The sequence below is a fragment of the Algoriphagus sp. genome, assembly GCF_046296635.1.
Lineage (GTDB): Bacteria > Bacteroidota > Bacteroidia > Cytophagales > Cyclobacteriaceae > Algoriphagus.
The window spans coordinates 1-57,671 of sequence record NZ_JBKBKZ010000020.1 but is presented as its reverse complement, the minus strand read 5'-3'; the positions used below and the strand labels follow the sequence as shown (position 1 = coordinate 57,671).

At 39.8% G+C, this 57,671-nt stretch carries 37 protein-coding genes (1 of these 37 running past the window's edge); 22 read left to right on the top strand and 15 right to left on the bottom strand.

Annotation, left to right across the window (positions count from 1 at the left end):
* Both ACK4HU_RS14685 and ACK4HU_RS14680 read left to right on the top strand, forming a co-directional pair.
* Window positions 1-522, top strand: the 3' portion of a protein-coding gene (locus ACK4HU_RS14685; RefSeq protein ID WP_409807981.1) for a DUF2490 domain-containing protein. Its footprint begins 309 nt before the window's first position; the window shows 522 of its 831 coding nt (coding positions 310-831); its start codon lies off the left edge, out of view; its stop codon occupies window positions 520-522.
* 10 nt (window positions 523-532) lie between these two features.
* The gene (locus tag ACK4HU_RS14680) at window positions 533-1,006 is read left to right on the top strand and encodes a hypothetical protein (RefSeq protein ID WP_409807979.1); all 474 of its coding nucleotides are present in this window, start codon (window positions 533-535) and stop codon (window positions 1,004-1,006) included.
* 48 nt (window positions 1,007-1,054) lie between these two features.
* Here the strand turns inward: ACK4HU_RS14680 and ACK4HU_RS14675 are convergent, their stop codons facing one another.
* From ACK4HU_RS14675 to ACK4HU_RS14665, 3 genes are all read right to left on the bottom strand, one after another.
* Entirely contained in the window at window positions 1,055-2,146 is a 1,092-nt protein-coding gene (locus ACK4HU_RS14675) for a hypothetical protein (protein ID WP_409807977.1), read from the bottom strand.
* Window positions 2,147-2,149: 3 nt separating this feature from the next.
* Window positions 2,150-2,380: a hypothetical protein gene (locus ACK4HU_RS14670; protein WP_409807975.1), complete on the bottom strand. Its 231-nt coding sequence runs from the start codon at window positions 2,378-2,380 to the stop codon at window positions 2,150-2,152.
* A gap of 377 nt (window positions 2,381-2,757) precedes the next feature.
* Window positions 2,758-3,651 (bottom strand): helix-turn-helix domain-containing protein, encoded by an 894-nt coding sequence (locus ACK4HU_RS14665; RefSeq protein WP_409807974.1) that lies wholly within the window; start codon window positions 3,649-3,651, stop codon window positions 2,758-2,760.
* 136 nt (window positions 3,652-3,787) lie between these two features.
* Here ACK4HU_RS14665 and ACK4HU_RS14660 point away from each other — a divergent pair, with 136 nt between their 5' ends.
* Window positions 3,788-4,138 (top strand): helix-turn-helix domain-containing protein, encoded by a 351-nt coding sequence (locus tag ACK4HU_RS14660; RefSeq protein ID WP_409807972.1) that lies wholly within the window; start codon window positions 3,788-3,790, stop codon window positions 4,136-4,138.
* Between the two features lie 65 nt (window positions 4,139-4,203).
* Here the strand turns inward: ACK4HU_RS14660 and ACK4HU_RS14655 are convergent, their stop codons facing one another.
* The 3 genes from ACK4HU_RS14655 to ACK4HU_RS14645 all read right to left on the bottom strand — a co-directional run bounded on the left by ACK4HU_RS14655 (window position 4,204) and on the right by ACK4HU_RS14645 (window position 6,489).
* Window positions 4,204-4,440, bottom strand: a complete 237-nt coding sequence (locus tag ACK4HU_RS14655; RefSeq protein ID WP_409807971.1) for a helix-turn-helix domain-containing protein — start codon at window positions 4,438-4,440, stop codon at window positions 4,204-4,206.
* A gap of 79 nt (window positions 4,441-4,519) precedes the next feature.
* A complete protein-coding gene (locus tag ACK4HU_RS14650; protein WP_409807969.1) occupies window positions 4,520-5,200 on the bottom strand; it encodes an RloB family protein in 681 nt (226 codons plus the stop codon).
* Window positions 5,200-6,489: an AAA family ATPase gene (locus tag ACK4HU_RS14645; protein WP_409807967.1), complete on the bottom strand. Its 1,290-nt coding sequence runs from the start codon at window positions 6,487-6,489 to the stop codon at window positions 5,200-5,202. The genes ACK4HU_RS14650 and ACK4HU_RS14645 overlap by 1 nt, the downstream gene beginning before the upstream one ends.
* Before the next feature lie 232 nt (window positions 6,490-6,721).
* On the opposite strand from ACK4HU_RS14645, the gene ACK4HU_RS14640 reads away from it, so the two are divergent.
* On the top strand, window positions 6,722-7,597 hold the full coding sequence (locus tag ACK4HU_RS14640; protein WP_409807966.1) for a sulfite exporter TauE/SafE family protein: 876 nt from the start codon (window positions 6,722-6,724) through the stop codon (window positions 7,595-7,597).
* Between the two features lie 39 nt (window positions 7,598-7,636).
* Here ACK4HU_RS14640 and ACK4HU_RS14635 read toward each other — a convergent pair whose 3' ends face one another.
* A complete protein-coding gene (locus ACK4HU_RS14635; RefSeq protein WP_409807964.1) occupies window positions 7,637-7,909 on the bottom strand; it encodes a hypothetical protein in 273 nt (90 codons plus the stop codon).
* A gap of 187 nt (window positions 7,910-8,096) precedes the next feature.
* Between ACK4HU_RS14635 and ACK4HU_RS14630 the strand changes: the two genes are divergently transcribed.
* Entirely contained in the window at window positions 8,097-8,516 is a 420-nt protein-coding gene (locus ACK4HU_RS14630) for an RrF2 family transcriptional regulator (RefSeq protein WP_409807962.1), read from the top strand.
* Between the two features lie 320 nt (window positions 8,517-8,836).
* On the opposite strand, the gene ACK4HU_RS14625 is transcribed toward ACK4HU_RS14630, so the two are convergent.
* From ACK4HU_RS14625 to ACK4HU_RS14600, 6 genes are all read right to left on the bottom strand, one after another.
* A complete protein-coding gene (locus ACK4HU_RS14625; RefSeq protein WP_409807961.1) occupies window positions 8,837-9,652 on the bottom strand; it encodes a peptidylprolyl isomerase in 816 nt (271 codons plus the stop codon).
* 287 nt (window positions 9,653-9,939) lie between these two features.
* The gene (locus ACK4HU_RS14620; RefSeq protein ID WP_409807959.1) at window positions 9,940-10,407 is read right to left on the bottom strand and encodes a hypothetical protein; all 468 of its coding nucleotides are present in this window, start codon (window positions 10,405-10,407) and stop codon (window positions 9,940-9,942) included.
* A gap of 294 nt (window positions 10,408-10,701) precedes the next feature.
* Complete coding sequence (locus tag ACK4HU_RS14615; RefSeq protein ID WP_409807958.1) at window positions 10,702-11,019, bottom strand: hypothetical protein; 318 nt, start codon at window positions 11,017-11,019, stop codon at window positions 10,702-10,704.
* A gap of 319 nt (window positions 11,020-11,338) precedes the next feature.
* Window positions 11,339-11,698, bottom strand: a complete 360-nt coding sequence (locus ACK4HU_RS14610) for a diacylglycerol kinase (protein ID WP_409807956.1) — start codon at window positions 11,696-11,698, stop codon at window positions 11,339-11,341.
* 176 nt (window positions 11,699-11,874) lie between these two features.
* Window positions 11,875-12,078 carry a hypothetical protein gene (locus ACK4HU_RS14605; RefSeq protein ID WP_409807954.1) on the bottom strand — a complete coding sequence of 68 codons (204 nt, stop codon included), beginning with the start codon at window positions 12,076-12,078 and terminating at the stop codon, window positions 11,875-11,877.
* A 257-nt stretch (window positions 12,079-12,335) separates the two neighbouring features.
* On the bottom strand, window positions 12,336-13,445 hold the full coding sequence (locus tag ACK4HU_RS14600; RefSeq protein WP_409807952.1) for an alanine racemase: 1,110 nt from the start codon (window positions 13,443-13,445) through the stop codon (window positions 12,336-12,338).
* A 303-nt stretch (window positions 13,446-13,748) separates the two neighbouring features.
* On the opposite strand from ACK4HU_RS14600, the gene alaS reads away from it, so the two are divergent.
* From alaS to ACK4HU_RS14585, 3 genes are all read left to right on the top strand, one after another.
* Window positions 13,749-16,373, top strand: a complete 2,625-nt coding sequence (alaS, locus tag ACK4HU_RS14595; RefSeq protein ID WP_409807950.1) for an alanine--tRNA ligase — start codon at window positions 13,749-13,751, stop codon at window positions 16,371-16,373.
* An 18-nt stretch (window positions 16,374-16,391) separates the two neighbouring features.
* Window positions 16,392-17,852, top strand: a complete 1,461-nt coding sequence (gatB, locus tag ACK4HU_RS14590) for an Asp-tRNA(Asn)/Glu-tRNA(Gln) amidotransferase subunit GatB (protein ID WP_409807948.1) — start codon at window positions 16,392-16,394, stop codon at window positions 17,850-17,852.
* Between the two features lie 113 nt (window positions 17,853-17,965).
* Window positions 17,966-19,078 (top strand): redoxin domain-containing protein, encoded by a 1,113-nt coding sequence (locus ACK4HU_RS14585; protein ID WP_409807946.1) that lies wholly within the window; start codon window positions 17,966-17,968, stop codon window positions 19,076-19,078.
* A 530-nt stretch (window positions 19,079-19,608) separates the two neighbouring features.
* Here ACK4HU_RS14585 and proC read toward each other — a convergent pair.
* Window positions 19,609-20,409 (bottom strand): pyrroline-5-carboxylate reductase, encoded by an 801-nt coding sequence (gene proC / locus ACK4HU_RS14580; protein ID WP_409807944.1) that lies wholly within the window; start codon window positions 20,407-20,409, stop codon window positions 19,609-19,611.
* 183 nt (window positions 20,410-20,592) lie between these two features.
* Between proC and ACK4HU_RS14575 the strand changes: the two genes are divergently transcribed.
* The 6 genes from ACK4HU_RS14575 (at window position 20,593) to rfbB (ending at window position 25,141) form a co-directional block, all read left to right on the top strand.
* A complete protein-coding gene (locus ACK4HU_RS14575) occupies window positions 20,593-21,015 on the top strand; it encodes a hypothetical protein (protein WP_409807942.1) in 423 nt (140 codons plus the stop codon).
* A 12-nt stretch (window positions 21,016-21,027) separates the two neighbouring features.
* On the top strand, window positions 21,028-21,474 hold the full coding sequence (locus ACK4HU_RS14570) for a hypothetical protein (protein ID WP_409807941.1): 447 nt from the start codon (window positions 21,028-21,030) through the stop codon (window positions 21,472-21,474).
* Window positions 21,475-21,486: 12 nt separating this feature from the next.
* Window positions 21,487-21,693 carry a helix-turn-helix transcriptional regulator gene (locus ACK4HU_RS14565; RefSeq protein WP_409807939.1) on the top strand — a complete coding sequence of 69 codons (207 nt, stop codon included), beginning with the start codon at window positions 21,487-21,489 and terminating at the stop codon, window positions 21,691-21,693.
* A 127-nt stretch (window positions 21,694-21,820) separates the two neighbouring features.
* Window positions 21,821-22,987 (top strand): glycosyltransferase family 4 protein, encoded by a 1,167-nt coding sequence (locus ACK4HU_RS14560; protein WP_409807937.1) that lies wholly within the window; start codon window positions 21,821-21,823, stop codon window positions 22,985-22,987.
* A 40-nt stretch (window positions 22,988-23,027) separates the two neighbouring features.
* Window positions 23,028-24,080 carry an NAD-dependent epimerase gene (locus ACK4HU_RS14555; protein WP_409807936.1) on the top strand — a complete coding sequence of 351 codons (1,053 nt, stop codon included), beginning with the start codon at window positions 23,028-23,030 and terminating at the stop codon, window positions 24,078-24,080.
* Window positions 24,081-24,085: 5 nt separating this feature from the next.
* Complete coding sequence (gene rfbB, locus ACK4HU_RS14550; protein ID WP_409807934.1) at window positions 24,086-25,141, top strand: dTDP-glucose 4,6-dehydratase; 1,056 nt, start codon at window positions 24,086-24,088, stop codon at window positions 25,139-25,141.
* 207 nt (window positions 25,142-25,348) lie between these two features.
* On the opposite strand, the gene ACK4HU_RS14545 is transcribed toward rfbB, so the two are convergent.
* Window positions 25,349-29,353 (bottom strand): two-component regulator propeller domain-containing protein, encoded by a 4,005-nt coding sequence (locus tag ACK4HU_RS14545; protein ID WP_409807932.1) that lies wholly within the window; start codon window positions 29,351-29,353, stop codon window positions 25,349-25,351.
* A gap of 253 nt (window positions 29,354-29,606) precedes the next feature.
* Between ACK4HU_RS14545 and ACK4HU_RS14540 the strand changes: the two genes are divergently transcribed.
* The 8 genes from ACK4HU_RS14540 (at window position 29,607) to ACK4HU_RS14505 (ending at window position 57,551) form a co-directional block, all read left to right on the top strand.
* The gene (locus ACK4HU_RS14540) at window positions 29,607-30,344 is read left to right on the top strand and encodes a LytR/AlgR family response regulator transcription factor (protein ID WP_409807931.1); all 738 of its coding nucleotides are present in this window, start codon (window positions 29,607-29,609) and stop codon (window positions 30,342-30,344) included.
* The gene (locus ACK4HU_RS14535) at window positions 30,331-31,875 is read left to right on the top strand and encodes a histidine kinase (protein ID WP_409807929.1); all 1,545 of its coding nucleotides are present in this window, start codon (window positions 30,331-30,333) and stop codon (window positions 31,873-31,875) included. The genes ACK4HU_RS14540 and ACK4HU_RS14535 overlap by 14 nt, the downstream gene beginning before the upstream one ends.
* A 146-nt stretch (window positions 31,876-32,021) precedes the next feature.
* Window positions 32,022-32,630, top strand: coding sequence for a hypothetical protein (locus ACK4HU_RS14530; protein WP_409807927.1), 609 nt, complete (start codon window positions 32,022-32,024; stop codon window positions 32,628-32,630).
* Between the two features lie 252 nt (window positions 32,631-32,882).
* Window positions 32,883-33,578, top strand: a complete 696-nt coding sequence (locus ACK4HU_RS14525) for a hypothetical protein (protein ID WP_409807926.1) — start codon at window positions 32,883-32,885, stop codon at window positions 33,576-33,578.
* 214 nt (window positions 33,579-33,792) lie between these two features.
* On the top strand, window positions 33,793-48,096 hold the full coding sequence (locus ACK4HU_RS14520; protein WP_409807924.1) for a CARDB domain-containing protein: 14,304 nt from the start codon (window positions 33,793-33,795) through the stop codon (window positions 48,094-48,096).
* 136 nt (window positions 48,097-48,232) lie between these two features.
* On the top strand, window positions 48,233-50,176 hold the full coding sequence (locus tag ACK4HU_RS14515) for a 7TM diverse intracellular signaling domain-containing protein (protein WP_409807922.1): 1,944 nt from the start codon (window positions 48,233-48,235) through the stop codon (window positions 50,174-50,176).
* Window positions 50,169-50,816: a response regulator gene (locus ACK4HU_RS14510; RefSeq protein ID WP_409807920.1), complete on the top strand. Its 648-nt coding sequence runs from the start codon at window positions 50,169-50,171 to the stop codon at window positions 50,814-50,816. The genes ACK4HU_RS14515 and ACK4HU_RS14510 overlap by 8 nt, the downstream gene beginning before the upstream one ends.
* A 195-nt stretch (window positions 50,817-51,011) precedes the next feature.
* Entirely contained in the window at window positions 51,012-57,551 is a 6,540-nt protein-coding gene (locus tag ACK4HU_RS14505; protein WP_409807918.1) for a MopE-related protein, read from the top strand.
* Window positions 57,552-57,671 lie beyond the last annotated feature (120 nt).

The following is a 57,671-nucleotide window of genomic DNA, read 5'->3' as shown; positions in this document are numbered from 1 at the left end:
ACATTTGGCCCCACTTTAGTTTGGAATTTCACGCCTGATCCAGGCAATCCGGAATTTGCTAACTCAGTCTTGGAACCTAGATTCTGGCATCAATGGCTGTTTACTCAAAGTGTTGGCAGAATAAAAATCCTGCATCAGTTTAGATTCGAGCACAGGTTTAAGCGAGATAATAACATCGGCGCCGACTACAATTACACGGATAGATTCCGATACAAAATCACTGCCTACTTGCCCCTGAATAAGCCCAGAATGGAAAATAATACGCTGTTTATAGCCCCATCCAATGAAATTTTCATGGAGACTGGCAGAAACAAATGGAATATTTTGGAAGAGAACAGGGTCTATACTGCGGTTGGATACACATATAATAATATGATGTTTTTCGGGGGCCATATGTGGACCTATGGACCTACCAATACTCCGGGAACGTATCGAAACAGACACATCATTCGATTGAATGTCATGTATACATTTGACTTCAGAAATAATCGAAAGGAAATAACACGAAATTTTAGCTTTTGAAAAATTGGAGATGAAGAGCAAGAAAATAGTTTTGGTCCTAGTGCTGTGTTTGTTTTCTTTTTTGGCTAAAGCCCAGTACAAAGGACAGTGGAGAGCGATCCATGCCTATGAATGGAAGGGTTCAAATGGCTTTTTTGGGATGAACTTTACAGCAGAATATTTTCCTGCACATTACTTTTCAATTGTGCCTTCCTACACTATTTTTCTTCCGGCAACAGGAAAAGCAAGCAGTTTAGACCTTGATGCCCACTATTATTTAACCGAAAAGAAAAAACAGTTCTATGGTTTAGCAGGATTCCGGTCCTATTTTTTCAATAGGGAATTTGATGGCCTTCCAAGGCAAACAGTGAATTCATTTTCCTTGGGGGCAGGAGGGATGTTGAAAATCAATGACTCCTTGGGTTTCAATCCCGAGATCAAATATTCTTTTGCCCCTGCGAATGAGGTTATTTTTAAAATAGGGGTGGTTTATTTTGTTAATTGAGAGGGGAAATGACCATTTGGAGAAGTTGATTAGAGAGTAGAGTTTTGATTATAATCTGCTATCAAATCTTGAAATTAAAACTCCAATAACATTAACTATCTCTTGAAAAATATTTATGTCGACTATCCATAGACCTAAAAATAGAAAGAATAGGGTAAAGGAAACTAATGCCATTATTCCCTTTATCCCGAAATTTTTATCCGGTATAAGGTAATTTCCTATTGCAATGGCCATTGTTATCCAAGAAAGCAACAATGTGAAATTTGCTAGAATCTTGAAAAAGAAATTTACAGAAGTAAACCAAGGATAGAATATTACGAAAGTAAGGTAAACGAAAATTAGAATTTGAAGTAATGAGAATTTCCATCTCTGCAGTTTAACTTTTCTTTTTTGTTCTTTGTCTTTTGAAATAATGTACTGAACATTCATGTTTAATACATTCTGATATGGGATAATGAAACAATCTCCTGGAATTTCTTTCGCCGGAATATTTTTACCATTTGAATCACTATACCTCCGGGTTCCGGCCAAGTATATGGTTTCTAAATTCCCGTCTTGAGAAATGGTAAATTGTACTAAGTTTCCAGAGAACAATCTATCGTCCCCATCCCCATATTTAACTAAAATATCGACAAGGGTGGCTTCAACTTTTCCCGACAGCGGAATATTATTTTGAAATTCTCTAGTCTTAAGGATTTCTCCAGAAAAGTAATAATGCCATTTATTTGAAAAACGAAGGACTTCTGTATAAATATCCAACTTAGTTATCCGTACAAATTTGTGGCATAGATGACCAAGAATTACCGCTACAATGACAGAACAGATAAAATAGTACAGAAAATTCGTTAAGTCTGAAAGTTCTAAGATTGGAACCTTATTTTCATTTAACTCTCCGTGGGTTCTTGTTAATAATTCAAAGATGCTTTTTGAATCGACATTAAAAGTGTTGATAAAAAGGTAAAAAGTGATCACTTGGGTGATCATACCCCAAAAGAGGCTAGTGACAAATCGGTCCGCAAATTGTCCCGATTGAAACTGTTGGGAAAAAGGACCCTGAAAATAGAAACGCTTAAAAAATACGCCAGGTACTACCAGAATTACAATGTACGCTATGGTTACAATGGTAATACTGGCATCCATAGATTAATGGTTGAGGCTTAACGTAATTTTTTTGTGATTAGATAGCTCCAAATCCACTTCCTTGATATCCTTTTCAGCATTTTTCAACTGGTCAATTGCATCGAAGTATTTTTTGCGGTCTTCTGGGTTTTCAAGGATTTCCTGAATGTCAGAGCTAAGAAGCTGCTCTTGCGAGAAAAAATAAGTAGCTAATACGCTCTTAGCCTCCTTTAGGATTCTAGTAATCAGTGCCATAGCTTTTAGATTGGGTTAGTTAAATTTACTCCTTTTGCGGTATTTACATCAAAATAACTTCAAAAGTTTCGATTTTATTGAAGGAATTTGGAAAAAAGTCGGTTTTGACATTAAATGTCATTTTTTCAAAATTGGCCAAAATATAGATTTTAACCTTTGAATCGTACCTCTTTGATTTAGCTGATCTAATTTTTCAAGGTTAAAACACTCTGTCCTTACATCACCAAGTTTTCCTTTCTGAATTCTGCCAACTTTTGATTTTTCAGGGATGCTGCCTTGCTGATGGATATGAACTCTTCTGCCAAGGCCCTAAACAAAAGCTGGGAAAAGCGATTGGAATGCTCTTCGCCTATATAGTCTACCGGTTCTTGCTGCCGTTAGCCTAATTGATTGAAAACAATATAGAATTGCTTGAGATAATTCTCCGAAATCAACTGAAGATCCTTTGCACGGTAAACGATGGCTTGCATGGAAATCCCGTATTGTTGCTTGATAGCGGCTAATTCCTGAAATGAAAGCTTACTCCGATTTCCTCCAAGCTCCTTTTTTAAGGTCTCCCTTGGGATAAGCATTGCGGTGGCAAAGGCATGGCAAAACTTCTCTTTTTCTTTTTCAAGAAGGTGATTGACATCTAAAAGCAAATGCGCCAACTCATGCAATGCGTTAAAACGCTTTCGATCTGGAACCTCACTCAACTTGGCTTTATTGAGAACAATCAGGGGAATGTTTTTACCATTTACCCAAGTGCAAAATCCATCAAACTCTTCGGTGGAATCAATTTCCAGAACCTTTACATGGTGATCTTCCAAAAGCCCAATCACATTGGAGAGGGCGCCAGTTCCCAGGCCCCATTCCTTACGCAGGGTTTCAGCAGCTAGTTCGATGTCCTTTTGTGATTGAATAGGAATGTTCTGAATTGGATTCTCAAACTTCGTTTCGATTCCTAAAATCTGTTCCAGTTCCAGATATTTACTCAGTTCATCTTTAGCGATTTCTACAATCCGGGTTCGCTCCTTTGCGGGAAATACCCTCAATTTTGGGTTTTCCTGAACATCCATTTCCAGAACATGTGATGAGAAAAAATAATCCGGACGCACTCCAAGTGCTTCGGAAAGAATTCCGATCATCTCACTGTCGGGGATGACATGCCCCAATTCGTATTTGCTCAGAGATTGCTTGGTGATCTGATTTTTGATCTTGTCTGCCAAGCCCTGTAGGGAAAGTCCATTCATCAGGCGGGCTGTTTTTAGGCGTTCGGCAAAGTAATTCATGGAGTTTTACTTTTATAGTGAAATGAACAATTGGTTGACAAATTTAAATTTTTTCGACAGTTTGTCAATCTTGTAACAGAGAGAGTTGCTTTCAGATGTTATATATTTGTAGTACCATTTTTTAACCAAACCGTCTATGAATCAGGATCAAGTAATCGGAAAAAACATCCAAGCCCTTCGCAAGAAGCAAGGGTTTGCTCATGATCAGATAGCTGAGTATCTAGATATCACTCCAAAGGAATTAAGCGATTTTGAAAACGGAAGGAGACATATTCCTACTTTTCTTATGTCTTTATTGGCAAATTTGTATGGTGTAGATAAATATGACTTCTATGAAGAAACCCTAGAAATAGAAAGTGTAATTCCTGATTTGGATTTTAGAGTTGATACTATCGAAGCATCTGACTTGAAGCAACTCGCCTCATTCAAAAAAATCATCCGAAATTATCTAGAAATGTCGGCACTTTTGGAAGGGCACCAGCACTGAGATTTTTGGGAGGAATATTTGATGATGGATAATTCAAAGAAAATTGAACTTAACTATCTTAAAAATTAGGAGACTTTGACTTTAAACTCCAAGCCCAGCACCAAAGACATCATTGCCAAAATTTCCCAAGAAGGTTTTCGATCACCTCTTAAAAGTTGGGTCAAGTGGGAAACAGAGGTATCTATTTCGTTGGCCAACTCTTTTTTCGTTATTCCTGTCTCTTTCATTTTTTCATCTACTAATCCCAAGAATTGTAGGGCTAGAACACTGGCTTTGATTTCGATGGACTCTTCTTCAGTCATATCCTAAAGGAGATTTCTGCATTGGGTTTGAAATTTGTTTTCCATTTCAGTTGTGATTTAATTTTGCTCAAGTATGCCATTATCTCCTCAAATTCCGATTTAGTTCTTCGACCAGTTCAAACACCCTAGTGACCGGATTCTGCTGATGGTAGGGTAAGTCTGATCTGTCTTCATAAATTTTTCGTGCACGTTCTATGGCTTTTGACTGTGAGGAAGCCAAATGTTTTTCTAAAATGTCATACAATTTCTGGCAAAAATCATAGCGTTTGCCCTCTTTTTCATAGTTCAAATCGAGGAGCTTCCCTAGCTCTTCATAATAGAAAGTCCGGTGATTTTCAGCATCGGTATACTCAAAGTGGAGGTAAAACCACAACTCAAAGGCATCATTGGAATAGGCGACTTTATATCCCAAATTTTTTGCTTTTTCGATGGCATTGTCAAAATCACTGAACTCAGCTTCGCCTCTCTTGACATCCATATCAAATACACACCAGACTTCATCCCTCTTTTCTTCCGATTGGATCATTTCCGTAGTCTCCACGAGTTTAAGTTTGGACTGACCACCCAGATTGATAGCATCCACCTTGAGCCCCAAAACCGGAAAGGATTTGAAATACATCTCCTCAGTTTGTCCTTCACATACGATCAGGATAGTCTTATTGATCGGGATTTCTTCTATCCGATAGGATGTAGGTTTGGGCCTTCGATTCCAAGCCTTTTCACTATCAGTGACTTTTCGAGCTTTGGTTTTCTTCGGCATTACTCAAAGTCAGATAAGGTTGAAAAATCGCCCAGAAACGGGATAGCACCATATTTCCCTTGGATATAATCTTTTTCAAAGGACGCATCATTTCTAACTCCTTTGATTTCCACCAAGGTGTACAAATGGCTTGCACCATACCGATCTTTTTCCACAAAGTCGATTTGATCCCTTCTTAGAAGATCCGCGGAAAGCAGGTTGGTGTCGTGCGTGATGAAGATCAGTTGGGATTTTTTATTGCCTCCTGAATTAAATAACTCTGCAATCTTCTTGGTGAGCAAGGGGTGAAATCTGGCATCGAATTCATCAATAACCAAAGTAGACCCCTCCTGGAGGCTTTCGAAAATAAAAGGACTTAATTCAAACATTTTTTTGGTGCCTTCCGATTCTTGTACATCAAAAGCAAAATCACTTCTCCCGATTGGCTCTAGCTTTTCATTGTATTTTGCTCTGCTGGAAATAATTATTTTCTCTTTTTTTAAATTTTGTTTTAAATCTTCTGGAAAATCTTTCGGTAAATTTTCCGCTTTTAATTCAACTGCATTAATATCGTCAATTCCTAAGTCTGCTTTTCTCAAGAAGTTTAAAATGAATTTTTTCCTTTCAGAATTATTTAGATAATCACTTGCAATGCGATATCCGGCATGATGGCCTAATCCACTAACTACCGTAATTGTTGAAATTGCTTCCATTAACTTCTTTGAAACTTTCCCAAATCCAAAAGAGGCTAGGGACGAAAGAAATAAAGAATTACTTCTGAAAATTTGGCCTTCACTTTGTCCTCCTGATAGTGCAATAGATTTTTGCCCTTCTTCGAAGTGAGTTTTATTGATTTCAATTATTTGATCTCCTTCACGAATAAATAGGGCTTGTTCTTTTAACTTAGGTGTTGAAAAAAGCCATTCGCTTTTGATTGAGATTTCATTTGCTTCAAATCCATATCGATACCGAATCCCATCAACTCTGAAAATCATTTGAAAAAAGCTGGGTTCACCCGCAGATTCCGTTGAAAGTTGAAAAGACTCGATCATTTCCAAAACCTTCTCATTTCTCACAGACTCATTGATAATCCGGATATAGGTCACCAAAGCCTTGATCACATTGCTTTTCCCACTGGCATTTGCCCCGTAGATGGCTTTGGACTTCAGCAAGCTAAGCTCATCTTCTACCGGAATAAGGTTTGCAGAATCAAGTCGGGTGTTTTTGGATTTGATCTTGGCCGCGGTCATATTCAAGGTCTGCATTTCCTTGAAGGACCAAAAGTTCCCAAAGCTGAATTCCTCAATCATTTTGTAAATTAAATATTTGTGAAATATTCACAAATATGAGAATATGGATTAAGATTTTGTTCATACACTTAATTTTTTTTTGGGGTCCCAAAGATTAAAAATTAAATCACTCTTCTATCTACTATGTTTTATTTTGTTCATCAATTAAATTTTTTTAATCCTATAAAAATGGTAGGAATTATAGAATAAGTTTTATTTTTGAATCGAATTCTGCTTTCGACCTATTAAATTCATGGAAAAACTTATTCTACGACTCAGAAATGAGCCTTTTTGGACCATGTTCTTTGCATTCGCTGCAATGATATTTTTTCTGATGGTCACGCAAACTTTGACTCAATCCATTAAAAGCTGGGAATTAGACACCGAAATGTTCCTTTGGTTTTTGCTGGTAGGGTTTGTAGCACAGAGTATTGATGGGGCATTGGGAATGGCATATGGTGTAAGTTGCAATTCGATCTTATTGGATATTGGAATTCCTCCGGCAGCGGCTTCGGCTTGGGTGCATTTTGCGCAGGTGTTTACAAGTTTGGCTTCCGGGATTTCTCATTGGAAAATGGGAAATGTGGATTGGAAACTTGCCAAGAAACTCCTGATTCCAGGAGTGATAGGATCGATGATTGGCGCATTTTTACTATCCAATGTAGATGGGGATATGGTCAAGCCTGTCATTGCTGTTTACTTACTTGTAATGGGTTTTGTAATCTTGAGAAAAGCACGAAAAAGTCACCATGCCATCAAATTCAATCGTGAAAGTAGGAGTCTCCCGGTATTGGCGACAGCCGGTGGATTTGCAGATGCTATCGGTGGGGGAGGTTGGGGTCCAATCGTCAACAGTACCTTATTGAGCAAAGGGAAAATTGCCCGTTACGCCATTGGAACAGGTAATTTTGTAGAGTTTTTTGTGTCTTTGGCCAGTGCATCAACTTTCTTGTTTTTCGTCAAAGAACTCAGTTTGGCACCTGTACTTGGCTTGATCATAGGAGGGATAATCGCAGCACCATTTGCGGCCTATATCTGCAAGTTGGTCAAGCCAAAACACCTGATGGTGGCAGTTGGAATTTTGATCATTATTTTGAGTATTCGGACATTCTATTTGGCGATTTTTTAATCGCATCTTAGCTCTATCCTCAATTTAATTCACACTGGATTAATTTGTTTTCCTGTGAAACTTATACCCAAATCCAACTGATCGTATCCAATTTTTCGCCGCATCTTGATGGAAAAAAGGTGCGATAAGTACCAGATTTTTGTAATCAATTCGAGGTGATACCCCGAGTCTAGCTCCAAGTTTACCATCGAGGGAATACAGTGAAGGCAAAGCACCAACGCCGATTTTAAGGTCTTTGGAAAGCGTAAGAAACAAAGCCGGGCCTCCCACATTTACCGAATAGAAGTTTTTCCCAAAGGATACTCCAAGCATTCCTTCCAGTCCAACCTGCCATCTCTCATTGTCATTGGAGGTATTTTCCTGAGCGAATGTGGATTGATAAAAACAAAAACAAGGGGAGGAATTTTTTTTGAGACTTAGTTTTTCAGTTGTTTTTTAACCACTGAAATTGATTCTCTAACGCTGGTTTTTTGTACTTTCAGGCATAGATTACTATTCAATGCTATCCAAAAGAGCCAAGTACGCAATCAAAACCATTCTTTTTCTGCAAGATCATCCTGAACTGGTTCCCGCTTCTGCCAAATTGATTTCAGAGCGGGAAACGATCCCTTATAAATTTCTGGAAAATATTCTTAGAGATCTTAAAACCCATCAATTGGTTAAAAGTGTAAGAGGGGCCGAAGGTGGCTATGCTTTGGCAAAAGATCCTTCAGAGATTAGTGTTGCGCAAGTGATGCGTGCTATGGACGGTCCGATCGCTTTGATTCCTTGTATCTCTGAGCGATTCTATGAGTCTTGTCCGGAGTGTACGGATGAAGAGACTTGCCGAATCAGAAAGCTTTTTGCAGAAGTAAGGTCTGAAATGGTTCCTATTTTGGAAAGGCCAATAACTACTTTGGCGAAAACATATGAGACTTAATAAATTCAGGCCTTAAGTTTTGTATTAAAATTCAAGCATTAAAATTTAAACCAAAAAAAAGGACAGCGATCAACTGTCCTTTGCTTGTAAATAATTAAGTGAGAATTTGCGAGGAAATTTAATCCCGCTTTTTACTTTCTTTTTTTGCGGCTTTGTCAGCTCGCTTTTCCTTCAAGGTTTTGGTGGCTTTTGACTTATCGTCTTTCTTTTTGCCTTCCGGTTGCTTTGCCATAGAAATGGATGTTTATTTTGTTTGTGTTGTTTTGTTCAACTTTCAGGAAGTTACTCAATTGATAAATTCCTTTTGAACTACAACGGGTTTATTTTTTTGAAATTATTTTCATACTTAGAATTCTCACTTCATTGATCGGGCGATCCTGTCGGTTAGTCTCCACAGCAGCAATAGCATCCACTACTTCCAAGCCCGAAATCACCTCGCCAAAGACCGTGTAGTTTTGATCCAAGTGCGGGGTGCCTCCTAATGATTTATAGACTTGGCGATGTGCATCAGGAATCTCATACTTTTCAAAATTCCAGTAATTATCCAGTACTGAGTTAAGCCTTAAATTTAGATTTCTGGTCAACACCGTGTCTTTTTCAGTTCTTGCCTGCTCAAGTGAATCTATCAGTGGCTTGATCGCGGGATCATTAATTCCGTAATGGCGAGAAAGCATTTTATTGATCCTGCCTTGATTGTGTTCCAAAAGGCTGTCATTTTGAACTTTTCCCTGCACAATATAAAACTGTGTACTGCTTGAAGCCCGCTGAGGATTGTTGGTTCGTGCAGCGGCCAATGCACCCTTTTTATGAAAAAGTCCGGGAACAATCTCTGAGGGAATCTGATAGGGGAGATCGCCACTGCCAAGTCTTGCAACTGAATCCGCATACTTGCTCTTAACATCCCCACCCTGAATCATAAATTCTCGAATCACTCGATGAAAAAGCAAACTATCGTAAGTTCCCGCTTCAACGAGCTTAATAAAATTATCCCGGTGTAGGGGAGTTTCATCGGATAATTGCAGGATAATTGTCCCATAATTGGTGACCAGTTCAATTTGAGTTGGCTCTGGATTTTCAGATTTTACAAATCCTAAAAGCAGAAAAAGCGGGATTAAATATGTGAGTAGTTTTTGCATTGCATTCATTTTGATAGCATTGAATTAAGTGGAAAATCTGCAAATTTTCGAATGCTTGCTAGATTTTACTTTTCTCAAGGGACAAAATATATGCTACCATCATATTAGCATCTTCCTCAGATATCTTCGGGTGAGCGCTTATGACAGGATATCCCCAAGTCCCGGATCCTCCCGAAATAATCTTTCGGGCCAAAAGATCAATGTAAGTTTGTTGAATAGGATACCGTCTAGCAAAATCCAAAAATTCAGTATTCCTTAAATTCGGATCGAAAAAATAGGTACAGCTTTTAAGTCACTTCAAAATCCAGCTGTCTACCTTCTTTTTTGGCTTTTTGATCTTTTGCAGAACCAAAGGCTACGCCAATGCCGATACCAATAGGCAATCCAATTGCGAGAAGGGAAATGTTATCCATCATTAGCCCGAAGGCTGTGCCGATCGGTAATCCAACGGCTACCATTCCTAGCGGAAGCCACATGTTCCGGTAGTGATTTTTTGGAACTAGGTTTTGTTCTTTTTCAAGCTTTTGGAGCAGGTCTTTTTGAAATTTTGCAAGTTTCTTTGTTGTTGCCTCCGTCGAACCCGGGAACTGACTGATGCTCTCTATTTCGCTATTGATGTGATTAACCAAGGAATCAGGAAGAGAATGTTTTCCAGCAGCGAATATTAAATTAACCAAGCTTGTAAATTTCTTGGTCAATTTTGGCTCTAAAATATCGGCCGTAGGAGAAAGAATTATGGGTTTGATATTCTTCATTAGAATTTAAAGCTTCCCTAAAATCTCTGAAAATCTGCAGCTTTCCAATTATCTATCGAAAATAAAAGGTTAGGTAGCCGGGGTATAATCGGTAGAAAATGGGTATTGAGGTTTAAGGGACCACCTAATTCCATAAAATATCGGAGGTTTATGGAGCTCAGAGATTGTGGATTGCCTGAGAAAAGCTGTTTATATGACTTTCTTGATATTAAGGTGTAATCTTAAAAAATTCAATTTTCCATAAAAAAAGGGTGGAATTTTATGTCCCACCCTGATTTTTAATAATTCGAGCTTTTATTTGCTTACTGCTAGGTAAATGCTTCGATTATTGTGCTTTGAAAGAATTTCGGCACTTTGGAAAGTTGCTTCAAACTGATTTTTCACTGCATCTTGATCTCCGTAAAATTCAGCCACGACTCGAAGATTTTTGTCAACTAGCGTAATGGAAGGAAGTTCTTTCAGGTCAGAAATTTCGATCTTAATATTCAATTCCTCTGACTGTTGATTTCCAATAGAAGTGGCCTGGGCAAAAGTTAAAGCCCCAAAAGTCAATACAGTAGACAACAGGACTTTCTTCAAAGAGATGTTTCGTACGTTTAAGTTGGTTTTCATTTTCGTTTTAATAGGTGTAACGCTTTTGTTAACGGAATGAAGGATGTCTGGTTGTGATTTTCGATCAATAAACAGATAAATATTTTTTATTATGTTTAAAAAAATAATGAATCTTCTGAAAATAATATTTATGACCCCTCAAACAATAATTTATTCTGTATTTATAAATTATAATTATCCGCTACTTTGCCAGTAGGCGAAACTTAATAAAATTTGGCTACTGCCAGAATTGCGGATCTACACCTAATTCAATTAACCAACCGCAACTCTCGAAGAAAGGGCAATTCGTGAAGGATGTTCTTTCGTGGCTGTATTAGATCTAAAATAAATAGGGCCCATATATAAGCGCTGCAATCGCAAAAGCAGTTAAGGCAGCAAAGGTGACAGCCCCAGATGCAACATCTTTGATGAAACCGATTTTTTCGTGGTGATCAGGATGGATGAAGTCACAGACTTTTTCAACTGCTGTATTCAAACTTTCAATAGAAAGAACCAATCCGATCGCCAAAAATTGAAGTGCCCATTCTACCCGCTCAATTTCAAATAAAAATCCCAAGGCGATGAAAATGATGGCTAGAATGCTTTGAGTGATGATCGAATTCTCGGTTGTAAGCAACAGAAAAAATCCTTTGACTGCGTACCTGATGCTTTTGATTCGACCTATTAAAAATCCGGACATAGGGAGATTACATTAATTGAACAGGAAAATTAGGGAAAAATGAAATCAAACTGGTGTCTAAATCTTGACTAGTTACATGTGCTCTACCCCTGCAGCTGCTTTATGAAGGGAAAATTTGCGCAGTTATGCGAACCACGAATTTCTGATCACTGAAAACTGAGAATGAATTCTTACCACTATTCCCTCCAATACGCATCCAACATATTGATGAGATGTAAGATCAATCCCGGAACTATCATCAAAAAATAGCCTACAAGCACAACAAACATCCAAATTACACCAACAAGGACTTTGCCACGTCTCATTTGGCCCCAACCTGGAATCAAAAAACTCAGAAATGCTGCTGTGCTTGGGTCGATTGTGGAAGTATGAGTCATCATTTTCTGGAATTGATTTGGAGTGCCTCAATATAAGAATTCTTGAGAATAAATATTTAAAGATCTAATAATGAATGCTTTTGAAAAATTCCGCACTTACAACCTACCTTTTACAACTTACCTTTTACCACTTACCTTTTACAACTTACTTTTTACAACTTACTTTTTACTACTTACTTTTTACTACTTACCCTATACCACTTCCAAAAAGCTTCCCAACTCAGCCGGCAAATTCCCAGAAAACTGCGACTACAAACTACCTACTTCAAAAAAGCTCCCTCGCAATGATCAATCTTTTCCCCATCCAAACTCAAATATTCACCCATACAATCAGCGGTCATGCAAGAATGAACCGGTAAAATGCCCAGCAAATCTCCAACCTTAACTGAAGCCATTAAAGAGTCAGATGCTTTGATTAAGCCATGTTCCTGAGAAATGCTTTTGACATAGGATCGATCTGTTGGAATCGTCCATCCTGCCTCATTTAGCAACACCACTTCTCCGAAGTTCTTATTTCCATTTGCATCAACCAACACGTCTTTGGCCAAATGTACACCTCCTCCATGAACCAGAATTTCCTTTCGCTCCAGGCTGATATCCACCACTGGAACGGCCAGACAAACTGAAATATCTTCTTTCGTACAACTTCCAAGTTCGGCTTGCATCAGGTCAAAAAAGACAAAATTACCCGGCCCAAGCTCATCAATATCCCCAAAATCTTCTGTCACAGCACAGCCCGGTGTGTCTCCAATTCGGGTCACTAGGTTGGGAAACTCACTTTGGTATTTTGTTTTTAGCATTCTAAGCGCTTGTCTGCTTTGCTCATAGATTTCGGCTTTGTCCGGTGTATAATATGTGTGTCCAGGATGAAGGTAAAAGCCTTTAAACTTCAATTTATCTGTGGCGGCTGCAATTCTGATGATTTCTTCCATCGTTCCAAAATCAGAAATGTGGACACCAGTTCTGCCATATCCTGCGTCGATTTCGATGAAAAATCCAACCTCATGAGTCAGTTCATTTGCCAGTTTTTGTGTCGTTGCTGCATTGACTAATTGAACTGAGAGAGAATGATTGGCTGAGAGGTAATTTAAGCGTGGGATTTCCAGGGGATTGAAAGGGAATGCGATGTGGATATTGTCCCAACCTTGCCCACAGAGGTATTCCGCCAGTTTGATCGAGGAAGCGGTCACTTCTTTGATTCCATATTCCTTTGCCCAATTCCCAATCTCATGTGATTGGGCAGTTTTCCAATGCGGCACGAGTTTCTTGCCATTGCGTGCAGCTTTATCCGCCATTCGTTTGATGTTGGCTCGAGTGATCTGCTCGTTGATTAATAAGGTAGGTGAAGTGATTTGATCTTGGTAGGACATCTGATGGGTTTTTAATTAATAGAATCTAAAAGTAAAAAGGAAGTATCAAGTATCAAGACATAAGTATCCAAATTAGAGTCATTGAATGATTGCCCTAAGATTATAGACAGAATACCTTTTGAAACATGAGGATCATAGGTCTAAAATCTTGCTTCTTGCTACTTGATACCCTAGTCAAAATTCTTCAAAATACTGAACTCGATGCTCATAAGCCCGCCATTTCTGTTAATTTTGTCACCCGATAAAAAAAGCCATTTTAGGCTGTTAAACAAGACTTAAAACTAGCTGCATCACAGCCCTTTCATGGAAGCAAAGAAAATCAGGAGCACATTCATCGAGTTTTTCCAATCCAAACAGCATCAGTACGTTCCTTCATCCCCGATTGTGGTCAAAAATGACCCAACCTTGATGTTTACAAATGCAGGGATGAACCAGTTTAAGGACGCTTTTTTAGGCAACGAGATCGCCAAATATTCCCGTGTTGCCAACTCTCAAAAATGCCTTCGCGTAAGCGGAAAGCATAATGACTTAGAAGAGGTAGGTGTTGACACCTATCATCATACCATGTTTGAGATGCTGGGCAACTGGTCTTTTGGAGATTACTTCAAGAAAGAGGCAATTGAATGGGCTTGGGAGCTTTTGACAGAAGTGTACAAGCTCCCAAAAGATCGATTGTATGTTTCTGTTTTTCAAGGGGATGAGGGAGATAAGTTGGACAAAGACTTTGAGGCAGCAGAACTCTGGAGTAAAATCGTCCCTGAAGATCGAATTATCCTTGGTTCCAAGAAGGATAACTTCTGGGAAATGGGTGATACAGGACCTTGTGGCCCTTGCTCAGAAATTCACGTGGATTTGAGATCTGATGCGGAAAGAGCGCATTTTCCTGGTCGTGATCTGGTCAATAATGATCATCCTCAGGTAATCGAAATCTGGAACTTGGTTTTCATGCAATTTAATAGATTGGCTGATGGAAGTCTAAAAGAACTTCCTGCAAAGCATGTGGATACCGGGATGGGATTTGAGCGCTTGGTAAGGGCAATTCAGTTCAAATCGTCCAATTATGACACGGATTTGTTTACGCCTTTTTTGGATGCCATTGCAAAAAAATCAAGTAAAACTTATGGACGGGATGAGCAAACCGATATTGCGTTCAGAGTAATTGTCGATCATATCCGCGCCATTTCATTCACGATCGCAGATGGTCAGATTCCTTCCAATAACAAAGCGGGTTATGTGATTCGCCGAATTTTAAGAAGGGCAGTTCGTTATGGATACACCTTTTTGGGACTGCAGCAGCCGTTTTTGTATGAATTGACACCCCTGATTGCCGAATATTTCGGAGATATTTTCCCCGAGGTGAGACAACAGCAGGAATTCATCGCCAAAGTGATTTTTGAAGAAGAAACTTCCTTCTTGAGAACCTTGGATAACGGCCTGAAAATGCTGGAATCCATCAAATCCGATTTGAGTGCAAAGGGTGGGAAAATTATTTCCGGAAAAACTGCTTTTGACTTGTATGATACCTTCGGTTTTCCGCTGGACTTGACCTCCTTGATTGCCAGAGAAAATGGGTTCTCAGTGGATGAAAAAGGCTTTTCCGAAGAAATGGAAAAGCAAAAAAACCGTTCACGTGCTGCCTCCGAACAGGAAACAGGGGATTGGGTTTTGATCCATGAAGACACCGGAGTAGAATTCATCGGGTATGACTTCACAGAATCCTATTCACATATTATCAAACATCGAACAATCACTGATAAGAAGGGGGATCGATATCAATTGGTATTGGACAAGACTCCTTTTTATGCAGAAAGCGGTGGACAAGTGGGCGATACGGGTTGGTTGATCTCTGACTCAGAAAAGATCCGTGTGATTGATACTAAAAAGGAGAATGACCTCATTGTTCATTTCGTAGAAAAGCTTCCTACTCACCCCGAATTGAGGTTTTCTTCTGAAGTAGATCGAGAAAAGCGAAGTCTGACTATGAATAATCACTCCGCAACACATTTGCTTCAATCTGCTTTGAAAGAAGTTTTGGGAAATCATATTCAGCAGCGTGGATCCTTGGTGAATGAAAACTTGCTACGGTTTGATTTTTCTCATTTTGGAAAAATGAGCGATGAAGAAATCGCCAAAGTCGAAGAGATAGTAAATGCCAAAGTTCGTGAAAATATCCCCCTAATCGAGCAACGAAACGTGCCGATCGAAGAGGCAAAAAATATGGGTGCGACGGCACTTTTTGGAGAAAAATACGGAGAATTTGTGCGTGTGATCACTTTTGATAAAAGTTTCTCTGTAGAACTTTGCGGAGGTACCCACGTTCCTTCTACGAGTCAGATCGGATTCTTCAAGATTATATCCGAAGGTTCAATTTCGGCAGGGGTAAGAAGAATCGAGGCTATCACTTCCATCGCAGCTGAATCGTACATGCGAGAGCAAGAAGGCATTTTGAAGGAGATTCAGGATTTGCTGAAGAATCCAAAAGATGTAAAAAAAGCAATCGAATCGCTGCTTCAGGAGCGAAATGAGCTCAGAAAAGAAGTCGAGTCGCTTCATCTTGCTAAAGCCTCGGGACTGAAAACAGAGCTTTTAAAGCAATTTGTCGAGAAAGATGGAGTCAATACCCTGATCGCTCTGGTAGAATTACCCAATGCGGATTCATTGAAAAAGCTCGCATATGAACTCAAAAATGAGGTTTCCAATGCCCTTATTGTATTGGCTGCTAAAATTGAGGATAAGCCGCAGGTTGCCGTGATCTTGGAAGATTCGCTCATTGCCTCCAAAGGTTTGAATGCAGGTCAAATAGTAAGAGAATTGGCAAAAGAAATTCAAGGTGGAGGAGGTGGTCAACCCTTCTTTGCAACCGCAGGTGGAAAGGATTTGGCAGGACTTGAAAAAGTAGTGGTCAAGGCCAAAGAAATGTTTTTATAATCGCTGAATTTCAGAAAAATGCTACGCGAAGAGCTCCGAAATAAATATCAGCTAGTAGTGGGTTTGGAAGTCCATGCCCAGTTGCTTACTGAAAGTAAAATGTATGCCTCTGATTCTAACGAATACGGAAATTCACCGAATACACTAATCTCGGCGATTACCTTAGGGCATCCGGGGACTTTGCCTAAGGTCAATAAGAAAGCCGTTGAGTATGCTATCCGTATGGGTTTAGCTTGCAATTGTGAAATCACCAGACATAATATTTTTTCAAGAAAGAACTATTTCTACCCCGATCTTCCAAAGGGTTATCAGATTACTCAAGACAAAGGCCCTATCTGTGTAGGAGGACAGGTGCCGATTGAATTGGCTGACGGAACTGAGAAACTTGTACAGCTCAACCGAATCCACATGGAAGAGGATGCAGGTAAATCCATGCACTTGGTAGGTGAGACCGATACTTTGGTTGATTTCAACCGTGCCGGGACTCCATTGATAGAGATTGTGACTGAACCTGATTTGAGAACTCCTGAGGAAGCTTATGCTTTTCTCGCAGAAATTAAGAAGCTGGTTAAGTACCTTGACGTTTGTGATGGAAATATGGAAGAGGGCTCTCTTCGCTGCGATGCCAACGTATCAGTGATGCTCAAAGGTGCCACTGAATACGGCAAAAAGGTGGAAGTGAAAAACATGAACTCCTTTCGTAATGTGGTACGGGCGATCGAGCATGAACATGAGCGTATTATTCACTTGCTGGAAGCGGGAGAGGAGATCATTTCTGAAACTAGGACCTTTGATGCAGCTACTGGCACTACAGCCAGTATGCGAACGAAGGAGGATTTGAATGACTACCGCTATTTCCCAGAGCCGGATTTAAGCCCGATTGTAATCTCAGAGGAATGGCTTAACTCTATAAAAGTGGCCATGCCGGCATTGCCAAGAGATCTTTATCGGAAGTTTGTGGACGTATATGGACTTCCGGCCTACGATGCGGCATTTCTGAGCGAGGCCAAAGAAATCGCACTATGGTTTGATACGCTTTGCACCAAAACAAGTAACTACAAGGCTGCCTCCAACTGGATGATGGGACCGATAAAATCCTATTTGAATGAAATGGCTTTGGATATTAATGATTTCCCGATCAAACCGGAAATTTTGGCTGAATTGATTGCTTTAGTAGAGGAGGGAAAAGTTTCATTTACAGCTGCCTCCCAAACTGTTTATCCAGAATTGCTAAAATCAAGTGGTGAAACGGCTTTGGCAATAGCACAGCGCTTGAACCTAATTCAAGAAAGTGATGAAGGTTCCCTGAAGCCTATTGTGGAGGCTGTTTTGGCAGAAAATGGAAGCAAAGTTGCAGAATACCGATCCGGTAAAAAAGGCTTGATGGGCATGTTTATGGGCCAAGTAATGAAAAAGTCCAATGGAAAAGCAGACCCAAAAGTGGCGACGAAGCTATTGACGGAATTATTAGAAAATTGATAAAGTCGAAGATGAAACTGGCAACACACTAAGAGATGTCCGTTAATCATGAAAGACTCTTAATAGCCCCGATAGTTATCGAGGCGAAGAATATTAATAAAAAACATAAACAAATGAACTACAAGATGATAGGAGTTTGGGCTGTTGCCGTGATGACATTTTTCTCCTGTGGAGAAAAGGGATCTGCTACTGAAGGAATGGTGCAGGTTTCCGGAAAAATCGAAAATGCACCCGAGGGAATTGTGGTCCTGTCCCAATTTACTGAAAGCAGGCCCAAGGTATTGGATACACTGAAGGTGAACTCATCAGGTGAATTTTCTTATGAGTTGGCTGTCGATTCGCCCACATTTTATGAATTAAATCTTTATGGTCAGCGGGCTATTCGGTTGGCTTTGTTTAAAGAAAATGTACAATTGAACTACAACTTTTCTGATCCGGCAAGTCTTGCTATTGAAGGTTCGAAGGACACCCAAGAAATGCTCAAGATCGAAAAATTGATGGAAGCTTATCAGCTTGATGTGAACAAGTTGAATGAAGCCTATTATGCAGCTATGAGTAATAATGATGCTGAAGCAATCAAAAAAATTCAATCCGATGCGATGATTTTGGAAGCCAATCAGTCTCAACGGGTGAAAGAAATGATTGAAAGTATGGGAGATTCCTTTGCTCCGTTGGCTGCAGTAGGTTTATTGAATCCTAAAAATGATTTCCCATTTATGGATCAATTGGTAAATAAACTCAATGATAATTATCCGGGGACTGTTTCCATCCTACAGATGAAGCAGCAATTGGATGAAATGAGAGCACTTTCCGTGGGTCAACCTGCCCCGGAGATTGAGTTGCCTAGCCCAACAGGAGAGATGGTAAAGCTGTCGGATCTTCGCGGGAAATATGTTCTGATTGACTTTTGGGCAGCTTGGTGCAAGCCTTGCCGACAAGAAAATCCAAATGTGGTCAGACTTTACAATCAATATAAAGACAAGGGTTTCGAAGTTTTTGGGGTGTCATTAGACCGAACCAAGGAAGATTGGGTAAAAGCTATCGCAGATGATAAGTTAACTTGGACGCAGGTTTCGGATTTGAAATATTTCAATTCTGCTGCTGCTGAACTCTATCAGATTCAAGCCATTCCGGCTACCTACATGATCGATCCGGATGGCAAAATCATTGCAAAAGATCTCAGAGGTCCAAGCTTGGAAAATAAACTCGCCGAGCTATTTGATTGATCCGTTTGACCAAATAAAAAAGCCTTCCAAATTTGTTTTTGGAAGGCTTTTTTTATCTCTGAAAATCTTTAATAAAAAAAAGGAAGGAGGCAAAAATACCAAACAGTCCTTCCTTTAAAAATCGTTTCTTTGAAAAAGGGAATAGCAAAAGTTGTTTATCACCCGAGACAAAGCTAATGAAAACATTTAAAAGAAAAACAAACCTATAATTATTCTTTTTTCAAGTAATGGTAATATTCTGATAAAATGCTTTGTTATTCTAAGGTAAAAATGGCCTTGGTTTTCTACCATAGCAATTCAGAAATTGATTTTTGGAATATTCGAAGTGAAAAAAAATCAAAAAAATGAGGTGATCTCAAAAATGGCTCCAGTGTCAATCTGACCCATCGACTCCCTGCCAACCGGACAGACAAGTGCTCAGCCTGAGCGGAGTCGAAGGCCATTTCTAGGGAATTGGACTACATTTCACCACGCTCAATGTGACATTCGGTACTTATGAGACAGCCTCCTTAGACTTCAATGGCGGTAGTTTATTTTTCGATTTTTTCAAAACTTGTAATAATTCCCCGAACCATTGCTGAGCTAAATCCTTGGTGTTCCATTTCATTTAGACCTACAATTGTGCAGCCTTTTGGTGTGGTGACTTTGTCGATCGCAGCTTCGGGATGGATATTTTTTTGGATCATAAGCTCTGCAGCTCCCTTTACGGTTTGATTGACGATTTTGCTCGCAGTGACTGAATCGAAACCTATTTGGATTCCTCCTTGGATCATCGCTCGCATAAAGCGCAGCACATAGGCGATACCGCATGCCCCCAAAATCGTTGCAGCTTCCATCAGTCCTTCATCAATCGTGATTGTGAATCCGATGGAATCAAATAATTCCTGGACCATTTCCACCTGCACGGGGTTTGCCTGCTCTTGGCAGACGCAAGTAATGGATTCTTGAATGTCAGCGGCGATATTAGGCATTGCCCGGAAAGTCACTGTATTCGGATCAATGACTTCATACATTTCTTTCAAAGTGACTCCTGTAGCCAAAGAAATGATGATTTGCTTTTTGGGATCAAGAGCTGGTTTAATCTCTTTTAGAATCGTTGAGACATTGTAGGGCTTGACACCCAAAAGGATGATGTCAGCATATTGGGCAGCTACTGCATTGTCCGTATGAACACGTACACCTTTCGCCTCAAATTCGGCAAGAGTAGCTGTATTACGTTTTGTCAGTGTTAGATTTTTTGGATCAAAATCCCCGCGCATTAGGAGTCCGTTTGCGATGGATGCGCCTAAGTTTCCGCAACCGATTATGGCAATTTTTACAGTGGAAATCATGAGAAATGGATTTTTAAACAGGTTTGATTGATTAAAGGTAAACAAAACACATTCTTTTTTACCAAAACGGAAATGGATTGGATTATCTGGCTTGTTAGAATTAGGATAAGTTAAAAAATAAATGGAAAAATATTTTGACATAAAGTAAAGTTTGTTTTACATTTGGACAAACAAACATGACTTATGGAAAAGAACTCCATTCTAAATGTCCCCTTACTTCATCCTAGTTGGAAGAAGTTGGCTTATGTGTTTTTCCCGCTTCCGGTCTTCATTGTAATCGGAATGGCATTCTTAAATCCAAAAATTGACCCGAATGAAATAATTCAAATTATTTATGGTTCATGGGCGGTTGCATTTATGATTTTAAATCTGACTCGCGAAAAGGTTGAAGATGAAATGGTCCGAAACTTTAGGCAACAAGCCTTTCAAACAGGTTTTTATTGGCTGATTTGGGGTCTTCCCACATTGATGATAATCAATTACCTAAGATTTGATCGGATTACCTCGGAGATATTTACAGCTTATCTAGTGCTTTTCTTGCTCAATGTCTACATCTATGCGGCATTTCAGTATCAGAAGTACATCGCAGACAAAGAAGAAAACTAAAATAAACTTAATATGCTTACCAAAATCCTTTTGCCTTATCGATATCAAAAAATCGGTTGGCTCCTGTTCTTACCTTTTGCGGCCTTTCTCTTTGCCAACAATTACTTTGATTTCAACTTTTTCTGGCTAGAATATGAGGTCAGAGAAGGAGCACTTTTCGAAAACTCCAAAGAGAATTTTACCAATGAGATTGCCTTAATTGGGGTATTTATTTCACTTTTTCTGATTGCTTTTTCCCGAGAAAGAGAAGAAGATGAATTCATACAAAAGCTCCGATTGGATTCACTTTTGCTCGCATGCTATGCTAATACTTTTATCCTCATTTTGGGAACAATGGTGTTTTATGGCTTCGGCTATTTGGAATTTATGGGTTACAATATGTTTACTATTCAACTCATATTTATTGGGCGATTCAGGTGGGTGTTGCACAAACAAAAACAATCCTTATTGGCTTTCTAAGCGACCTATTCAATGAATAACACGATTAAGGTAGAGCGGGCAAAAAAAGACATGACCCAGCAGGATTTGGCGGAGAAAGTACAGGTTTCGAGGCAAACTATTAATTCCATCGAAGCTGGAAAGTACGTGCCTTCCACGGTTTTGGCTTTAAAGATTGCCCGGGTTTTCGGTGTGGCCTTGGAAGAAATTTTTGAGTTGGAAGAAAGTGATTTCAGTTGATCAAAATATCCAGAAATCATTACGAATGAATTTTGAGTTTGGCTCGATTTTTAATAATTTGTTAAGAGATTTTTAGTGTCCATGAAGCGTTAAAAGTTTACATTTGTGAGAATACTATTTATTTTTGATGCCCAAAATCATTCGGATAACTACTGTACCACTTTCTCTTAAAGTCTTGCTTGCCGGGCAGATGAATTACATTAAAGCACAAGGCTGGGAAGTTATTATGGTTAGTGCAGGTGGAAGAGAATTGAATCAGGTTATTAAAAATGAAGATGTTCGGCATAAAGTGATTCCTTTTACTAGAAAAATCACCCCGCTTACAGATCTAAAATGCATTTGGCTTCTTGTTCAATTATTCAGAAAAGAGCAGCCTGATATTGTACATACTCATACACCTAAGGCCGGTTTACTCGGGATGATCGCAGCAAATATCGCTGGAGTAAAAATTCGAATCCATACTTTGGCAGGTAGCCCAGCTATGGTAGCAGAAGGAAGAAAAAAAAATCTTCTTGAGTCTGTTGAAAAATGGACCTATTCCAATGCTACAGAAGTTTGGCCTAATTCGGTTGGTCTTCGAAAATTTGTAATTCAAAAAGGATTATGTTCTGAATACAAACTTCGAGTCATTGGTAATGGATCCTCCAACGGTGTCGATTTAAAAAAATTCAACCGTGATTCATTAAAAGAAAATCATCTTGTTGCAGCCTCGATGCGAATAAAAGCAAGCGATGACGATTTTATTATTTTATGTGTCGGAAGACAAGTTAGGGATAAAGGGATTGAAGAACTAGTCACAGCATTTCTTTCCTCTAAAATAGTTGACAAATCAAAGTTGGTACTATTAGGTGCCTTTGAGCAAGATTTAAATCCTTTATCTTCAGAAACTATCAAGATCATTCAAGACCATCCTCGTATAGTTCAGATAGATTGGTCCGATCATGTCGCACACTACCTTGCACTATCAGATATATTGGTTCACCCTTCTCATCGGGAAGGTTTTCCAAATGTTATCCTGGAGGCTGGGGCCATGCAAGTCCCAGTTATTTGCTCGGATATAATTGGAAACACTGATATCATCACACAAAAGAAAACTGGTTTGATTTTCCCAGTTAAGAATGCAGCTATATTGAAAGAAGCTTTGGAGTTTGCTTTTGTCAAAAGGTATAAAATGGCAGAATTCGCTGCCAATCTTTATGATGATATAATAAATAATTACGACCGAAAATTTTTACATAATGAAATTTTTAGAAATTACGAGCGCTTAATCAACGATGCCAAAACAACGGAATAGTATATATTTGAGCTTTTACTAAAAATCACCAATCTCCCTTATGAAGTATCTCGTGACCGGTGTCGCCGGATTTATTGGATTTCATGTTGCTCAAAGATTAATCGATCGAGGAGATGAAGTGGTAGGTTTGGATATTATCAATAATTATTACGACGTCAACCTAAAATACACCCGTCTTGAGTTTCATGGGATTCCAAAATCCGAAATTGAAAAGGGAAAGATGGTCCAATCTACTACTCAAAAAGGATATCGATTTATCCAATTGGAACTAGCGGAGAAAGAACCTTTGATGGCTCTTTTTGAGCAAGAAAAGTTTGATGTGGTGATTCATTTGGCTGCACAGGCAGGAGTGAGGCATTCGCTATCCCATCCTGAAGTGTACATTGATTCTAATATCATGGCTTTCCTTAATATCCTTGAGGGATGTAGGTTTCATCCTGTAAAGCATTTGGTTTATGCCAGTTCCAGTTCAGTGTATGGAGCAAATGAAAAAATGCCTTTTTCTACTTCCGACTCGGTAGATCACCCGATTTCATTGTATGCAGCTTCCAAAAAGGCAAATGAATTAATGGCCCATACTTACAGTCATCTATTTGGAATCCCGACTACTGGGCTGCGATTTTTTACGGTTTATGGCCCTTGGGGAAGACCGGACATGGCCTTGTTTTTATTTACGGAGGCAATTTTGAAGGGTGAACCGATCAAGGTTTTCAACTATGGAAATATGAAGCGGGACTTTACTTTCATCGATGATATCGTAGAAGGAGTGCTCAAAGTCGCTGACAGACCGGCAAGACCGAACCCGGATTTTGATCCTCAAAATCCTGATCCGGGAAGCTCCAAGGCACCCTATAAAGTGTACAATATTGGTAATTCTGATCCGGTCGTCTTGATGGATTACATCAAAGCGGTGGAAAAAGGGCTTGGAAAAAAAGCAAAAATGGAACTGCTTCCTTTACAATTGGGAGACGTGCCTTCATCGCATGCCGATGTGACTGATTTAGTCAGAGATACAGGTTACAAACCTGCAACACCAATTGAAGACGGAGTTAAGGCTTTCACTGATTGGTATTTAGATTATTATAAAAAATAGGAATTATGTCAAAGTCAATTTTGATCACAGGTGGTGCCGGATTTATCGGATGCCATGTGGTCCAACTTTTTGTGGAAAAATACCCTGAGTATAAAATCGTCAATTTGGATGCTTTGACCTACGCTGGAAATCTGGAGAACTTAAAGGAAGTAGAAAATGCTCCAAATTACTTTTTCGAAAAGGTAGATATCCAAGATGCCGATGCACTTGATTCGGTTTTTGCGAAGCATAAAATTACCGATGTGATTCATCTTGCTGCAGAATCACATGTTGATCGTTCCATTACAGATCCTTTAGCTTTTGTGAAAACCAACGTGTTTGGGACTGTAAATCTACTCAATTCCGCTAAAAAAGCTTGGGCTGGTGAGCTGGAAAATCATTTGTTTTACCACGTTTCGACAGATGAGGTGTATGGTTCTTTGCATGATGGAGGTTTCTTCTTGGAAACTACGGCATATGATCCACAGTCGCCTTACTCAGCCTCCAAGGCTGCCTCCGATCATTTTGTACGAGCATATGCGAATACCTACAAAATGAGAACGGTGGTGTCCAATTGCTCAAACAATTACGGGCCGAATCATTTTCCTGAAAAGCTGATTCCACTTTGTATTAACAACATCAAAAATTCCAAACCACTTCCGGTGTATGGAAAAGGGGAAAATGTGCGCGATTGGTTGTTTGTCAAAGATCACGCGAGAGCGATTGATATTGTGTTTCACAAAGGAAAATCAGGTGAAACCTATAACATCGGTGGATTCAACGAGTGGAAAAACATCGACATCGTCAAGTTGCTTTGCAAGAAAATGGACGAGAAGCTCGGACGGGAAGCAGGAACTTCAGAAAAGTTGATCACCTACGTCACAGATCGAGCTGGTCATGACCTTCGCTATGCGATCGATGCAACCAAAATTCAATCAGAACTGGGCTGGGAGCCAAGCTTACAGTTTGATGAGGGGATCGACATCACGATCGATTGGTACTTAGCTAATGAAGAGTGGCTCAATCACGTGACCTCAGGAGCTTATCAGGAGTATTATTCTGAGCTTTACGGGAAAGTGTAACAACTACTTTTATTAAAAACATTATATGACTATTCGGAATGTTGCTCGTAAACTGTAGAAATAAGAATAATTTACATTTAAATCCCCCTTGCCCCCTTTAAAAAAGGGGGAGTTGCCCCAATTCATCATCAAATCTAATTTCTAATTGGGGACGTGCATAATTTCGGACGTATATAAAACATCCAATAAACCACGAGCAATTGTGGCTTATTTTTTTGCCTTGCTTTCCTGATATTCTGCCGGAGTCATCGAGTAAGTTTCTTTGAATGTCTTGATAAAATAAGAGGGAGAGCTAAATCCCACTGCATAGGCGATCTCTGAGATAGTATCACCGGATTTTTCTAGCCGTTGGATTGCTATTCTGAGTCGTTGGTCTCTGATGTATGCAGTAGTAGAAAGTCCAGTCAATGCGGTTAGTTTCCTGTGTAACTGCATTCTACTCATTCCAAGTTTCTTGCTGAATTCATCCACAGTGAAATTGCTGTCTGAAAGATCATTGTCCACGATTTTCTGGATTTTTTCCAAAAACCGCTCATCGGTGGATGTAATCGCGATGTCTTTTGGGGAAATAAAACTTCTATTCGAATACCTAACCCGAAGTTGTGCTCTGAGCTCAATTAACTTTTCTGCTCGAGCAAGTAATTGATTGGTTTTAAATGGTTTCAGTATAAAGTCATCAGCCCCGGATCTGATTCCTTCCAATTGACCTTCTTCATCTGCTTTGGCAGTCAGGAGAATCACCGGAATGTGCGAGGTCAATTCATTTTCTTTCACTTTCTTACAAAATTCGAAACCATCCATTTCCGGCATCATCACATCTGAAATAATCAGGTCCGGAATTTTCTTTAGAGCAACAAAAAGTCCCTCCTTTCCATTTGCTGCCTCCACAATTTGAAAGTAAGGGCTAAGTTCGGTGACTATGAATTCCCTGACTTTGGTGTTGTCTTCTACCACCAAGATTAATGGAAGCTCTCCGCGTCTTTCTTCATTGACAATCTCTAATTTGGGAAATTCATATTCCTCACTTTCTTCATCCCACACTTCTTCAGGATGGAAGGCATACTTATCTACAGGAAGTGAAACCGAAACCTCAAACCACTTGGAATCTTTATAATTAACAGAAATTTCTCCATGATACAGGTGTATCATTTCTTTGATCAAGGTTAAGCCCAGACCAAATCCTTTTTTACTTCCGTTTGATTTTTGGATTTTTTGAAAAAGCTGACTCAAATCTTCATGGGTATACTGCTCCAGACTCTCATTCCTGATATTCAGATGAAAGTTGCCTTCAGAAATGGAACAGCCTAATTTAATTTCTGAGTCCTTTTTGGCGTATTTGATTGCATTTTGGATAAGATTTTTAACGATTTTTTCCACCTTGTCCGAATCATACCAAACCTCTGTCATCAGCGGAATATTCGCCGAAAGTCTTACTCCTTTTTCCGATGCTTGGTAGAAATAATTAGCGATGACTGATTGAAGGAGTAAGCCCAAATTTCCTTTTCTGATCCTCAATTGATTTTGACCGGCCTTGATTTTTGCAACTTCCAAAAGCTGATCCACAAGGGTCAGCAAGCGTTGAGAATTGATTTTGACGAGGTTCAATTGAGATTTTATGACCGGATTATCGGATTGACTGATGACCCGATCAATCGGCCCTGAAATAAGTGTTAGCGGAGTTCTAAATTCGTGCGAAATATTAGTGAAAAGCTGGGTTTTGAAATCGTCGATTTCTTTAAGGGTCTGTGTTTCCCGATCCTTCATGTTAAGAGAAAATTGGATGTGCCATTTCCACTTGAGGTATTGGTAAATCCATAAAACGATAAGAGCTACGAGAATCAGGTATAGAATCTTGGCAAAGGTTCCAAAATACCAGGGGGTTAAAATTCTGAATTCAAAAGCCACAGGTTCCTCAGACCATATTCCATCGTAGTTACTTGCTTTGACCAAGAAGCGGTAGGCTCCCGGAGCTAAATTGGTGTATCGGGCTTGGTGATTATATCCGTTGGAAATCCAATTTTCATCATGGTTTTCCAGCATGTATTCAAATTGATTTTTTCCAGGGGAGGAAAAAACCAAACTAGCCATGTTGAATGTGAGTGTATTTTGATTGTGTTTCAGCTGAAGGTTTTGTTCCAATTTTACCTTTTGATTAAAAACTGAAAGCTCTGTAATCGCTATCTTTGGAGGGATTTCGTTCATGGAAATATCCTCAGGATTGAACCAGTAAAATCCATCAAGACTTCCAAAATAGAGTGTTCCGTCTTCATTTTTGAAGAATGCCCCGGTGTTGAATTCCGTAGCCAGTCCATCATAGTTGGAATAATTGGTGATTTGAAATTGATCTTCCGATTCATTTTCAAGGTCTACTTTGGTGATTCCTTTGTTGGAGCTTAGCCAGAGATGTCCATGCTGATCATCCAAAATAGAATAGATGACATTATTGGAAAGCCCGGATTCAACATTGAGAATTTTAATTTTTCCTGTTAGGAGATCCATTCGATTCAGGCCCCCTCCGTTGGTTCCTATCCAAAGTTGATTTCTCTCTAAATGAAGGGATTTGATGCTGTTGCTACTGATCGAATTTGGGTTTTCAGGTTCATGGATCATCGATTCGAATATTTCGGTATCTAAATCCAACTTAGCGATGCCATGGTTTTCGGTTCCAATCCAAAATTGACCTGAAGGATCTTCCAAAATCGTACGAATATTATTGTCCGGAATACTGCTTTGTTTAAGTGGATCATGGACAAATTGCTTCAAGGTGCCTTTTTCAGAATCAAACCAGATCAAACCATCATTTCTAGTGCACAGCCAATATCGTTCTTTACTGTCTCTGAAGATTTTCCATACCGTTGATCCCGGTTGGGAGACCCTGCTTTCTAAATTAAAATGCTGAAACTGTTCTGTTTTCAGATCAAAAATACCCAGCCCCTCATCTTGGTATCCGATCCAAAGTTTTCCGTTATCATCTCCCAAGAGGCTCATCACCCGATTGCTTTCCAGGCTATTCGGATTTTTAGGATCATGGACAAATGTCTTCCAAGTTTTAGTCCTTGGATTAAATCGAGTCAGTCCTTTTCCGGAAGTTCCTAGCCAAATATTTTCAAATTCATCCACATATATCGCTCTGATTACATCGATATTGATGTTTTCAGGGACTTCCTGATTGTGGAAGAAATTAAATTTTTCAAGATATGAATCATAAAAGCTCAAGCCTGCACCATCCGATCCAAACCAAAGTGTTCCGGTATAATCCTCGAAAATTGAAAGAATGTCATTGTAATGAATGGATCTTGGATTTTGCTTGGTGTAATTGAATTGATTCAAGGTTTTGCTAGCAAGATCGATCTGTTTGATGCCACTGCCATAAGTTGCCACCCAAAGTTGATTTCTTGAATCAATCAGCAAATCCAGGATCATCAGATCCTCTTGGGAATTATCCCATTGATCCAAATAAGTGGACATTGAAACGACTTTGTCACCGGGATTTGAACTTGTCCAGAGTCCCTGATTCAAGGTGCCAAACCAAAACCTCCCGTCGGGATCGAGTATCGAAACGGCTAAAATTGTTCCTGATTCAGGCTTCCAAATTGGTTTTGTGATTCCTGAGTTTTTATCCCAAAGTACCACTTCATCACTAAAAGTCAGGAGAAGGTTTTTCTCATCGAAATTGGCCAGATTGACAATCTCTTTATTTGGATCCGACCAAATCATTTCAGCCTTTTTCACTTCATCATTCCAGAAGTATAGCTGGCCAGCCAATGTGCCAAACCAGATTTTACCCTGTGGATCTTCAATTACGGTATTTGCGGAGCTGATTCCTTCTATGGAAAAAAAAGCTTCTTTCTCCCGATCATAAAGTTCGGGAATTGAACTTTCAGGGATGATCCAAATTCTGTTTTTACTGTCAGCAAAAACTTTCCCGAGCAGTAAGCGGGTTGACTCAGTGATATCTAAAAATTTCTTTTCAAATATTCTAAAATCCCGGCCATCATACTTGTTCAATCCTTCTTGGGTGGCAATCCAAAGAAAACCATCTTGGTCTTGTGTGACGGATATTGCACTATTTTGGGATAGTCCGTCATTGACTGAAAGTTGCCGGAAAGAAAGATTTTCTTGTGAGAGTACAGGAAACCTGATTAAGGCACACAAAAGAAGTGCTACAGGAAATCCAACTTTCCAAATCGGAGAATTAGTTGAAAATGGCATGGAAAAAATCTGATTGTTGAATTTTCAAGTAACTTAAAATTTAAGCTGATACCGATAGCTGTATCGGATTTTTCATAATTGGCAAAAAATGCATACCATCCAAAATCTAGGTTTTTAGAATTTTCAATGGAAAAATGGAGCTATTTTTTATAAAAGTTTTGAATTCAGCTAGTTTTTTGGAATCTATTCAATATTTTAATACTTCGTTTTTGGGAAAAAGGACTTATTCGTTAGACCAAATTGTGGGAAATTTATGATTCGTGTTGTGATTATAGATGATGAACCGAAGGCCATCATATCGCTGGAGTGGGAGCTAAATCAAATGGTAAATCCGGTAGAAGTCATAGGTAAATTTGGCGAGGCGGAAGAAGCATTGATTAAATTAAGAGGACTTAATCCTGATTGTATTTTTTTGGATATTGAGATGCCCGGATTGGATGGATTCAAATTCTTGGAGCACTTTCCAGGTCGAAAATTTGAGGTAATTTTTGTGACAGCCCATGCTGGGCATGCGATTCAAGCTATTCGTGAAAGAGCTTTTGATTATTTGCTTAAGCCAGTAGATCATTCAGAATTGGAAAGTCTATTGGAAAGAATCAGCAAAAAACGAATCCAACAAACAGCCGGATTTATTTCCACTCAAGCAAGTGAAAAGGAGAAAATAGCAATTAATACAGATCAACAACTGATTTTGATTGATCCTGATGAGGTGATTTATTGTGAAAGTGAGGGGAGTTATTCCTATATCCACACAAGAAATGATGGGAAAATTTTGGTTTCAAAAAGGCTAAAATTACTTGGTGATCTATTTACCAAATTCCGATTTTATCGGATCCATCATTCCTATTTGGTCAACCTTGAAATGGTGAAATCTTATGAGAAAACTTCTGGAAAAGTCAGACTCATTAATGGGGTATTACTTCCAGTCTCCCGATTGAAAAAGCCTGGTTTTACAGAATCCTTGAAATTTAGTCTGAATGGATTTTTTTGAAAAATACCCTCTTATAGATATCCTTGAAAACAGCAATTATAACGGCTTAGGCTGGGCTGTTACGAGTGTGCTTTTTTACCTGTCACTTTACCATTTTTTACTTTTCGTCAAAAGCCGAGAGAAATTTTACCTGTTTTATAGTTTATATGCTTTGATCAATGCAATCAATTTGATTAAGCGAGTAAAAGGGGTTTTTACCGAATCGATAAATAATGAATTTCCGGACTTTTTCATTCATCTGAATTTTCCTTTTCAATTTGCCAGCTATCTGATTTTCTCATATTTCTTGATTGAGATTCTCAATTTCAGAAAGCATTTTCCAAAGTTCACAAGATTCTTCTCCTACTACGCTCTCAGTACGAGCTTGATTTTCGGAGTCTTAGTTTTAGGGAGGTATTTATGGGACGGATATGGCATGATGCGGGGTTACTATATCCTGGTATTTATGCCATGCACTCTGATTTTTCTGATTTACGGAGTTTACCTCACCGTGAAAACAGGAGAAAAGGTTCGCTATTTTATTCTTGTTGGATATTTGACCTTGGGGGTCTCTTCGTTCCTTTTGGCCTATCTGACTTTTGGTAAGGCCCTAACCTTCACCAACAAGTATTATTATATTTATTATTTAGCGGTATTGGTAGAGAACTTCCTTTATACTTATGCGCTTGCAATTAAGCAGCGGGAGGTGTATGAGGATAAAATTGAAATTCAGAATGTCTTGGTCGAAAAGCTGCGTGAAAATGACGACCTCCGAGAAAGGTTAAATGAAAACCTCAAAGATGAATTGAAGTTGAAGGAAAAGAAAATTTCCTTTTTGGAAGCCGATGCTGAAGAGCAGCGAATGGCGAAACTAAGTGCAGACTATGAAAAACAAATCACCTTGCTACATCTTCAGTCATTACGGAGTCAGATGAACCCCCATTTCATCTTTAATGCACTGAATTCGATCAAGGTTTTTCTGATCGAAAGCGATAAAGAGAATGCAGTCCTATACCTCAATAAGTTTGCGAAGCTGATCCGGATGGTACTGGAAAGTTCGAGAGAATTTAAGATTTCCCTTGGTGAAGAGTTGGACATAGCAAAGCTTTATCTCAGCCTTGAAGCGATCCGATTTGAGGAGGGAATAGATTTTAAGATTACTGTTGAGCGTGGCATCAATCTCAGAGACACCAAAGTTCCTCCATTGGTTTTTCAGCCATTTTTGGAGAACGCTGTGTGGCATGGTTTGATGCCGAAAAGAGGACCTAAATCCATTTTGATCCGTGTAGGTAAAATTGATAATGGAGTGACAGTTTCTATTCGAGACAATGGAATAGGAAGGGAAGAATCAACTAAAAGGAAGTCAAAACAAACCCTCCAAAAACAATCGATTGGAATTTCGCTTTCCTCTGATAGACTTAAGTTTTTTAACGAAAGCGAAAAATTCAACTATCATTTTGAGATTCTTGATCATGATGGAATTAATTCTGAGCGAGGAACTGAGGTTGTCTTTCACCTTCAGAATCATAGCTTTTCAAAAGGAATTTCTTGAGAGGTTACCCCAGTGCTATTTTTTGATACATGACACTGATTCTTTACCGATTGACTTAAATAGCTTTGCTTGAATAAAATTCAGCCGGTTTTACTGTTTGAAGTTCTTTTCAAGTTTTCAAAAATTACTATCAGCACGGTACTTCAATGAAGAGAATTAGCCCATTCTTCTTTTGTCTGCTCTTATTGTTTTCCTGCGGAAAAGGAAGAAAGGAAGTTTCTAATCCAAATCCAATAATAGCTTCTGCACCTTCAGGTTCGATTTTTACTGATACTTCTGAAAAATCAGCCACACAAAACTCGAAGGGATTGGAAGCTCAGATTCCCATGAGTAATGATAAGTTAAGTGATTGGATTCCTCAGAAAGTCGGAGAAATGGAGCAAAGGAAGTTGATTATTGGACATAAACAAGGAATGGGAATGAGCGGGGCTATTGCTACCTACCATGGAACCGAGCAGGATGACAAACAAATTTCTTTTGAAGTTTTGGACGGTGCAGGAGCCACGGGATCCGTGATGCTAAAGTCGATCAATCAAAAGTTGAATTTGGATTATAATGAAAAAATGAGTTCTGGATACTCCCGAATTTATGATCGTGAAGGAATTCGAGTTTGGGAAAAGTTAAATACTGAAGAGCACCTGTCGGAGATCGAGTTTGTCATGGACAAGCGTTACCATTTTATTTTCAAAGGTCATGGAATCGAGATGAAGGAGCTTTGGGCCTTTGTCAGACAGGTACGGATAGAAATGAGCTGAGGTGGTAATTATTCAATCCTCCAGGTGAAGCGGGAGTGAATTTTAGAGGGAAATCTGTTTGGATTTCTTTCCATATATAGAAATGCGGCTTTAGCCATTCCTCCATGAATTATTATGACAATCGGGCTTATGCCAAATTCCAAAGGCTGTTACATCAGTGCTATTCTTTGATACATCCTTGATAGTGGAATGGCACTGTTAAAACTACTTTTGCTCCATAGGTATCTCTGTTTATTAACATCAATCATTCTTATGAAGCTAGTTTTTATGTTCTGTTTAGCATGTTTTGTTCTCTGCGCAAACGCACAGGAGATTACTGGGAAAATCGAAAATCATCCAAATTTCCAAATGGATTTGGTTCTTATGCTTTTTGGGATGGAAAATCCGATATCCATCGGCACGGTGGATAAAAAAGGTCAGTTTACCGCAAATCTGGATAATATTAGTTTGGATGATATCCCAGCCGAAAACAAATCCATGTCCATTATGGAACTCTATTTTAATTTTTATTTCAAATGTAACGACAAGAGAGCCTTTGGTGAAAACTTCGATAAACCCGCCGCAAGCCAGGATTATGTACGGATGACAAAAAAAGGGGAGTGGGCTGGTACTGTGTTTTTAGTATCTGATAAAGACCTGATTCCATGGATAGAAGATTCCGGTTACAACAATGCTATAAAAGGGTCATTTTATGAAGTGATGTATGTAGAGGAAGATTTTGATGTCAAAATGACTTGTAAGAGCAGTGTCAATGCTGATGAAAATACAGAAGTGGAAACTGAATACAGTTTTGATATTGAACTGAAAAAGGGCTTCAATTGGGTGGAATATACCATTCATGAAGTATATGAAACAGATCCTGACATTCGGGCATCTTTTCCTTCCAAGGTTACCATCAGAAATTTGAAAGATCCCTCCAAAATGGGTTGGATTGGGACGTATTATTGATTTTCAAAAATGCCCATTTAAAATCAAACAAGCCTGAAGAGATCCTTCGGGCTTTATTTTTTACGGAATGTTACATCCGTGTTACTCTTTGATACATCTCTGATATTCTTATGGCTATGGGATTTTGATTTTTGCTTTGGGAACCTGTTCTCTTTCTGTTTTTGAAAGCGAGATAAGTCCCAAAAACCACGAGAAAATCAAAACATTCATAGCGATGAGAAATTTTTACACCACGACAAATCGTTTTTTATTTCCGGTATTAGCAGGTATTTTTTTACAGTTCCTGGTCGGAGGCCAACAGGCCAAAGCCCAGGAACTCTCCGGAACTTACACTATCGGAGCAACGGGAGATTATGCAAATTTCAATGCTGCCGTCTCAGCCCTTTCCACAAATGGTGTTTCAGGCTCGGTAGTTTTTAATGTTCAAACTGGCACGTACACTGAGCAAGTTGTACTGAATGCGATCAATGGTGCATCATCGACCAACACTATTACTTTTCAGAGTCAGTCGGGGAATCCGGCGGATGTAGAACTTCGGTTTAATTCAGGTTCGGGAGCTATTTACACCGTCAATCTTGCAGGAGCATCACATTTAAGGTTCAAAAATTTAAAACTAACCTCAATAAATGCTACTAATTCAAGAATACTTGCTGGAACAGGCACTATCAATGACCTGATAGTGGAAAATGTTGTTTTTACTGCTCCGAATACAACTAGTACTCTTAATACAAGAGCACTAGTCTATATGGATCTAGCATCTTCTTCATCGAACTTACAATTTCTTGGGAATTCATTTACAGGTGGAAGCACTGGCATTATTCTAATTGGGTCAAATGACATTGAAAATCCAGCGGAAGGCATTCTGATTTCTGAAAACACATTTCGAAGCAACCAATATGGAGCGATGGATCTCAGTAGATTATCGGCTCCAAGGATTGAAGAAAATGATGTGTTAATAAGCAGTTCAGCCGGAAATTCTTCCTCGCTTATCCTTGCCAATTCAAGAGGTGCAGTTCAGATTCTCAAAAATAAATTTATAGGGTCCACTTTATATGGAATGAGACTAACTGACGTAGTCAATACCTCAGGGACTAAAAGTCTTGTGGCAAACAATTTCGTGGCTGGAACTTCTTCAGGTACTATTCATCTCGTTAGATTGGACTTGATTTCTCAACTCAATTTTTATCATAACACATTGAATAATTATGGGTTTGGGCATGGGATTTATTTTGTAGGATTATCGGAAAGTGGAGTAAGTATTGTCAATAATCTGATCAAAACTGGTGCAGGGTTGGTACTTGATATTGCAAGCGCTCCAGGTTTGGCAAGTTTGGAGAATCTAGATCACAACGGTTATTTCAATACCGGGAGTAATTTAGTTCGAACTGGCTCTGGTTTTCCTACCACGGAATATCCTACATTAAATTCATGGCAAAGTGCCTCGGGTTCTTTTGAACAGAATTCACTTTTTGGGAATCCATTTTTTGTGTCCGATACTGATCTGCGGCCCACTTCAACGCTTTTTGAATCTTCAGGTACCAGTCTATCCGAGGTGCCAACAGATATTGATGGGGAATCCAGGAGTGCAACTCCGAGCATCGGTGCGGATGAATATATTGGTATCCCTAAAGCTCCTTTGGCAGGGACATACACTGTTGATTTTAACAGTTCAGGAGAACGGAATTTTAAATCGGTAGTGGAAGCAGCAGCAGCTTTAAACTTCAATGGAATATCTGCTTCTGTAATATTCCAGATAGCAAACCGCACTTACTCCGGGCAAATAGAGCTGGGTAATATAGAAGGAAGTTCCATTGCGAATACAATAACCTTTGAATCAGCATCAGGTAATAATACCGATGTAATTATTCTTGCCTCTCCAAGTACTTTAAAAAATTTCGTTTGGTCTCTAACTAATACTTCTCATATAAGAATAAGAAACCTCACAATTTCAGTAAATGGTGGAAATGCTACAATAGGAAGAAATTTCGTGGGCGTTGGTAGTATTAATCATTTTCAAGCTGATAACGTCAGGTTTCTTGGAGGCAATATGTCTGGATCAAATGCCAATAGAAATAATGTTTATTTAATACTACAAGATTCTGAGAACATCAATTTTAATAATTGTGAATTTAGAGGTGGGTATCAAGGTCTAAATATCTCCCGTGCATTGATTGAGAACATAATCTCAGGAGTCACGGTCAGTGGAAATAGCGTTAGGAATACCAATCAAACTGGTATTTCTATGTCGGGTATATCCGATCTAAACATTGTAGAAAATGATGTGCTCCTTACAACCGTCGTGACCGGTTCAAGATCAATATCTTTAAGTAACATTACCGGAAACATTCAAGTGACCTCAAACAAGTTTATAGGAGGAACAGGAGCACCAGGAGCAGCAGGAGGAGCCGGTAATTTTCAAAATTTAACTGGAAGCAGCCAAAACAAAGGCCTGATTGCAAATAACTTTTTCTCCTCTTCTGCGGCTATAAGTGTTGAATTGGCCAATTTGACCCACATTAATTTTTATCATAACAGTATCTTAAACACAGGAACTGGGTTAGGTATTCAATCATCAGGAGGATTAGCAGGTGTAGAAGGGGTTCGAGTAATAAATAACTTAATCAAGACGGGTTCAGGTGCTGCTATTCGGGTATTTAGTTCCGAACCTATTGAAGCCTGGGACTACAATGGGTATTATACCATAGGTTCTGTATTGGGTATTTTGGTTAATACGGAAATTGGGAGTCTTGCGGAATGGCAAACTGCCACGGGGTTTGATACCAATACATTGAGTTTTGATCCCATTTTTACATCGGATACTGACCTTACCTCTACCGCACCAGCCTATGCCAATTCGGGTTTGCCTGTTCCTGAGGTTACAGTGGATTTCAATGGTGCAGAAAGAAAAGATACCCCAAGTAGGGGAGCTGTTGAATTTGATGGACCGCCGATTTCACCTTTAATTGGAGAATACACCATCAACCCTGTTGGGAGTGGAGAAAGAAACTTTATCAGTTTTGGAGCCGCGGTTTTTGCACTTCAAACCAATGGCGTGGAGGGCGCGGTAATTTTCAAAGTAGCAAATGGAACTTACAATGAACAAATCGTAATCCCAGACATTTTGGGAGCTTCCAGTACCAATTCAATACGGTTTGAATCTCAGTCAGGTAATTCCAATGATGTGATTTTGCAATGGGCGGTTGTAAATATTGAGAATTACGTAGTCCGTTTTGACAATGCCAAGCACATTTATTTTAAAGATATGACCTTGGCTACAGCCTCCGCAATTGGCTCTGCCAATGCCCGGGTTCTAGAAGCTTACAATACTATTTCAAATTTAACTTTTGAAAATTGTCAAATTAGAGGCAATGAAAATACATTGACTGGAATTTCAAGGGCGGTTGTTTATTTTAATCCTATTTCGGCAGATGATATCCGATTTATTAATAATAAGATTCAGGGAGGATCCTATGGAATTTATTTCAGATTAAATGATGTATTCACTCCATTGACGAATTTACGCATAGAAGATAATGAGATTCTATCTTGGAGGCTGGAGGGGATTAATGTGTCTCCAATATACGGCGGTATAATCAAGAGAAATACAATCCATACTTTATCTACAAGCGCTTCAAGAAGAGCTGTACTTCTAAATAGTATAAACAATGGATTGGAATTTGAAGGAAATAAAATATTTGGGGCTAGAACTGAATTTACAAATGGAATCTCGAATAGTGTAGAAACCCCAGTTTTGATCACTAATAACTTTTTCACGAACAACACTACATCAGCCGCTCTATTGATTTCTAATACAGCCCACTTCCAGATTTTTCACAACAACGTTTTGGGCACGCTGACAACCGGCCCCGCTTTTGAATACTCCGAAGGATTTGCAAGTGTTGGAAATAAAATCAAAAACAACATTTTCAAATCGAATACCGGATATGCAATTCGTATAAACAATACCAGCGGATTGGAAGAAATCAACCACAACGGCTACTTCACCTCAGGAGCCAATTTAGCCAGATGGCTTTCTACTGATGCGGCGAACCTAGATGCTTGGTATACATTGACAGGAGGTTTAGACTTCAGCAGTTTGAATGTAGATCCACTTTTTACTTCTGATGAAGCACTGTACACAACCGAAGAGGCCTATCAAGGTGCCGGGATATTTTTACCATCAGTCACTGTAGATATTGATGGTTTGGTTAGAAATCAACCACCAAGTATTGGCGCAAATGAAGTAGGTGAAGTGGATCCATGTCTGAATGTGAGTTGTTCGCCGGGATATTCCTGTGAAGAGGGCGTATGTGTAATAAACAAAGTTCAAGTCAGTGGGATTGTAGTCGACTTTGACACACAAGTGCCACTATTTGAGGTTAAGCTCTCAAGAGACGGAGCAGAGGATGTATTCACTGATGCTTCAGGTGAGTTTTCCTTCGAGGTAGAAGCATTTTCACTCCTTACTATCAGTTTTGAAGGATATAATCCAATTCAAGTTGTAGTCCAAGCAGAGGCAGGTCCTCAGATCTTGAATTTAGAATTAGTAAGTCAATGTTCAGGCATTGAGTGCCCGCTTGGACAATCCTGTTTTCAAGGAGGGTGTTTCCCAGAAAGTTATTCAGTTTCAGGAACGGTAAGGAATGCGGATACCAATGAGCTATTGTCAGGGGTTTTGGTTAGAACGCTCTCTTCGGAAGAGGACATCTTCACAGATGAGAATGGCTCGTACTCTATTTCGGCACTTTATAATGAAGTAGTTAGCTTCTCTAAGGCTGGTTTTGAGAATTTCACTTCTGATCCGATTCTTGGTAATACAACCGATTTGGATGTTTTGCTTCAGCCTATAAATGATCTCTGTGAAGGAGTTGCATGTCCTCCAGGATTTGCATGTAATCAAGGCGGGTGTTTTCCTGAAAGTTATTCAGTTTCAGGAACGGTAAGGAATGCGGATACCAATGAGCTATTGTCAGGGGTTTTGGTTAGAACGCTCTCTTCGGAAGAGGACATCTTCACAGATGAGAGTGGCTCGTACTCTATTCCGGCACTTTATAATGAAGTAATTAGCTTCTCCAAGGCTGGTTATGAGAATTTCTCTTCTGATCCGATTCTTGGTAATACAACCGATTTGGATGTTTTGCTTCAGCCTATAGATGATCTCTGTGACGGAGTTACATGTCCTCTAGGATCTTCTTGTAATCAAGGAGGATGTTTTCCTGAAAGTTATTCAGTTTCAGGAACGGTAAGGAATGCGGATACCAATGAGCTTTTGTCAGGGGTTTTGGTTAGAACGCTCTCTTCGGTAGAGGACATCTTCACAGATGAGAGTGGCTCGTACTCTATTCTGGCACTTTATAATGAAGTAATTAGCTTCTCCAAGGCTGGTTATGAGAATTTCTCTTCTGATCCGATTACCGATCCATCGACAGAGCTAGGTGTTTTTCTTCAACCGGCAATAGATCTCTGCGAGGGAGTAATATGTCTTCCCGGATTTTCATGTACCCTAGGCACTTGTTTTGAAGACCCTATTTTAGTTACAGGAACTATCAGGGATGTGGTGACTTACTATCCTCTTCCAGAAGTGAGTGTATTTACCCAATCATCATTTGAATCGCTGATAAAATCCAATGGAAATGGCGTTTACTCTATTTACATTTTACCAGGAGAAGTAATTTACTTCTCACTAGAAGGATATGAAAACTTCAGTTCCCAACCTGTTCTAGAAGCAACAAATGGTTTGGATGTAGTACTAACCAAGAATTGCGATGGAATCTTTTGCCCAATTGGCCAGTCTTGTTTCAATGGACAATGTTATCTTAATTGTTCCCTAGATATAGACTGTCCTCCTGGAACTAAGTGTTTTGAAGGTCGTTGTGTTCCATTAGTAGATATATTTGTTTCTGGCATTGTAAGAGATATTATTACCAATGAGCCTCTCTCTAATGTTTTTGTTACAGGAAATATTCGAGGTCTTAACACAGTTGAAACCAATACCAACAATGATGGCTATTACGAAATTAGCCTTAAAGATGGAGCTTATATTACATTTAGTAAAACAGGCTATGATGAGTTTACCTTAGGTCCAATTGAATTAGGCCAAATTGATTTTAATGTAAACCTACAACTCAATCCTTGTAAAGACACTTTTTGCCCAATTGGCCAGTCTTGTTTGAATGGAGAATGCTATCTTAATTGTACGCTGGACATAGACTGTCTTCCTGGGACTAAGTGTTTTGAAGGACGTTGTTTACCATTAGAAGATATTTTTGTTTCTGGAATTGTAAGAGATATTGATACCAATGTTCCCATTGCCAACATAAGAGTGTTGGGGACTACCTTGGAATTAGACCAATTCGAAACATTTACAGATGCTAATGGATATTACGAAATCATACTTAAGGAAGGCTCTTCCATTATTTTTAATAATTCAGATTATGAAGAGTTTATTTTAGGCCCGATTGTTTTAGGTCAAAGTGATTTCGATGTCTATTTACGATTCAATCCATGCGAAGGAATACTTTGTCCAATAGGTAAAACTTGTGTTGGTGGAGAATGTAAGCAAGCTTGTTCTATGGACATAGATTGCCCTCCGGGAACTGTTTGCGCAGGAGGTGCATGCCTTACATTTGATGAACTTTGTCTAATTACCAAATGTCCACAGGGAACAGTCTGTCTCAATGGCAGGTGTATTACAGAAGTGGATCTTTGTTTTAATAAAATATGTCCCGAAGGCACCTACTGTTTGGATGGCGATTGTATAGTAGTAAATGATCCATTCCTAACTATATCAGGTACTGTAAGAGATAAAATTACCGGTAATGTTATCCCTAACATAGAAATAGAAATTGGAGATAATTACAAAACAATATCCGGTAGGTCAGATGGTACATATACTGCAAAAGTTCCTTTTGGATTTAGTCTCAATTTTTCACGATTTGATTATGTAGAGTTCAAATCTCCTCCGATGTCTGTTTCCAGATCCAGCTACAATGTAGAGCTCTACAAAAATTGGTGTTTGATCCACTCGTGTCAGCCAGGCCAAGTCTGCGTAAACGGTCGCTGTGAGACTATCTTCTACACCATATCCGGTATCGTCAGGGATGAATTGACAAATGAACCGATAGCAAATGCTACAGTGAAAACTGCAGGAGCTTCAACTACGACTGATGAAACAGGAGCATATACCATTGAGGTAATTCTCGATAATGCGATTCAGTTTGTGAAAGTCGGTTATGCTACCATGCAATCTCCAATCATCAAAGCGGATAATGCGAGCTATGATGTACTGCTTGGAGCAGACCTTTGTGATGGCACAACTTGCGCACCTGGATTTGCATGTAAAAATGGAGACTGCGTAGCAGACCCATGTGCTGGAATTGTGTGTCAGCCTGGTGAAATCTGCTTTAATGGATTCTGCTTGGCTCAGCCTGATTTGACCATTTTGGGAACTGTGAAAGACATAGTAACGGGCGAACCAATAGCTGCTTCGGCAGTGGTGAATAGCTCTCCGACTTTAGTAGACTACAATGGATATTTCATTGTTCAGGTGCCTTATGGTGAGCAAATTCTATTTATTGCCAATGGATACGAGTGGGAGTATTCCCCATTCTTAGTTGAAGACTTTCAGGTATTGGAGATTTTCATGACTCCTGATGGAGTATGTGAAAATGTGAGTTGTCCTGACGGAAAGATTTGTGCCAATGGAGTTTGTATAGATCCGTGTGAGAATACAAACTGTCCTCCAGGGACCAACTGTTATTCTGGCCAATGTTTACCGGTGGTATGCGAAAGTAGCCTTACCACACTTCAGATTACTCCGGAAATCGGTACTTCTGAGACTGAATTTAACTTTACAATCTCTTATAGAGACCTTGGAAATTTCAGTCCAAAAAATGGATATCCACGATTGGTATTGGAGCCTCAAAACGCTGATCCTAATGATCCAAATTCTTCACTAAATGTGGAAATGTCAGAGTTGGATCCTAGTGACGGAAATTTGGCAGATGGTAAACTGTACACAGCAAATGTTTCTGGTTTATCAGACAATACGGCTTGGAAGGCTTATGTAGAAGTCGAAAATGAAATTGGTTGTACGGTGGCAACTGAGCCAATCAATGCGCCAAATGTCTCTGTCAATAATTTGGACATAGCCATCTTTGCCAACAACATCTCTTTCTCAAATGATACGCCACTCGAAAATGAGACCATTACCATTTTTGCCAGAGTCAGGAATCTTTCTGACTTCCCGGCAGAGGACTTTGTAGTATCGGCATATGACGGGGAGAATCTGATTTTCAGCACCACGGTAAATCTGCTTGAGGCGCGTTCAAATGTAGATTTGTCTTGGGTATATAGTTTTGACGAAGCAGGATTCTATCCAATCAAAGTAGTGATAGATGAAACCAATGTACTGGAGGAAATCAATGAACTGAATAATTTCGCTATCAGGCCGGTGTTGGTTGGAAACTATGTCTTGCCTGGTGGAATTGAGGTAAGTGCCAATCCTAATACCAATACAGTTTATGTCAATAGCTCTGTTACTATTTCCGGTACCGCTCAGTATTTTGGAATTGACGAAGGGGTAAATCCGAACGTTGTCGGTGCCAATGTTACCTTAAACTATGAAACTGGTAGTACGCAAACCACCACAAATTCAAATGGCGGATTTAGCAGAAATATCAAGATGCCGGGTACCCCGGGGATATACACCTTCACAGGTACAGTGACAGATTATACACTCACTGCCCAAATCCCAAGCTTCCAAGTTGAGGTAATTCCATATCCTGAAAAGCCTGATTTGAAAACTGAAGTCGTGCTTAATCAGACCGAGGCTTTCGCTGGAGGTGAGGTAAGCGGAACTGCTACGATTTCAAATGTGGGAGAACTGACAGCCATCAACTTCATTTTCAGAGTTCAATCTTGCGAGGGAATTATTGAAGATTTCCCGATCACTTCTCTAGCACCTGGAGAGTCTTTGAGTTTCAATTTCACAACCCTAATTTCAGATCAAACAGGTTCTTGCTTCAGCAAAAACAATTGTTCAATCTCTGCAATTGCTGATCCCACAAATCAGGTAGATGATAAAACCAGAAACAATAATTCGGCGGGGAAAAGTCTTACGATCTATCCTGAAGCACCTGATTTAACTCCTTCAAGGTCTAGCATAAGTTCAACTAGTAGAATGGATGCTCCATTCCAGTTCACAGTTCGTGTGGATAATATTGGGGGTGTGGCAGTCACTGAAAACTTCTCTGTGAATGTCTATTTGAATGACGAATTGGTTGACACTAGACAGTTTGATTTCTTGGATCAATGCGGTCAACTTTCCTATCCGGTTACCTTGGAATTTGAAAATCCGGAAGATTATCAAATAAGTATCAAAGTTGACGAACCAATAGGTGATGGAGTAATAATAGAAGCCGACGAAGCGAATAATGTCTTTACCCGAACAGTTCGCTACTTACCGCCTCCAGCCGAAATTGCTAACCTGTATATCACCAATACCTTACTTTCAGTAACTCCGGCTTCACCTGAGTCAGGACAAGACTTCCTGATCAATGCAAAAATTAGAAATAATGGAAATGCCGCTGTAGTGGAGGATATAGAAGTGAATTTCCGAATTGAGGAAAATGGGGTGTTCAGAAATGATATCGTCCTCATCTCAGGTGGATTGGAAATTGGTGCAGAGACTACCGTGCAGTTTGAAACTTCACTTTTCCAAAATGGCAATCATTCAGTTTTGGTAGAAATTGACCCTAATAATCTGATCGAGGAAAGTACCAAGTTTGATAACAAGGCGGGAATGCCACTTTGTGTGGATTTGGTTGCTGTTCAAACTGGTTCGGTTTGGAGTGGTAATTTCTTTGTAGATACTCAGCAGAATTTATCTGGAAGAGTAAGGAATACAGGATTATTTACAGCTTATAATGTCCGAGTAGATTTTCTATTGGACGGAGCAGAAATCGGAAATGTAATCATTCCAGAGATCAAGCCAAGTTTTGGTTCATTGGGTCAGGTTGTATCAATACCATATGTTTTTAGAGATGCCGGAATTTTCCAATTGGAAATGGCTATAGATAGAAATGACATCTATATTGAGTGCAATGAGGCAAATAACTCAGTGGTAAGGGAAATAAGGGTTAGAGATCAACAGCCGGATCTCAGGATATTACCGGAATATATTTCACCAACTGAGCTCAATCCAGAGCCAAATGAAGAAATAGGTCTCTTTGTTTCTTTTGAAAATATAGGTGTCGCCGGAGCTCAGCCTTTCAAAGTGAGGGTAACAATAGATGATGTTCCAATTGGAAACGATATTCAAGTAAATGGATTGGCAGCAGGTCAATTAAGCACTGTTCCTGTTGAGGTTCCTTACAGTAGTCCTACAGCTGGCGTCAAGGTGATCAGAGGAATTATAGATGTAGATCAGGAATCTGATGATGTCAGCTATGCCAATAATGAAGCGACCAGAGCTTTGGTAGTTGGACAGGCGCCAAATCTTTTCTTTACAAAAATAGATTTCAGCACATATTGTCCTGAGGTAGGAGAGTCTATAGAGATTTATGTGGACATCGAAAATGAAGGAGACCTTGGAGCAGATGCCGAAGTTCACTTCTACTACGTGACTGAATCAGACACTATACCGATTGATTTTGTTAATGTATCTGTTGATTTGCAAAGTGCGATTTCTACATCCATCAACTGGACGGTAGTCAATCCTGAATATGGAATTTTGGCTGAGATCAAAAATTCCAATCCGCAGGAGTTCGACGACTTGGATAATTTGATTTTCGGAGAATTTATAGATATAGTTCCTCCGACAATCGTCAAGCAGGATATTTCGATTTATCTCGATGAAAATGGCGTTGCGGAAGTTTCCCCTGAAATGGTTGACAACGGATCTTTCGATCAATGTGGAATTGCCGAGATGACCCTGAGTCAAACTGAATTTGACTGCACACAAGTTGGACCTCAGACTTTGATCTTTACGGTTAAGGATAATTCTGGAAATGAATCATCTGCTGATGTGATTGTCACTGTTTTGGATGATTTAAAACCAACGATCACGGCACCTGAACCAGTGACGGTTTCCACCGATGCAGGAGTTTGTGAAGCAAGTGAAGTGATTCTTGGAACTCCGGTAACGGATGACAACTGCTCGGTTGCCAGTGTAAATAACGATGCACCAGCTGTCTTCCCAATAGGAGAGACAATGGTGACCTGGATAGTAGAAGACGCTTCGGGCAATACTGAAACGGCTACCCAACTGGTCACTGTCAATGATGTCGAAAAGCCAACAATCACGGCACCAGCACCAGTAACAGTTTCTACCGATGCAGGAGTTTGCGAAGCAACTGGAGTAGTACTCGGAACACCTATAACTGGAGATAATTGTTCAGTTGCGGATGTGAGCAACGATGCACCAGCTGTCTTCCCAATCGGCGAGACTTTGGTAACCTGGACCGTGACTGACGCTTCCGATAATACTGAAACGGCTACACAATTGGTCACTGTCAATGATGTTGAGAAACCAACCATCACAGCACCGGAAGCAGTAACTGTTTCTACCGATGCAGGAGTTTGCGAAGTAAATGAAGTGGCACTTGGTACGCCAGTTACAGATGATAACTGCTCGGTTGCAAATGTCTCCAACGATGCACCAAATGTCTTCCCAGTAGGAGAGACTTTAGTGACTTGGACAGTAGAAGACGCTTCGGGTAATACTGAAACTGCTACCCAACTGGTCATTGTCAATGATACCGAGAAACCAACAATCACGGCACCAGCACCAGTAACAGTTTCCACCGATGCAGGAGTTTGCGAAGCAAGTAATGTGATCCTCGGAACTCCGGTAACAGATGATAACTGCTCTGTTGCAGATGTGAGCAACGATGCACCAGCTGTATTCCCAATAGGTGAGACCTTGGTGACTTGGACAGTAGAAGACGCTTCCGGCAATACCGAGACGGCTACCCAACTGGTCACTGTCAATGATGTTGAGAAACCAACAATTACTGCACCGGAACCAGTAACTGTTTCCACCGATCCAGGAGTTTGCGAAGCAAGTGAAGTGATCCTTAGAACTCCGGTAACGGATGACAACTGCTCGGTTGCTAGCGTGACCAACGATGCTCCGGCTGTCTTCCCAATAGGCGAGACCCTAGTGACTTGGATAGTAGAAGACGCCTCCGGCAATACCGAAACTGCTACTCAACTGGTTACTGTTAATGATTTGGAGAAACCGACAATCACAGCACCTGAGGACTTGATTATTTATCTTAATCCAGGGGAGACTGAGGCTGCTGAAGTGAGTTTGGGTGAGGTAATAGCTTCTGATAATTGCTCGGAGATTCAGATTAAAAACAATGCACCAATAATCTTCCCAATCGGAGAGACTATTGTTACTTGGACAGCAACTGACGCTAAGGGAAATAGTGCTGAAGATATTCAGAAAGTGACGGTGATTGCAGGTGATTTACCAACAATCACTGCACCTGATGATTTGACGGTTAGCACAGATGAGGGAGTTTGCGAAGCTACGATACCAGACTTAGGTACTCCAACTTTCACAGGACCAGTGAGTCTGGCCAATATCAGCAATAATGCGCCGGATATATTCCCTATCGGAACCACAGAAGTGATTTGGACGGTTATCGATGAATTTGGTAACAGCGCTGAAGACATGCAACTGGTTACCGTCAATGACATTGAGAAACCTACGATCACAGCACCGGAAGCAGTGACTGTTTCTACGGATGCAGGAGTCTGCGAAGCAAGTGATGTGATCCTTGGAACTCCGGTAACGGATGACAACTGCTCGGTTGCCAGTGTAACCAACGATGCTCCGGCTGTCTTCCCAATAGGCGAGACTTTGGTGACTTGGACCGTGACTGACGCTTCCGGCAATACTGAAACAGCTACTCAATTGGTGACTGTAGAGGACAATGAGGCTCCATTAGTATTTACTCAAAATCTCACATTTGAAATTTTGGAAGGTGAAACAGTATCAATAGCTCCCGAAGATGTTGATGCAGGTTCTTATGATAATTGTAATTCAATAAATCTATCTATTGACCAAAATGTATTTACAGATGCAAATGAAGGTGAGAATAATGTGAGATTGATAGGAACTGATAATGCAGGAAACATCTCTTCAGCTCAAGCAACCGTAACAATTGTGGTAATTAGAGAGCCAGTGTGTAAGGTTTATGCTTTTGCCGAAGACCTCTCTGTTTCTTTAGATAAGAAAGGTTCTGTCTCAATCTCTACGAAGCAGGTAGATAAAGGATCTTATACAGAATGTACAAAAGGAAAACTTAACCTTACACTTAGTAAATCTACATTCACTTGTGCAGATATAGGTAAGAATTCAGTTACACTGACTGCAACGGATCGAGATGGAAATGTCGGGACCGTTGAATTTAAAGTAACTGTCGTAGATGATACAGCTCCAAGGATAGCCAAGACGCCAAAATCTATAAAGACTACTATTTTGAAAGATGGAGAGTCTTTTAGCTTGCCAGATTACAGGAATATTTACTCATCCACTGATAATTGTTCTGTTGCTACCTATGAACAACTGCCAGTTCCAGGAACGATGATTGATCAAGTAGGCTCTTATACAATAACCTTTATAGCTACAGATACCTATGGGAATTCAAGTCAAAGTCAATTTGAATTGATAGTAGAAGTTGCAGGAACCAAAGGTGGTGGCAAAGGAGGAGGAAATGGAGGTGGAAAAGGCAAAAACAAATCCATCAATACTTCTGATTTGATTCAGGTAGCTTGGAATACTCCGTTTAAGGAATTGAAGGATTACACGGTATTGTACAAGCTGGGAGAGGAAACCGTGGAAATCATGGTAGACTGGAATGAGGAAGATTATGATCCGCTGGTTCCGGGTATCTATGAGATCAGTGGGAAAGTGAAGCAGTTGAGTTCTAATCGTATGATCCCTATCGATAACTTCAGCATGTATTTGTTGGTGCAGGACAAACCGATGCCGATTGATATCACCCTGAGTAATGAGGTAATAGCTAAAAATCAGGCTAAAGGCCAGGTGATTGGAACTTTGGAGACAAAAGATCAAGCAGACAGTATCCATATCTATCAACTCGAGGCATCAGATGACTTTGAGTTGGATGGCAACCAGGTAATCTGGATTGGAGCAGGGGAACTTCGCCACGAATACAGCATCTCGGTGAGCAGTATCGATCGGGTAGGACAGCGCATTTCCAGAGAGATTCGGATCACAAGAGAAATAGGAGCAAATCAGGTGACGATTTATCCTAATCCTGCCTCCAAGGAAACCAATATCAAGGTGGACTTGAACCAGGCCAATGATGTCAGCATTAAAGTATTTGATTCAGCAGGAAAACTTGTCTTTGAGGAGAGTGGCTATCAGGAGCGAGGATTTATCCGAAATGTAAATCTTCAGACCTTGAGTGCCGGGTTATATCAAGTACAGGTTCAGATTGGATTTGAAATAATCACCAAGCGATTGGTGAAAGTTGAGTAATTGAAGGATTACCTAATTATACCAAAAGCCCCAAAATTTACAGGGCTTTTGGTGTTATTTTACAACCTAATCTTTTGTTGATTTGCAAAAATCAAGGAATATGATAACTTAGAGAATACATTTTTTCCAGCATCAAATGAATTTAATTAGGGTTAATAAGGCAAATCTTCCAATTCTAATTTTAGCCTTTTTTGTTTTTATAACGAACTCATATTGTCAAGAAAAAATCCGCCCAGATGTAGCACAAATTAAAAATCCATCAAATTTATTAATAGCACCTTCCATTTTTTATTTAGAGGATAAAACCGAACGCTCAATAGAACAAAGTCTCTATGATTATTTAGAAGGCAATTTTAATCCTTTGGGTAATCAATATGTATTCAATAAGGGTTACACCGAGTCCATTTGGTGGTTTGGATTTTCTTTAGAAAATGGACTTGATGAGATCAACCAATTAATTTTCAGTCCAGTTGGGGCGGCAATTAGGGAGGGGATTTTGTACACCTTTACCCAATCGGGAGAATTGGTAAATACTCAATATTCTGGCTTTAAATACGGGGGTGATCAACGAGATATTAACAGTAGAATTACCTCATATAATCTGAAATTTGAACCTGGGGAAACACTTCATTTTTTGCTAAAAGTGGACAGTAGAGGATTGAACACCTACATACCCTTTTATTTGGACTCTGTAAATGAATATTGGGAATACGAGATTCACCGAACGGCGATTTATGGGACTGTGACAGGAATTCTTTTGTTAGCCACCCTATTTTCTATCTTCTTCTGGATTTATTTGAAAGACCGGATGTATCTCGCTTTTGGAGCCTATATACTCTCCTGTCTGATTTTGATTTTGGAGGAGGATGGGTTTCTTCATCTATGGTTTTATGGCAAGTACTTCGGTGATTTATCAGCTGTGATTATTCCGCTGTTCAGCTTACTTATGTCACTCTTCCTTCTTCTATTTATTTATCGATTTTTTGATTTGAAAAAAGATAATTTCACTTGGCATTTCTATGCAAGAAATTACAGTTTTTTCCTTTTTGGAGTTGCTGCCTTAGTTTTATCTACTCTTTTCTATCAGGAATATTACTCATTGAATAAATGGATTAATTGGGCCGGGCAAGTATTTGCGTTGGTTAATGTGGCTATAGTTTTAATGATTTCCCTTACCCAAGTAAAGCGGCAGGACAAGCAGGTTTATTTTTTCATAGCGGCATCTGCAGTTCTGCTTTTTGGTTTTAGTAATTACTTACTCAATCTTCAGGGCGTTACCAACTGGCATCCTTTGAAACCAAATGGATTGATATTCGGATCATTGGCCAATGTTTTGGTTTTTACTTTTGGACTTACTTCTCGATACAATCAGATTAAAAAAGAAAGGGAGCGTTTGGTCTTCGAAAAAAGCGAACAGGAAATAATTAATGCTAGAAATATTATTGAAGCTCAGGAAACGGAAAGACAAAGAATTGCCAAGGATCTTCACGACGATTTTGGAGGTTTGTTGGCGATGATTAAACTTAAAGTTGAAAGCCTGTTGAGTGACATATTCAATTCTGATGAAAAGAAAGCGGCAATCGAAGAAGCCCAAAAATTGATCGAAATTGCCTGCAAGGACCTTCGCTTTATTGCCCACGAATTGATGCCTGTGGAGGCAAGTGATAGAAAGCTCAGTGAAATGGTATCCGAAGTTTTGATTTTAGTAAAGGCTCAAAACAGGCTCAAAATAAATTATGACATTGGGGAATTGCCATTTCTTTCTTTGGATACCAAGATAAATCTCTTCAGGATCATCAAAGAATTGCTAAATAATATCATCAAGCATTCTGAAGCTTCAGAAGCAGATGTGCAAGTTTTCTTCGATGAAGTGGATCAGAATGTCACGCTTATGGTTTCTGATAACGGTAAGGGAATTCCAAAGGAAATGCTTCAACAGGCTTCGACAGGTTTGGGCATTGGAAATCTGAGAAAGCGGGTAAAGTATCTAAAGGGAAACATTCAATTTGACGTCAATGGTCACGGAACAACGGTAATCGTTACGGTTCCACTCGAAGCTAACGCAGTGAAATATGGATAACTTCTATAAAATTTTGATAGCGGACGACCACGAACTATTCTCAACTGGTTTAGAGAATCTCCTCAATAAAAACCCAAATTTCAAAGTGCTTTCAGGGTTTAGAAACGGAAAAGATCTATTAAACTATTTTGAAGAGGGGGGAGAGGCAGATCTTTTGATTTTGGATTTGAATATGCCGGTGATGGATGGCATTCAATTTTTAACCTACATCCAACGCAAATTTTGTGCGATCAAGGTTTTGGTAGTAAGTATGTATTTGACCGAATCAACTTTGAAACTTTGCCAAAACCTGGGTGCTCACGGATATGTCTGTAAGGATAGTTCGCTACAGATTTTACTCAAAGCGGTAGATGAAATACTAAATGGCAACTTTTACTTTCAGGAAACTTCACCAGAGAAATTCGAAGAGGCCAATCCTTCCGGATTTTATCAAAAGCTTAAAAGTCACTACAGGCTATCAGATCGGGAGATAGATATCATTCAGTTGATTATCAATCAATATGAAGGTAATGAAATAGCGGAAAAGCTTCACCTGAGTCCACTGACGGTTAAAACCCACCGAAAGAATATTTTTAGAAAACTGGGAGTAAGAAACCTGGCTGGACTCGTTGCACTGATGCGAGAGGAGCCTGGGATTTAGACGTTTATACTACTTTTGGGGTATTTTTTTTTAGAAATCGAGATATCAACTTGCTTAGAAAGAAAGGCAAATCTCAGCAAATCGAATCACATTAGATTTTAACAGAGTTATTAAGCGACTGACTTCCGATTTTTTTTGTCCCTGAGGTTTGGGATTTGTCTTTCTGAAAATTCTTAGAAACCAAACTTTACGCTCATGAGACCATTTTACCTTATACTTCTGTCATTTGGATTACTCATTACTTTTCCAGTTTCAGAAATTCGAGCTCAAGCTTCTCTGGGAATTTCGCTAGAAAGAAGTAATGCATCCCTCAGTTCCGGCAATACCTTCACTTATGAAGTGAGAGCTAGTGTTTCAAATCAAAATGCTTCCAACATGGTGATTTGGATAAAATTACCTGATAATGGCTCCGCAGACTTGATTTATCCTACTGCTGTTCATCCCGAGGCACCTTATCCCGAACAAAATGATCAATTGCAATTTGTCAGTTCACTAGATGGAGGCTTGTACACGAGTACTCAACTTACTGTTTCCGGTAAAACTATTCCAGCCAATAGTGTCTATTGGAATCTGGGCAATGTTAACAGCGGGATTGGATTTATTCGCAGAGCTACAATTAGGATAAAAGTAGGCACACTGAATGCAACCCAGTTTAAATCTCAGGCATTTGCTGTGGCAGATAATGCTGCTCAGATTGCCAGTAGCGTGGTCACCGTGAGTTCAATTGCAAGTCCTAATTATCAATTGTCCCAGAATGATAATTTCCTTGTTTTTAATGGCGCAAAATATCTAAACTATGGAGGTACAGGTTTATTTGGTCTTCGATTTTCAGGAAATTCTACACTCGGAGTCGAGTCAGTTTACAAGGCTAGGATTTACGAAGATTTGACTAATATCATTCCATTGATTGAGGATGGGGGGAATGGAATTCAACTATTGGATTTTATTAATCACAGTGAAGGGGCTGTTTTTGACCCAGCTTTTATTCCCGCAGGAAGTGTAACAAGTTTTCCGGCCATCTATTGGGATGTACCAGTGATCACTCCAGGTACCCCTCTGGATAGAAGTTTTAATGCTAAAATTAAGGAGAAGGCTGAGTTTGAAAATCCGCCACAAAGCTTTGAACGTAAAATTGGCATCAGGGCAAACCCAAATTTATCCTTGTCTACTTCGGGAAATGTCAACCTAGGTATAAATGAAACCCCTTCATTTAGTTTTGCCTTGGGAGAAAGATATTTAGGCCTCTCCCAAATCTCTTCGTCTAATAATGACTTGCTTAATGTTTCGGTACCAATTGGAGGAACTTATTCCGGGTTATTAAGAATCTCCAACACAGGCTTAGTCGCGCTCAATAATATTTTGCTTTTCAACAAAATCCCTATTGGAACTGAATTCTCCAATGCTTTTTTGCCTACCAATGCAAATGGCTTAATCTTTTATTCCACCACAACAGATCCCAACTACACCCCTACTAATCCACCTCCTGTTGATATATCTAAGCTTCCACTTTCTCTCAATCCGGATGGGAATTCAATATGGGAATCTTTCATTGATAATCCTCCGGCTGATAATGCAGCCGTTACTTGGGTAGTCTTTTATGTACCAAAACTGGTCTCATCGTTTTTTCCTGAGAATAATCTTCCTGTGACAGAAATAGGAGAAGTTGAATTGAAAGGAAAGCTAGATGACCCTTGTGTTAGTCAAATTGCTAACAATGTAGCTTTTGCCCGAGTGCTAGGAAAGTCATTTGACGGTGGTGAAATAGAATCAATAAACCTTTCATTGAGCGATTCAGACCCAATGCCTATTGTGCCTGATAGTCCTACAGTAACTATTTCATCAAATTTCTTATCAGCCTTTTATTCAGCAAATTCCACCGCGACACTTAGAGTGGTAATGACTAATTCTTCTACTTCTCCCTCAGTGATTAAGTCACCCATTTTAGAAATAGCTTCGGATCCTATCGGTATCAATGGGGTGCCTGGTTACTTGGATGTTACTTCTGTTTCTATTGGGACAATTATCGATAATCAACCTGGATTGGTAAAAATTCAATTGGATGATCAAGCGATCAACTCAAGCCGAACTGTAGATATTCGATTTGCAGTTCCTGAATTCGGGATTAAAAGCAATAGCATATTCACTGTAAATTCAACATTAAGCTGGACCACTTCCTGCCCGCCAAATTCTGTGAATACAAGCAGATCAGTAACCATCAATTCCCAACCCACCCTCTCGGTTTTTATAAAAGAAATCCCTGAGTTCACAAATCCAGGAGCAACGATTAATCTTGAAATAGAAGTCAAAAGTATTGGAAATGCACCTGCTACCAAATCCTGGACTGTTACGCCAATTCCTGACCCTATGGTTTTTGAAAAAATTGGAGGCAGCGAGTTTGGTAAAGTCTATTTTTCTGAAACTGATTTTGGGGATTTTAAAAGTTTTAGCTATCCAGTTGTCAGTGAAAATTACATTCTTTCCAATTTTACACTAGGGACTTATTCAGACAATGGAACACCTGCCGATAAGACTGATGATTATTGGACCAGCCCATTTGGAGAAAACACAAACACTGTTGCTGTAGGGTTAGATGATTTGGAATTGAGTTTATTTCCGACTCCTACCACAAAAAACCTAATTCTTACCCTCCGAAATGATAAAGATCGCGGGTCGGAACAATTGGATTCTCAGGTTGGCGAAACAGCAACTTTTCTTTCCTCAATATTTTCCAATGAGTTGTTTCGAGCGGTTTCGAATGAGAGAAAAACCACCTTTTTAACGAATCCAATTCCTGATTTTCAGCAGGAGTGTTTGGTGGAATTTGAGGATTTGCCAATTCCAACCGCTGAAGATCCTATTTATGGAACCCTTGTGGGTACGACTGATTTGAATTTGTTCCCTATCACAAAGCTCGGTAAGACAACAATTCAATGGGTTTTTGAGGCAAATGGTGAGGTTTTAAAAACTAAACCTCAAAACATTTTTGTGACAGATGGTGTCGCCCCAGAACCTAATTTGGCGGTATTGCCTAAAATTGAACAATCCTGCAGTGTAGCTTTTGGAGATTTGGAGATTCCTACCGCCACAGATAACTGCAAAGGCCAAATTCAGGGAACCACAAGCACAGCAATTTTCCCAATTACTTCGTCAGGTGACTATCAAATTACTTGGATCTTCAATGACGGAAATGGAAATTCGACTTCTCAAATTCAGGATATCACATTGTTAATCGATGATATTCCACCTACCATTATAGCGCCTGAAAGGAAAGTAATCGTTTTGGATAACGAGTTTACCTATGAAAGTATTTATTCTGTTGATCTTGGAGAACCGCAAGTTTCTGATAATTGCGGAATCGCTTCGGTAGTCAAAAGTTCATTGAATTTTTATTTAATCACCGGAATAAATCTGGTTACTTGGACTGTTACCGACACTCAAGGAAACAAGGGGGTAGGTTTCCAGGAAGTAGAGGTTAGGATTGAAGGGAACAATCAAAAGTTTCAAATTCCATCAGAATTGGTTAGAGATAATTTTGAAGGAATGTGTGGGGCAATTATCACAGGCTTGGAGGAACTAATCGTAGCCGTTCCTGAAACCTCAATTGACGAGCAATACTATATAAATGGCGGGTTTGGTAATGATAATCCCACTTATTTCCCTGTGGGAGAAACTATTGTCTACTATTTTATTTCCTATAACAATTACCAGAATTACTATACCTTCTACCAAAGGATTATCGTCAATGACCTTGAGCCACCTTTAATTACTGCACCAGCTGATATAATTATAAGCATTGAAGGTGGTGGAAACTTTGCAGCAAATGTCAATCTCGGGCAACCTGAATTTTCTGATAATTGTGAAGGTGTAAGTGTTTCCAATGATGCTCCTGATATTTTCTCAGTTGGGGTAACTATCGTGACTTGGACGGCTACTGATAAGGCAGGAAATACCTCTACAGCTACACAATCAGTGACTGTGGATGGTGATGAGGACTGTACTACTGCCTTTTACATCGATGCGGATGGAGATGGATTTGGAGACGGAAATTCTGCGCCAATAATCGCTTGTGAAGCTCCTGCTGGACGCGTGGCCAATAATCAGGATTGCGATGACACCAACCCGCTGATCAATCCGGCTGCTCCTGAACTTTGTGATGGCTTGGACAACAACTGCAATGGCATTGTCGATGATGTGGTCTCTCCTGACTTGGCTTTCTATCCCGACGCAGATGGTGATGGATATGGGGATAGTGAAGGAGAGCCTATTTTCAGTTGTGTAGCTCCTGAGGGCTATGTTGATAACAATCTGGACTGTGATGATACCGACCTAGCTATAAATCCAAGTGCAAAGGAAATCCTGGATGGAAAAGACAATAACTGCAATGGTTTGATCGATGGAGATGATCCAACATTTGAAGTGCTTTATGCCTTTTACCCTGATGAAGATGGGGATGGATTTGGTGCCAAAGGATCTGAACCGGAATTTTTCTTAACCCGTCCAGCAGGATATTCAGAAAATGATGATGATTGTGATGATACGGATTCAAGCATCAATCCAGAGGCTACTGAACTCTGTGATGGAATAGACAACAACTGCAACGGGTTGGTAGATGCAGAAGATCCTGATATTGTTTTTGACTTTGCGTATTATCCTGATCTGGATGGAGATGGGTTTGGAGACAGTCAAGCCGAGCCTGTTTATGCTTGCGAAGCACCTGAAGGCCATGTAGACAACAATGGTGACTGTGACGATTCAGACCCTACAGTGAATCCATTGGCAGAAGAAATTCCGGATGGTAAAGACAATAATTGCAATGGCTTGGTAGATTTTGACGATCCAGCTCTCAGCGGAATGAAATATTATTATCCTGATATGGATGGCGATGGATTTGGAGATGGATCTAAAACCCCAATTCTAGCCCGAGAAGCTCCCGAAGACCATGTAGCTAATAATCAGGATTGCGATGATACTGATCCGCTGATTAATCCTGCTGCTCCGGAGCTTTGTGATGGCTTGGACAACAATTGCAACGGGATTGTAGACGATGCTGATGCGCCGGACTTGGCTTTTTATCCCGACGCAGATGGAGATGGATATGGGGATAGTGAAGGAGAGCCTATTTTCAGTTGTGTAGCTCCTGAGGGCTATGTTTTGGATAACACGGATTGCGATGATACCGATCCTCTGATCAATCCGGGAATTCTTGGAACCTGTAACACTGATCCATGCGATGAACCAGTCGAAGTGATCAGTATCTCTGGTCCCTTAGATCCAATTCAGGTCAATAATCCAATCTCTGTCTCGGCTCATATATCCGGTGACGTTTTGGAGGCCAAGTGGATTTGGGATAATGGACAAGAAACTGTGCTTAGTGCTCCGTTTGGTGATTTCGCAGCCCAATACACGTATTCTACTCCAGGGGTTTATCAGATTAGTTTGGTTTTGGTAGATGCCTGTGGAAATGAAACCATCGGACTAACTGATTTGGCGGTAATCTTCGATCCGAATGGAGGGTTTATTACTGGAGGAGGATGGATTTGGTCACCTAAAGGAGCCTACCAACTAGATAAAAATGTAGAAGGAAGGGCAAACTTTGGATTTGTTGCCAAATACAAAAAGGGAAGCCAAAAAGTAGACGGCAATACCGAATTTCAGTTCAGAAATGGAAATCTGAATTTTCATAGCTCCTCGTATGAAGACATGACCCTAGTTATAGCGGGCCAAAAGGCAATCTATAAAGGAAATGGAAGGATAAATCAGAAAAGCGGCTATTCATTTATGGTATCTGCTATTGATGAAAATCAAAAAAATGGCAAGAAAAAAGATAAGTTCAGAATAAAAATATGGGAAACACTTTCAGGCAAACTTGTTTACGACAACCAGCTTGGAAGCTCGGATAATGCAGATGCATCAACTTCGATTTCCGGTGGAAGCATTGTAATCCATCAGCCACAGAAAGGCAAAAACAAATCCATTGATCCTTCGGGTATAGTTCAGGTAGCTTGGAACACTCCATTTAAGGAGTTGAAGGATTACACCGTACTGTACGAGTTGGAAGAGGAAACCGTGGAAATCATGGTAGACTGGAATGAGGAGGATTACGATCCACTTGTGCCGGGCATTTATGAGATCAGTGGTAGAGTAAAGCAGCTAAATACGAATCGAATCATTCCAGTGTATAACGTCAGCATGTATGTCTTGGTACTAGATAAACCGATGCCACAGGATATCACAATGAGCAATGTGGTAATCGATAAAAATCAGGCTAAAGGCCAGGTGATTGGAACTTTGGATACCAAAGATTTAGCAGATGATATCCATGAATATCGTCTGGATCCATCTGCAGACTTTGAGTTAGATGGCAATCAGGTGATCTGGATTGGTGAAGGTGAACTTCGCCACGAATACAGCATCTCGGTAAGCAGTATCGATCGGGTAGGACAGAGCATTTCGAGGGAGATTCGAATCACACGCGAGATTGGAGCCAATCAGGTCACTATCTATCCAAACCCTGCCTCTAAGGAAACCAATATTAAGGTGGACTTGAATCAGGCGAATGAAGTCAGCATCCGAGTGTTTGATGCAGCAGGACGGCTTGTCTTTGAGGAAAGCGGAAATCAGGAGCGAGGATTTATCAGAAATGTAAATCTACAAACCTTGAGTGCTGGATTGTATCAAGTTCAGGTGCAGATCGGATTCGAGACTATAACCAAGCGATTGGTGAAAGTTGAGTAGTTGAGAACTTACTTAAAATAATTTGTATATCCGCAATTCTGCCAGTAGCCAAATTTTATTAAGTTTCACCTCGACTTCCCTCCGCGGCGGGCAAGCTGCTCGGTGTCCGTTAGTTTTGCT

Bases quoted from the DNA above. Each gene is read 5' to 3' on its own strand.
- ACK4HU_RS14560 (WP_409807937.1), top strand. From the start codon at position 21,821: ATGCCCAAAATCATTCGGATAACTACTGTACCACTTTCTCTTAAAGTC.
- ACK4HU_RS14660 (WP_409807972.1), top strand. From the start codon at position 3,788: ATGAATCAGGATCAAGTAATCGGAAAAAACATCCAAGCCCTTCGCAAG.
- ACK4HU_RS14610 (WP_409807956.1), bottom strand. From the start codon at position 11,698: ATGTCCGGATTTTTAATAGGTCGAATCAAAAGCATCAGGTACGCAGTC.
- ACK4HU_RS14650 (WP_409807969.1), bottom strand. From the start codon at position 5,200: ATGCCGAAGAAAACCAAAGCTCGAAAAGTCACTGATAGTGAAAAGGCT.
- ACK4HU_RS14615 (WP_409807958.1), bottom strand. From the start codon at position 11,019: ATGAAAACCAACTTAAACGTACGAAACATCTCTTTGAAGAAAGTCCTG.
- ACK4HU_RS14605 (WP_409807954.1), bottom strand. From the start codon at position 12,078: ATGATGACTCATACTTCCACAATCGACCCAAGCACAGCAGCATTTCTG.
- ACK4HU_RS14570 (WP_409807941.1), top strand. From the start codon at position 21,028: ATGCTTACCAAAATCCTTTTGCCTTATCGATATCAAAAAATCGGTTGG.
- ACK4HU_RS14655 (WP_409807971.1), bottom strand. From the start codon at position 4,440: ATGACTGAAGAAGAGTCCATCGAAATCAAAGCCAGTGTTCTAGCCCTA.
- ACK4HU_RS14680 (WP_409807979.1), top strand. From the start codon at position 533: ATGAAGAGCAAGAAAATAGTTTTGGTCCTAGTGCTGTGTTTGTTTTCT.
- ACK4HU_RS14535 (WP_409807929.1), top strand. From the start codon at position 30,331: ATGGATTTTTTTGAAAAATACCCTCTTATAGATATCCTTGAAAACAGC.
- ACK4HU_RS14510 (WP_409807920.1), top strand. From the start codon at position 50,169: ATGGATAACTTCTATAAAATTTTGATAGCGGACGACCACGAACTATTC.
- ACK4HU_RS14645 (WP_409807967.1), bottom strand. From the start codon at position 6,489: ATGATTGAGGAATTCAGCTTTGGGAACTTTTGGTCCTTCAAGGAAATG.
- ACK4HU_RS14505 (WP_409807918.1), top strand. From the start codon at position 51,012: ATGAGACCATTTTACCTTATACTTCTGTCATTTGGATTACTCATTACT.
- ACK4HU_RS14540 (WP_409807931.1), top strand. From the start codon at position 29,607: ATGATTCGTGTTGTGATTATAGATGATGAACCGAAGGCCATCATATCG.
- alaS (WP_409807950.1), top strand. From the start codon at position 13,749: ATGGAAGCAAAGAAAATCAGGAGCACATTCATCGAGTTTTTCCAATCC.
- ACK4HU_RS14670 (WP_409807975.1), bottom strand. From the start codon at position 2,380: ATGGCACTGATTACTAGAATCCTAAAGGAGGCTAAGAGCGTATTAGCT.
- ACK4HU_RS14515 (WP_409807922.1), top strand. From the start codon at position 48,233: ATGAATTTAATTAGGGTTAATAAGGCAAATCTTCCAATTCTAATTTTA.
- ACK4HU_RS14640 (WP_409807966.1), top strand. From the start codon at position 6,722: ATGGAAAAACTTATTCTACGACTCAGAAATGAGCCTTTTTGGACCATG.
- ACK4HU_RS14565 (WP_409807939.1), top strand. From the start codon at position 21,487: ATGAATAACACGATTAAGGTAGAGCGGGCAAAAAAAGACATGACCCAG.
- ACK4HU_RS14675 (WP_409807977.1), bottom strand. From the start codon at position 2,146: ATGGATGCCAGTATTACCATTGTAACCATAGCGTACATTGTAATTCTG.
- ACK4HU_RS14575 (WP_409807942.1), top strand. From the start codon at position 20,593: ATGGAAAAGAACTCCATTCTAAATGTCCCCTTACTTCATCCTAGTTGG.
- ACK4HU_RS14600 (WP_409807952.1), bottom strand. From the start codon at position 13,445: ATGTCCTACCAAGATCAAATCACTTCACCTACCTTATTAATCAACGAG.
- ACK4HU_RS14620 (WP_409807959.1), bottom strand. From the start codon at position 10,407: ATGAAGAATATCAAACCCATAATTCTTTCTCCTACGGCCGATATTTTA.
- ACK4HU_RS14555 (WP_409807936.1), top strand. From the start codon at position 23,028: ATGAAGTATCTCGTGACCGGTGTCGCCGGATTTATTGGATTTCATGTT.
- ACK4HU_RS14635 (WP_409807964.1), bottom strand. From the start codon at position 7,909: ATGCTTGGAGTATCCTTTGGGAAAAACTTCTATTCGGTAAATGTGGGA.
- ACK4HU_RS14530 (WP_409807927.1), top strand. From the start codon at position 32,022: ATGAAGAGAATTAGCCCATTCTTCTTTTGTCTGCTCTTATTGTTTTCC.
- ACK4HU_RS14545 (WP_409807932.1), bottom strand. From the start codon at position 29,353: ATGCCATTTTCAACTAATTCTCCGATTTGGAAAGTTGGATTTCCTGTA.
- ACK4HU_RS14525 (WP_409807926.1), top strand. From the start codon at position 32,883: ATGAAGCTAGTTTTTATGTTCTGTTTAGCATGTTTTGTTCTCTGCGCA.
- rfbB (WP_409807934.1), top strand. From the start codon at position 24,086: ATGTCAAAGTCAATTTTGATCACAGGTGGTGCCGGATTTATCGGATGC.
- proC (WP_409807944.1), bottom strand. From the start codon at position 20,409: ATGATTTCCACTGTAAAAATTGCCATAATCGGTTGCGGAAACTTAGGC.
- gatB (WP_409807948.1), top strand. From the start codon at position 16,392: ATGCTACGCGAAGAGCTCCGAAATAAATATCAGCTAGTAGTGGGTTTG.
- ACK4HU_RS14630 (WP_409807962.1), top strand. From the start codon at position 8,097: ATGCTATCCAAAAGAGCCAAGTACGCAATCAAAACCATTCTTTTTCTG.
- ACK4HU_RS14665 (WP_409807974.1), bottom strand. From the start codon at position 3,651: ATGAATTACTTTGCCGAACGCCTAAAAACAGCCCGCCTGATGAATGGA.
- ACK4HU_RS14520 (WP_409807924.1), top strand. From the start codon at position 33,793: ATGAGAAATTTTTACACCACGACAAATCGTTTTTTATTTCCGGTATTA.
- ACK4HU_RS14625 (WP_409807961.1), bottom strand. From the start codon at position 9,652: ATGCAAAAACTACTCACATATTTAATCCCGCTTTTTCTGCTTTTAGGA.
- ACK4HU_RS14585 (WP_409807946.1), top strand. From the start codon at position 17,966: ATGAACTACAAGATGATAGGAGTTTGGGCTGTTGCCGTGATGACATTT.